Source organism: Effusibacillus dendaii (assembly GCF_015097055.1).
Lineage (GTDB): Bacteria > Bacillota > Bacilli > Tumebacillales > Effusibacillaceae > Effusibacillus > Effusibacillus dendaii.
Genome location: NZ_AP023366.1, coordinates 2,362,553 through 2,418,232, shown reverse-complemented (window position 1 = coordinate 2,418,232; position 55,680 = coordinate 2,362,553). Strand labels below are relative to the sequence as shown.

63 protein-coding genes, 3 tRNA genes and 5 pseudogenes (2 of these 71 only partly in view) are annotated in these 55,680 nt (G+C 47.2%); 23 read left to right on the top strand and 48 right to left on the bottom strand.

The annotated features are described in order from the left end of the window. From skT53_RS13125 to skT53_RS13110, 4 genes are all read right to left on the bottom strand, one after another. Positions 1 to 266, bottom strand: the 5' portion of a protein-coding gene (locus tag skT53_RS13125; protein ID WP_200757687.1) for a response regulator transcription factor. It extends 154 nt beyond the left edge of the window; 266 of the gene's 420 nt are visible here — the first part of the coding sequence; it begins with the start codon at positions 264 to 266; its stop codon lies off the left edge, out of view. A gap of 317 nt (positions 267 to 583) precedes the next feature. Next, complete coding sequence (locus tag skT53_RS13120) at positions 584 to 874, bottom strand: spore coat protein (protein WP_200757685.1); 291 nt, start codon at positions 872 to 874, stop codon at positions 584 to 586. Between the two features lie 21 nt (positions 875 to 895). After that, positions 896 to 1,105 carry a spore coat protein gene (locus tag skT53_RS13115; RefSeq protein ID WP_200757683.1) on the bottom strand — a complete coding sequence of 70 codons (210 nt, stop codon included), beginning with the start codon at positions 1,103 to 1,105 and terminating at the stop codon, positions 896 to 898. A gap of 213 nt (positions 1,106 to 1,318) precedes the next feature. Further along, positions 1,319 to 1,624, bottom strand: a complete 306-nt coding sequence (locus tag skT53_RS13110; protein ID WP_200757681.1) for a hypothetical protein — start codon at positions 1,622 to 1,624, stop codon at positions 1,319 to 1,321. Between the two features lie 193 nt (positions 1,625 to 1,817). On the opposite strand from skT53_RS13110, the gene skT53_RS13105 reads away from it, so the two are divergent. The 5 genes from skT53_RS13105 (at position 1,818) to skT53_RS13085 (ending at position 5,799) form a co-directional block, all read left to right on the top strand. Beyond that, positions 1,818 to 2,591 carry an SDR family oxidoreductase gene (locus skT53_RS13105; protein WP_200757679.1) on the top strand — a complete coding sequence of 258 codons (774 nt, stop codon included), beginning with the start codon at positions 1,818 to 1,820 and terminating at the stop codon, positions 2,589 to 2,591. Between the two features lie 140 nt (positions 2,592 to 2,731). Beyond that, positions 2,732 to 3,673 carry an MFS transporter gene (locus skT53_RS13100; RefSeq protein ID WP_200757677.1) on the top strand — a complete coding sequence of 314 codons (942 nt, stop codon included), beginning with the start codon at positions 2,732 to 2,734 and terminating at the stop codon, positions 3,671 to 3,673. A 189-nt stretch (positions 3,674 to 3,862) separates the two neighbouring features. After that, positions 3,863 to 4,315 carry a MarR family winged helix-turn-helix transcriptional regulator gene (locus tag skT53_RS13095; protein WP_226375215.1) on the top strand — a complete coding sequence of 151 codons (453 nt, stop codon included), beginning with the start codon at positions 3,863 to 3,865 and terminating at the stop codon, positions 4,313 to 4,315. Continuing rightward, positions 4,312 to 4,875 (top strand): ABC transporter ATP-binding protein, encoded by a 564-nt coding sequence (locus skT53_RS13090; protein WP_226375214.1) that lies wholly within the window; start codon positions 4,312 to 4,314, stop codon positions 4,873 to 4,875. The genes skT53_RS13095 and skT53_RS13090 overlap by 4 nt, the downstream gene beginning before the upstream one ends. Positions 4,876 to 4,980: 105 nt before the next feature. After that, complete coding sequence (locus skT53_RS13085) at positions 4,981 to 5,799, top strand: ABC transporter permease (protein ID WP_200757675.1); 819 nt, start codon at positions 4,981 to 4,983, stop codon at positions 5,797 to 5,799. 33 nt (positions 5,800 to 5,832) lie between these two features. Here skT53_RS13085 and skT53_RS13080 read toward each other — a convergent pair whose 3' ends face one another. The 6 genes from skT53_RS13080 to skT53_RS13055 all read right to left on the bottom strand — a co-directional run bounded on the left by skT53_RS13080 (position 5,833) and on the right by skT53_RS13055 (position 11,880). Further along, positions 5,833 to 6,225, bottom strand: coding sequence for a VOC family protein (locus skT53_RS13080; RefSeq protein ID WP_200757673.1), 393 nt, complete (start codon positions 6,223 to 6,225; stop codon positions 5,833 to 5,835). Between the two features lie 20 nt (positions 6,226 to 6,245). After that, positions 6,246 to 6,872, bottom strand: a complete 627-nt coding sequence (locus tag skT53_RS13075; RefSeq protein ID WP_200757671.1) for a fumarylacetoacetate hydrolase family protein — start codon at positions 6,870 to 6,872, stop codon at positions 6,246 to 6,248. Positions 6,873 to 6,874: 2 nt separating this feature from the next. Beyond that, complete coding sequence (locus skT53_RS13070) at positions 6,875 to 7,771, bottom strand: dihydrodipicolinate synthase family protein (protein ID WP_200757669.1); 897 nt, start codon at positions 7,769 to 7,771, stop codon at positions 6,875 to 6,877. Positions 7,772 to 7,781: 10 nt separating this feature from the next. Beyond that, positions 7,782 to 9,767 carry a TRAP transporter permease gene (locus skT53_RS13065; protein ID WP_200757667.1) on the bottom strand — a complete coding sequence of 662 codons (1,986 nt, stop codon included), beginning with the start codon at positions 9,765 to 9,767 and terminating at the stop codon, positions 7,782 to 7,784. 66 nt (positions 9,768 to 9,833) lie between these two features. Beyond that, positions 9,834 to 10,844, bottom strand: a complete 1,011-nt coding sequence (locus tag skT53_RS13060) for a TAXI family TRAP transporter solute-binding subunit (RefSeq protein ID WP_200757665.1) — start codon at positions 10,842 to 10,844, stop codon at positions 9,834 to 9,836. Between the two features lie 154 nt (positions 10,845 to 10,998). Next, positions 10,999 to 11,880 carry a fumarylacetoacetate hydrolase family protein gene (locus skT53_RS13055; RefSeq protein WP_200757663.1) on the bottom strand — a complete coding sequence of 294 codons (882 nt, stop codon included), beginning with the start codon at positions 11,878 to 11,880 and terminating at the stop codon, positions 10,999 to 11,001. Positions 11,881 to 12,603: 723 nt separating this feature from the next. Here skT53_RS13055 and skT53_RS13050 point away from each other — a divergent pair. Continuing rightward, complete coding sequence (locus skT53_RS13050; protein WP_226375213.1) at positions 12,604 to 13,302, top strand: sigma factor-like helix-turn-helix DNA-binding protein; 699 nt, start codon at positions 12,604 to 12,606, stop codon at positions 13,300 to 13,302. A 61-nt stretch (positions 13,303 to 13,363) separates the two neighbouring features. On the opposite strand, the gene skT53_RS13045 is transcribed toward skT53_RS13050, so the two are convergent. The 4 genes and pseudogenes from skT53_RS13045 to skT53_RS13030 all read right to left on the bottom strand — a co-directional run bounded on the left by skT53_RS13045 (position 13,364) and on the right by skT53_RS13030 (position 16,374). Further along, complete coding sequence (locus tag skT53_RS13045; protein ID WP_144940456.1) at positions 13,364 to 13,564, bottom strand: cold-shock protein; 201 nt, start codon at positions 13,562 to 13,564, stop codon at positions 13,364 to 13,366. 241 nt (positions 13,565 to 13,805) lie between these two features. Next, positions 13,806 to 14,643 (bottom strand): annotated as a pseudogene (locus tag skT53_RS13040) (ABC transporter permease); the annotation flags it as partial. A gap of 89 nt (positions 14,644 to 14,732) precedes the next feature. Then, positions 14,733 to 15,458, bottom strand: a complete 726-nt coding sequence (locus tag skT53_RS13035) for an ABC transporter ATP-binding protein (protein WP_318978519.1) — start codon at positions 15,456 to 15,458, stop codon at positions 14,733 to 14,735. A 1-nt stretch (position 15,459) separates the two neighbouring features. Further along, positions 15,460 to 16,374: an HlyD family secretion protein gene (locus skT53_RS13030; protein WP_264175968.1), complete on the bottom strand. Its 915-nt coding sequence runs from the start codon at positions 16,372 to 16,374 to the stop codon at positions 15,460 to 15,462. A 246-nt stretch (positions 16,375 to 16,620) separates the two neighbouring features. Between skT53_RS13030 and skT53_RS13025 the strand changes: the two genes are divergently transcribed. Together skT53_RS13025 and skT53_RS13020 are read left to right on the top strand one after the other, a co-directional pair. Further along, the gene (locus skT53_RS13025; RefSeq protein WP_200757655.1) at positions 16,621 to 17,640 is read left to right on the top strand and encodes an NADH:flavin oxidoreductase/NADH oxidase; all 1,020 of its coding nucleotides are present in this window, start codon (positions 16,621 to 16,623) and stop codon (positions 17,638 to 17,640) included. 23 nt (positions 17,641 to 17,663) lie between these two features. After that, positions 17,664 to 18,338 carry a type 1 glutamine amidotransferase domain-containing protein gene (locus skT53_RS13020; protein ID WP_200757653.1) on the top strand — a complete coding sequence of 225 codons (675 nt, stop codon included), beginning with the start codon at positions 17,664 to 17,666 and terminating at the stop codon, positions 18,336 to 18,338. Positions 18,339 to 18,418: 80 nt separating this feature from the next. Here skT53_RS13020 and skT53_RS13015 read toward each other — a convergent pair whose 3' ends face one another. Then, entirely contained in the window at positions 18,419 to 18,754 is a 336-nt protein-coding gene (locus skT53_RS13015) for a hypothetical protein (protein ID WP_200757651.1), read from the bottom strand. A 166-nt stretch (positions 18,755 to 18,920) separates the two neighbouring features. Between skT53_RS13015 and skT53_RS13010 the strand changes: the two genes are divergently transcribed. Beyond that, positions 18,921 to 19,100 (top strand): small acid-soluble spore protein H, encoded by a 180-nt coding sequence (locus tag skT53_RS13010; RefSeq protein WP_200760983.1) that lies wholly within the window; start codon positions 18,921 to 18,923, stop codon positions 19,098 to 19,100. Positions 19,101 to 19,117: 17 nt separating this feature from the next. Here the strand turns inward: skT53_RS13010 and skT53_RS13005 are convergent. Then, a pseudogene (locus skT53_RS13005) lies at positions 19,118 to 19,737 on the bottom strand (MFS transporter); the annotation flags it as partial. A 31-nt stretch (positions 19,738 to 19,768) separates the two neighbouring features. Between skT53_RS13005 and skT53_RS13000 the strand changes: the two are divergent. Then, the gene (locus skT53_RS13000; protein ID WP_200757649.1) at positions 19,769 to 19,960 is read left to right on the top strand and encodes a hypothetical protein; all 192 of its coding nucleotides are present in this window, start codon (positions 19,769 to 19,771) and stop codon (positions 19,958 to 19,960) included. Positions 19,961 to 20,147: 187 nt separating this feature from the next. On the opposite strand, the gene skT53_RS12995 is transcribed toward skT53_RS13000, so the two are convergent. From skT53_RS12995 to skT53_RS12975, 5 genes are all read right to left on the bottom strand, one after another. Next, entirely contained in the window at positions 20,148 to 20,522 is a 375-nt protein-coding gene (locus tag skT53_RS12995; protein ID WP_200757648.1) for an acetate and sugar kinases/Hsc70/actin family protein, read from the bottom strand. A 253-nt stretch (positions 20,523 to 20,775) separates the two neighbouring features. Beyond that, the gene (locus skT53_RS12990; protein ID WP_200757646.1) at positions 20,776 to 21,345 is read right to left on the bottom strand and encodes a CBO0543 family protein; all 570 of its coding nucleotides are present in this window, start codon (positions 21,343 to 21,345) and stop codon (positions 20,776 to 20,778) included. Positions 21,346 to 22,140: 795 nt separating this feature from the next. Then, positions 22,141 to 22,374, bottom strand: coding sequence for a hypothetical protein (locus tag skT53_RS12985; protein ID WP_200757644.1), 234 nt, complete (start codon positions 22,372 to 22,374; stop codon positions 22,141 to 22,143). A gap of 672 nt (positions 22,375 to 23,046) precedes the next feature. Next, positions 23,047 to 23,526, bottom strand: coding sequence for a 23S rRNA (pseudouridine(1915)-N(3))-methyltransferase RlmH (gene rlmH, locus skT53_RS12980; protein ID WP_200757642.1), 480 nt, complete (start codon positions 23,524 to 23,526; stop codon positions 23,047 to 23,049). Positions 23,527 to 23,618: 92 nt separating this feature from the next. Next, on the bottom strand, positions 23,619 to 23,795 hold the full coding sequence (locus skT53_RS12975; RefSeq protein ID WP_200757640.1) for a CxxH/CxxC protein: 177 nt from the start codon (positions 23,793 to 23,795) through the stop codon (positions 23,619 to 23,621). Between the two features lie 112 nt (positions 23,796 to 23,907). On the opposite strand from skT53_RS12975, the gene skT53_RS12970 reads away from it, so the two are divergent. Further along, positions 23,908 to 24,264 carry a hypothetical protein gene (locus skT53_RS12970; RefSeq protein ID WP_200757638.1) on the top strand — a complete coding sequence of 119 codons (357 nt, stop codon included), beginning with the start codon at positions 23,908 to 23,910 and terminating at the stop codon, positions 24,262 to 24,264. Between the two features lie 146 nt (positions 24,265 to 24,410). Here the strand turns inward: skT53_RS12970 and skT53_RS12965 are convergent. The 7 genes and pseudogenes from skT53_RS12965 to yycF form a co-directional block, all read right to left on the bottom strand. Next, a pseudogene (locus skT53_RS12965) lies at positions 24,411 to 24,692 on the bottom strand (transposase); the annotation flags it as partial. A gap of 307 nt (positions 24,693 to 24,999) precedes the next feature. Then, positions 25,000 to 26,160 carry a S1C family serine protease gene (locus skT53_RS12960; RefSeq protein ID WP_200757636.1) on the bottom strand — a complete coding sequence of 387 codons (1,161 nt, stop codon included), beginning with the start codon at positions 26,158 to 26,160 and terminating at the stop codon, positions 25,000 to 25,002. Positions 26,161 to 26,335: 175 nt separating this feature from the next. Next, on the bottom strand, positions 26,336 to 27,160 hold the full coding sequence (locus skT53_RS12955) for an MBL fold metallo-hydrolase (RefSeq protein WP_200757634.1): 825 nt from the start codon (positions 27,158 to 27,160) through the stop codon (positions 26,336 to 26,338). Positions 27,161 to 27,185: 25 nt separating this feature from the next. Continuing rightward, positions 27,186 to 27,989, bottom strand: a complete 804-nt coding sequence (yycI, locus tag skT53_RS12950) for a two-component system regulatory protein YycI (RefSeq protein WP_200757626.1) — start codon at positions 27,987 to 27,989, stop codon at positions 27,186 to 27,188. Positions 27,990 to 27,992: 3 nt separating this feature from the next. Beyond that, entirely contained in the window at positions 27,993 to 29,264 is a 1,272-nt protein-coding gene (yycH, locus tag skT53_RS12945) for a two-component system activity regulator YycH (protein WP_200757616.1), read from the bottom strand. Beyond that, a complete protein-coding gene (locus skT53_RS12940) occupies positions 29,261 to 31,021 on the bottom strand; it encodes an ATP-binding protein (protein WP_200757614.1) in 1,761 nt (586 codons plus the stop codon). Before skT53_RS12940 ends, yycH begins: the two co-directional genes overlap by 4 nt. 4 nt (positions 31,022 to 31,025) lie before the next feature. Further along, a complete protein-coding gene (gene yycF, locus skT53_RS12935; RefSeq protein WP_200757612.1) occupies positions 31,026 to 31,712 on the bottom strand; it encodes a response regulator YycF in 687 nt (228 codons plus the stop codon). 133 nt (positions 31,713 to 31,845) lie between these two features. Between yycF and skT53_RS12930 the strand changes: the two genes are divergently transcribed. The 3 genes from skT53_RS12930 to skT53_RS12920 are packed head-to-tail and all read left to right on the top strand — an operon-like array spanning position 31,846 to position 32,695. Beyond that, a complete protein-coding gene (locus skT53_RS12930) occupies positions 31,846 to 32,049 on the top strand; it encodes a hypothetical protein (RefSeq protein ID WP_200757610.1) in 204 nt (67 codons plus the stop codon). After that, complete coding sequence (locus tag skT53_RS12925) at positions 32,046 to 32,477, top strand: hypothetical protein (protein WP_226375211.1); 432 nt, start codon at positions 32,046 to 32,048, stop codon at positions 32,475 to 32,477. Before skT53_RS12930 ends, skT53_RS12925 begins: the two co-directional genes overlap by 4 nt. Beyond that, a complete protein-coding gene (locus skT53_RS12920; RefSeq protein ID WP_200757608.1) occupies positions 32,477 to 32,695 on the top strand; it encodes a hypothetical protein in 219 nt (72 codons plus the stop codon). The genes skT53_RS12925 and skT53_RS12920 overlap by 1 nt, the downstream gene beginning before the upstream one ends. Before the next feature lie 62 nt (positions 32,696 to 32,757). Here skT53_RS12920 and skT53_RS12915 read toward each other — a convergent pair. The 8 genes from skT53_RS12915 to skT53_RS12880 all read right to left on the bottom strand — a co-directional run bounded on the left by skT53_RS12915 (position 32,758) and on the right by skT53_RS12880 (position 39,093). Then, positions 32,758 to 32,833: transfer RNA gene (locus tag skT53_RS12915), tRNA-Phe, on the bottom strand. A 15-nt stretch (positions 32,834 to 32,848) separates the two neighbouring features. Then, a tRNA-Glu gene (locus skT53_RS12910) sits at positions 32,849 to 32,923 on the bottom strand. A gap of 5 nt (positions 32,924 to 32,928) precedes the next feature. Next, positions 32,929 to 33,004, bottom strand: a tRNA-Lys gene (locus tag skT53_RS12905). Between the two features lie 134 nt (positions 33,005 to 33,138). Next, positions 33,139 to 34,428, bottom strand: coding sequence for an adenylosuccinate synthase (locus skT53_RS12900; protein ID WP_200757606.1), 1,290 nt, complete (start codon positions 34,426 to 34,428; stop codon positions 33,139 to 33,141). Positions 34,429 to 34,917: 489 nt separating this feature from the next. Next, complete coding sequence (dnaB, locus tag skT53_RS12895) at positions 34,918 to 36,258, bottom strand: replicative DNA helicase (protein ID WP_200757604.1); 1,341 nt, start codon at positions 36,256 to 36,258, stop codon at positions 34,918 to 34,920. 24 nt (positions 36,259 to 36,282) lie between these two features. Then, positions 36,283 to 38,220 carry a Lon family ATP-dependent protease gene (gene lonC / locus skT53_RS12890; protein WP_200757602.1) on the bottom strand — a complete coding sequence of 646 codons (1,938 nt, stop codon included), beginning with the start codon at positions 38,218 to 38,220 and terminating at the stop codon, positions 36,283 to 36,285. A gap of 6 nt (positions 38,221 to 38,226) precedes the next feature. Then, a complete protein-coding gene (gene rplI / locus skT53_RS12885; protein WP_200757600.1) occupies positions 38,227 to 38,670 on the bottom strand; it encodes a 50S ribosomal protein L9 in 444 nt (147 codons plus the stop codon). 108 nt (positions 38,671 to 38,778) lie between these two features. After that, positions 38,779 to 39,093 carry a MazG-like family protein gene (locus skT53_RS12880; RefSeq protein ID WP_200757598.1) on the bottom strand — a complete coding sequence of 105 codons (315 nt, stop codon included), beginning with the start codon at positions 39,091 to 39,093 and terminating at the stop codon, positions 38,779 to 38,781. Positions 39,094 to 39,609: 516 nt separating this feature from the next. On the opposite strand from skT53_RS12880, the gene qoxA reads away from it, so the two are divergent. Genes qoxA through qoxD form a run of 4 tightly spaced genes read left to right on the top strand, consistent with a single transcriptional unit; the run spans position 39,610 to position 43,377 of the window. Next, positions 39,610 to 40,506: a cytochrome aa3 quinol oxidase subunit II gene (gene qoxA, locus skT53_RS12875; RefSeq protein ID WP_200757595.1), complete on the top strand. Its 897-nt coding sequence runs from the start codon at positions 39,610 to 39,612 to the stop codon at positions 40,504 to 40,506. A gap of 32 nt (positions 40,507 to 40,538) precedes the next feature. After that, a complete protein-coding gene (gene qoxB, locus skT53_RS12870) occupies positions 40,539 to 42,494 on the top strand; it encodes a cytochrome aa3 quinol oxidase subunit I (RefSeq protein WP_200757590.1) in 1,956 nt (651 codons plus the stop codon). Continuing rightward, a complete protein-coding gene (qoxC, locus tag skT53_RS12865; RefSeq protein ID WP_200757580.1) occupies positions 42,494 to 43,090 on the top strand; it encodes a cytochrome aa3 quinol oxidase subunit III in 597 nt (198 codons plus the stop codon). Before qoxB ends, qoxC begins: the two co-directional genes overlap by 1 nt. Before the next feature lie 2 nt (positions 43,091 to 43,092). Next, entirely contained in the window at positions 43,093 to 43,377 is a 285-nt protein-coding gene (gene qoxD, locus skT53_RS12860) for a cytochrome aa3 quinol oxidase subunit IV (RefSeq protein ID WP_200757571.1), read from the top strand. Positions 43,378 to 43,431: 54 nt separating this feature from the next. On the opposite strand, the gene skT53_RS12855 is transcribed toward qoxD, so the two are convergent. From skT53_RS12855 to skT53_RS12840, 3 genes and pseudogenes are all read right to left on the bottom strand, one after another. Continuing rightward, positions 43,432 to 43,677, bottom strand: a complete 246-nt coding sequence (locus tag skT53_RS12855; protein ID WP_200757562.1) for a hypothetical protein — start codon at positions 43,675 to 43,677, stop codon at positions 43,432 to 43,434. Between the two features lie 249 nt (positions 43,678 to 43,926). Next, positions 43,927 to 44,581 (bottom strand): annotated as a pseudogene (locus skT53_RS18570) (amidase family protein). 426 nt (positions 44,582 to 45,007) lie between these two features. Next, a complete protein-coding gene (locus tag skT53_RS12840; RefSeq protein WP_200757559.1) occupies positions 45,008 to 45,193 on the bottom strand; it encodes a hypothetical protein in 186 nt (61 codons plus the stop codon). An 80-nt stretch (positions 45,194 to 45,273) separates the two neighbouring features. Between skT53_RS12840 and skT53_RS12835 the strand changes: the two genes are divergently transcribed. After that, complete coding sequence (locus tag skT53_RS12835) at positions 45,274 to 46,650, top strand: dipeptidase (RefSeq protein ID WP_200757558.1); 1,377 nt, start codon at positions 45,274 to 45,276, stop codon at positions 46,648 to 46,650. Between the two features lie 39 nt (positions 46,651 to 46,689). Continuing rightward, on the top strand, positions 46,690 to 47,184 hold the full coding sequence (locus tag skT53_RS12830) for a DUF2062 domain-containing protein (protein ID WP_200757557.1): 495 nt from the start codon (positions 46,690 to 46,692) through the stop codon (positions 47,182 to 47,184). A 271-nt stretch (positions 47,185 to 47,455) separates the two neighbouring features. On the opposite strand, the gene skT53_RS12825 is transcribed toward skT53_RS12830, so the two are convergent. Continuing rightward, complete coding sequence (locus tag skT53_RS12825) at positions 47,456 to 47,902, bottom strand: MarR family winged helix-turn-helix transcriptional regulator (protein WP_200757556.1); 447 nt, start codon at positions 47,900 to 47,902, stop codon at positions 47,456 to 47,458. A gap of 193 nt (positions 47,903 to 48,095) precedes the next feature. Here skT53_RS12825 and skT53_RS12820 point away from each other — a divergent pair, with 193 nt between their 5' ends. Next, entirely contained in the window at positions 48,096 to 49,358 is a 1,263-nt protein-coding gene (locus tag skT53_RS12820; RefSeq protein ID WP_404828866.1) for a CynX/NimT family MFS transporter, read from the top strand. 87 nt (positions 49,359 to 49,445) lie between these two features. Here skT53_RS12820 and skT53_RS12815 read toward each other — a convergent pair whose 3' ends face one another. The 3 genes from skT53_RS12815 to ychF all read right to left on the bottom strand — a co-directional run bounded on the left by skT53_RS12815 (position 49,446) and on the right by ychF (position 51,369). Then, positions 49,446 to 49,940 (bottom strand): single-stranded DNA-binding protein, encoded by a 495-nt coding sequence (locus skT53_RS12815; protein WP_200757554.1) that lies wholly within the window; start codon positions 49,938 to 49,940, stop codon positions 49,446 to 49,448. A gap of 178 nt (positions 49,941 to 50,118) precedes the next feature. Then, positions 50,119 to 50,217 carry a hypothetical protein gene (locus skT53_RS19230; RefSeq protein WP_404828864.1) on the bottom strand — a complete coding sequence of 33 codons (99 nt, stop codon included), beginning with the start codon at positions 50,215 to 50,217 and terminating at the stop codon, positions 50,119 to 50,121. A 51-nt stretch (positions 50,218 to 50,268) separates the two neighbouring features. Then, positions 50,269 to 51,369, bottom strand: coding sequence for a redox-regulated ATPase YchF (gene ychF / locus skT53_RS12810; RefSeq protein WP_200757552.1), 1,101 nt, complete (start codon positions 51,367 to 51,369; stop codon positions 50,269 to 50,271). Positions 51,370 to 52,320: 951 nt separating this feature from the next. Here ychF and skT53_RS19020 point away from each other — a divergent pair. Both skT53_RS19020 and skT53_RS12800 read left to right on the top strand, forming a co-directional pair. After that, positions 52,321 to 52,461, top strand: a complete 141-nt coding sequence (locus skT53_RS19020; protein WP_200757550.1) for a peroxiredoxin family protein — start codon at positions 52,321 to 52,323, stop codon at positions 52,459 to 52,461. Between the two features lie 12 nt (positions 52,462 to 52,473). Next, positions 52,474 to 52,821: pseudogene (locus skT53_RS12800) on the top strand (peroxiredoxin family protein); the annotation flags it as partial. A 59-nt stretch (positions 52,822 to 52,880) separates the two neighbouring features. Here skT53_RS12800 and skT53_RS12795 read toward each other — a convergent pair. From skT53_RS12795 to skT53_RS12775, 5 genes are all read right to left on the bottom strand, one after another. Continuing rightward, a complete protein-coding gene (locus skT53_RS12795; protein WP_200757546.1) occupies positions 52,881 to 54,335 on the bottom strand; it encodes a degradosome RNA helicase CshA in 1,455 nt (484 codons plus the stop codon). Between the two features lie 119 nt (positions 54,336 to 54,454). Beyond that, complete coding sequence (locus skT53_RS12790) at positions 54,455 to 54,655, bottom strand: cold-shock protein (protein ID WP_200757544.1); 201 nt, start codon at positions 54,653 to 54,655, stop codon at positions 54,455 to 54,457. Positions 54,656 to 54,834: 179 nt separating this feature from the next. Continuing rightward, positions 54,835 to 55,071, bottom strand: a complete 237-nt coding sequence (locus skT53_RS12785; protein WP_200757542.1) for a DUF3892 domain-containing protein — start codon at positions 55,069 to 55,071, stop codon at positions 54,835 to 54,837. A gap of 58 nt (positions 55,072 to 55,129) precedes the next feature. Then, positions 55,130 to 55,345 (bottom strand): DUF951 domain-containing protein, encoded by a 216-nt coding sequence (locus tag skT53_RS12780; RefSeq protein WP_200757540.1) that lies wholly within the window; start codon positions 55,343 to 55,345, stop codon positions 55,130 to 55,132. A 32-nt stretch (positions 55,346 to 55,377) separates the two neighbouring features. Next, positions 55,378 to 55,680 carry the 3' end of a mechanosensitive ion channel family protein gene (locus tag skT53_RS12775; RefSeq protein ID WP_200757538.1) on the bottom strand. The gene runs 600 nt beyond the window's last position, so only the last 303 of its 903 coding nucleotides appear in the window; the start codon falls outside the window, past its right edge; the stop codon is at positions 55,378 to 55,380.

Here is a 55,680-nt window from a genome sequence, read left to right as displayed (position 1 = left end):
ACTTCATTGTCTTTGGCTGACACCATGATGATGGGAACCATACTTTTAGCCTGTATCGTCCGACACATCTCATATCCATCCATTCCGGGCATCATGATATCCAATATAACGAGATCAGGAGGAAGGTCGGACCAGACTTCCCATACGGATTCAGCACGTTCAAATGTATGTACCTCATATCCTTCCGCCTGCAAATACGCCTGCATAATTTCACGCACGTTCGAATCGTCGTCAACAATAAAAATTAAACGTTTGTCGTGTTCCATTCGGCTCTCCTCACTCCGCATTGCTAAATCCCTGGACCTGTGAACTTCTTATCTGGCATTCGCCAATTTCATGTAAATCCCTTGTAAAGTCCCAAACGGCACTCCCAGAACCTCTCTATCTATGATCTATTAAAGTTACCAAACAAATGTGGAATAAATGTGGATGGGTTGACTATAACGAATGGGGGTTAACCTCTCGGAGGTAAAGAAAATTTATAAATTCCAATCGACTAAATAAGAGGCCTTCTCCGGGCCTCTTCGTTCGTTTTGGTGGAAGAGCGTCTTGCATGGACGGTATAAAATGTCGTTAATCTTTCTTAAACGTTGAGCGCCGTCTCCGCATTGGTCAAATCCAATTGAATTTGTTCATTTGGATTGTAGGGATGGTACCAGCCCCTGCTCATCATGAATTGGGTGATCTCCTCATGCAACTCAATGGCTTCTTTTAACTGATTGCGCAGAACCGATCTGACTTCGGGGGTTGCGGCTTCCGTTACTGCCGCAGCGCAATTTCTTACCCCGGTTTTTGCCGCGATCAATAAATCGGTCGCAATCACTTGATCGGTCAGGGTGTTCATTCCGATCAAGTTTTCAATAATGGTATTCATCCGTTTTTCACCTCCATCCAATTATTGTATTTGAGCGGCTCTTGATAAAAGATCTTGCAGGTCGCTAATGGCTCTGGTGGATTGTTCCACATCTTTCTGCATGATGGCTTTCAGTTCTTCATCGGTAACTAACGCTTGCATCGTTTTCGATTTGGTCATGCAGACGGTTTTAAAATTGAGAATTTCGTGCATTTCCAGCGTTTCATGTAATGCCAACCCTTGCGTTGCCATGTTTTTACCACCTCCCGTTTGTATCTTCCCCGTGAGAGATAGGTTTATGCTGGACAAATGAAAAGCTGCAAAAAGAGGATACAACCGCATCAAGTAACGGTTGCATCCTCTGTCGGTCATGATTCGAATGGAATTACTGCAACAGACTGCCCACTTGTTGTTCGTCCTGCAGCACTTCCCCTTTCAACGAAAGAATCTGCTGCTCGTCCTGAATCAACTTATCGAGCACGTTAGAAAGGTCCGCTTCGTTCTTCTGTTTTCGATCTGCAGCCGCTTCTTGTCGCAGGGATTTTTGTCTTGTTCGAGCTGTTTGATTTGACTCCAAAGAGCCTTTTTCTGCTCGCGGATCGGTTTGATTTGATCAAGCAGCGGCTTATTTGCCTGGCGCGCCTGTTTGATTTTCGCCAAATCATCCTGAATCGGAGCCAGTTGTGCTTTCACCTGATCCTGCAGCGAATGCGCTGCCCGATCCAACAATAGCGATTGTTCCCACAGTTGCAAGTACGAGTTCCACTTCATGTTCAACACCTCTTTGTGATTTGTTGTCTGCCCCACAAGTTGAATGTACCAGGTGATTGTGGAATATTTATGGAATGAGTACGGAATTTTTTTCACAATTAAAAGGATTCTGTACACGAACCTAGAATTCTGTCATAGATTCCAACAAACAGCTGGAACGTAAACGATTTTGTGAAACGGATGGGGTGATCAAATGAATGTATTGGACTTGTTTCGATTAGACGGAAAAGTCGCACTGATCACAGGTGGCGGACGCGGATTAGGGCAACAGATTGCGGAAGCATATGTGGAAGCGGGCGCCAGCGTGATACTTTGTTCACGGCGGGTGGAGAACTGCGAACAGGTAAAAGCTGAATTGGAGGCAAAAGGCGGCAAGGCGCTGGCCCTTGGATTGGATGTAACGGATCCGGATTCAATTGCGAAAGCGGTAGAAAGCGCATTGAAAGAATTTGGCCGAATCGATATTCTCGTCAACAACTCGGGCGCCACCTGGGGAGCTCCTGCGTTAGAAATGCCGTTTGACGCCTGGCAGAAAGTTATACAGACAAATCTGACCGGAACGTTTCTGATGTCACAGGCGGTAGGTCGTCACATGAAAGAAGCAGGCGGCGGTAAAATCGTCAACATCGCGTCTGTGGCCGGTCTGCGCGGAAGCGATCCGGAAGCTATGGATACGGTCGGTTATAACGCCAGCAAAGGCGGAGTTATAATTCTAACCAAAGATTTAGCAGTCAAATGGGCTCGTTACAACATTTATGTAAACGCCATCGCACCCGGCATGTTCCCGACCAAAATGACGAAAGCTACATTGGAAAAGGGAATGGACCGTGTGATCGAAAGAACACCGTTAAGGAAAGTCGGCGGTGATCGCGATCTGCAGGGGGCGGCACTTTATTTCGCTTCTGCTGCATCCGATTTTACGACCGGTCAAGTATTGGCTGTGGATGGAGGGTCAACAGCCAGATAACATTTTTCTAAAACGGCTTCTCTTAAAAGCGGGCAGGTGTCTCCCGAATCCCGAACGGGGGGCAGTCGCCTTTTTTCTTTTTTGGCAGTTCCAATTGACAAGATGTATTGGGGTAAAATGACAAGGAAGGAAGCACACACATGAGAGTTCTTGCACATCATTCCAGTGCATCCGACCGGCTTTATCCCTGGCTGCTGCTGTCCGTTACCAGTTTAGGGGTGATACTGACAGCTCTTCACAACGGTACACTGAATGTAGCTCTTCCGGAGGTAGCGCAGCATTTTCATGCAACTGCCGTAACTGCCAGTTGGATTCTGCTCTCCTATATGTTGTTCAGCACGATTTTAATTCTGGTATTCGGACGTCTTGCTGACATTTATGGGCACCGCAATTTATATTTGACCGGGTTTGTCGGCTTCACCGTCGTCAGTTTCTTAATCGGATTTTCACCGAATGTTTGGGTCTTGATTGGACTACGCGCCTTGCAGGCGGCAGGTGGTGCGCTCATCATCAGCAACACGACTGCCTTGATCACAGATGCGTTTCCGGAACGTTTGTTGGGAACCGGATTGGGCATCAACGTATTGATCAGTTCGATCGGACAATTGCTCGGGCCCTCCATCGGAGGTTGGCTGGCTGCTTCCTTCGGTTGGCAGTGGGTGTTCTGGTTTAATGTGCCGGTTGGAGTGACCGGCGTCATTTGGGGGATTGTTACGCTGCGGCCTGTCCCTCAAAGATCACATACCGAAAAAGTGGACTTACGGGGAATTGCGGTGGTCTTCCTGCTGCTTGGCGGACTCATCCTTGCCTTCTCGGAAGAAGGCGTTTTGGGATGGAACAGTTGGCCTGTCATCCTGGGGTTTGTCCTGTTTTGCGTATTTACTCCCTGTTTTATTTGGGTCGAATGGCATGCGAAAGACCCCTTGATCGATTTTGGTTTGTTCCGAGACCGTGCTTATGCGATGGCAAATTTGACCGCATTTTTAAATTCTCTGGCCCGCGCCTCCGTCGTTCTGCTGATTGCATTGTTTTTTCAAAGGAGCAAATCGCGAACCTTCAACCGAACGATATTGGCCTTGTGATCAACGGCTACCATATGGCGTTTACGGTCATGTTGATCACTACGCTATTCGCATTAGCCGCTTCTTTCCTGCGCAGTCCATCTGAACGTACCGGCAGATGATGGCCGGTTTGATTTTTAAATTTGTGATAGACTGAAACTGTCATTTATGTAGTTTCGCTATATAATATATATAAGAGGAGTGATTCTGTTGCCCGATAAGAACACAGAGCCGCTTGAACAATTTTTGATCAGCTTGCAATCGGTCAACCGCTATTTGCGGTCCGGAATGCTCGACGGACAGGAATCTTTCCCCATCACTCGTGTTCAATGGCTGATCCTTCGCCATATCTGGCGCAGCCGGAAACGTACAATCGGCGAGTTGGCCTCCCACTTGAACGTCCGTTCGAGTACGATGTCCCAAATGATCGACCGTCTCGAAAAAAGCGGTCTTGTTTACCGTTCGACAGACACCGCCGATACACGCATCAAAATTATACGGTTAACCGACAAAGGAAACGAAACGATTCGTCATGTGGAATCGATGTGGCTTTCCGCTCTGGTGGAGCCATTTGAAAAACTCAGCAGGGAAGAGCGGACCCATTTGGTGCAGCTCATGCGTAAACTGTCAGACGCAATTCCGAAGCGGGGTGAAAATCAATGAGTGAAATCGCCATACGTGTAAAGAATCTATATAAAACATTCGGTGAAATTCCGGCCGTTCAGGATGTCAATTTTGAGGTGGGACGGGGTACATGTTTTGGTCTGCTGGGCCCGAACGGAGCCGGCAAATCCACCACAATAAAAATGATGACTACTTTGCTGCCCGTTCAACAAGGGGAAATCGAAATCGCTGGCTATTCCTTAACCCAAAATCCCTTTCGGATCCGTGAAATGATCGGCTACGTCCCCCAGGCGCTGTCAGTGGACGGCAATTTGACCGGTTATGAGAATCTGCTGATTTTCGCAAAATTGTACGGACTCAGCAAAAAGGAAAGGGCCGAACGGATTCCGGAAACCCTGCAAATGCTCCATTTGGACGATGTAGCGGAGCGACCTGTCAAAACGTACTCCGGTGGTATGATTCGCCGCCTTGAGATTGGGCAGGAGATTCTTCACCGCCCGCAGGTTCTGTTTCTTGATGAACCGACTGTCGGTCTCGACCCGGTCGCCCGAAAAGCAGTTTGGAATCACATTGAGCAGCTTCGGTCCGATTCCGAATGACCGTGCTTTTGACCACTCATTACATGGAAGAAGCGGAGATGCTTTGCTCCAAAATTTTCGCTCATTTTGCCGGTGATTTTGAACAGCAGCAAGGGGGATTGAGGGATGTTACACGCAGCCGTAAAACCGCTAGAAGACTCGGATAATATGAAAAATTCGTTCCTGCTTTATTGGACCCGTGTATTCACGATTGTCGAACTGGAAGCAAGGAAATTGCGGCAAGACCCGACGGAGCTGCTGATGCGGGGCGTCCAGCCGGCCCTTTGGCTGTTGATTTTTGGTCAGGCGTTTAGCCGTATCCGCGGCATTCCGACAGACGGAATCAGCTATATGGCCTTCCTGACACCGGGTATTTTGGCTCAATCAATCACGTTTATCTCGATTTTCTTTGGCATTGCGATTATATGGGAAAAAGATATGGGGCTGCTGCAGAAAGTCTTGACAACACCGATTCGAATTTCTTCTCTCGTGCTCGGCAAAATGTTTTCCGCTTCGCTCCGATCGATAAGTCAGTTGATCGTGATTATACTGCTGGCCTTGCTGCTGGGAGTACGGCTTCATTGGGGGATCGGCAACATTTTGGGGGTTTGTTTCTCAGTTATCGTGGGGGCCTCTTTCTTCTCCGGGCTCTCGATGGTTTTGGCTTCGCTCATGCGAACACGCGAACGGATGATGGGAATTGGGCAGCTGATTACGATGCCCCTGTTCTTTTCCTCCAACGCCTTGTATCCGTTGTCGATTATGCCTGCCTGGCTGAAAGTGGTGGCCATGATGAATCCGATGAGTTATCTGGTCGACAGCTTGCGGATTTTGCTGGTTGGAACCGTTTCCAGCCAACTGTTATTGGATTGGGGAGTTCTGATAGGCGCTTGCGGACTGATACTCTTTTTGAATACGCGTTTGTTCAAACGAATTACCAATTAATGAAAAAGGGGCCGTTCGGCCCCGCATACAGGATCATCTGCGTGCCGGTTCCACAAGCTGCAGCAGCTCTTTGTCCGGCCCGTTAAAAAAAGCCGTTTTTGCCCCATCAATCGCAATATTCGGCGTTTCCGTATGAAATTGAATTCCTTTCTTTCGAAAATAGGACATCGCTTCTTCCATATCATCGACCGTAAATGCCAGATGATTGACAATACCTTTTTCTCCATACGGTCCTTGCGGTACAAGGTCACGAATCAATTCAATTTCAAAGCCGGGTTGTTCCGCATGATGCAAGAACGCCATTTCCCGTGTCTTGCTTTCGCCTCTGGCCCGCAATTGGTACCCGAACAGTTCCGAATAAAAGGCAATCGAACGATCCATGTCGGTAACGATCAATGCGATATGCTCCGCCTTGCGAATTACCATACCCCAACTCCGCCTTTCCCTTACACCAGTTTGACCCGGCAGGAACCGATCACCTCATCGCCCCAAAGCAGTTCCAGCAAGTCGCCGTCCGCCACAGGTCCAACTCCCGCCGGCGTGCCGGTATAAATCAAATCTCCCACGCCAAGACCGAAATGAACCGATGCAAAATCAACAATCGTTTGCAAGTCGAACAGCATGTCACGGATATTGCCGCGCTGCACCTGTTCCCCATTTTTGCGCAATGAGAAATCAATCGTTTTGCAAACATCCTCACCAGGAAACGGCCGGAATTCGGTAATCACAGCTGAATTCGGGAATCCTTTCGCCAGCAGCCACGGATGGCCCTTTTTCTTCAACTCGCTTTGTACATCCCGCAGGGTAAAATCGATGCCCAACGCCATCCGGTCGACAAGTTCCGCCACCTTCATCCCCGGTTGGTGGGGTTTTCCAATATGAACGACAAACTCCGTTTCAAAATGCACTTCTCCCCGATCACCCGGCAACCGGATTTCCTGGCCATTTGCCTGCACCAGCGCGTGAGTCGGTTTGGAAAAGAGAAACGGACTTTTCGGCACTTCATTCCCCAATTCTTCGGCATGCAACCGATAGTTTCTTCCTACGCAATAAATATTACGAATCATATCCAATTCTATTTCCTCCCCAATCCCAGAAACTGCATCAGTTCTTCCAGTTCTTCCAATGTTCTTTGATCGACACCGGGGGCGGGCGGGCGGACATAGGCCGATTGAATCGCACCTCTCAGCTTGTAAATCTGCTTGCGAATCGCCATGCCTCCCACACCCAACTGTGCCTCAAAGCGGATCAACGGCAGATAACGATTGAAATATTCACGGGCCGCCTGCTTATCGCCCGATTGGAAAAGACGGTATACTTCCACCAAAATTTCCGGATACGCGAACCCGGTCATAATTCCAACAGCCCCGCGATCCAATTCCTCATAAAAATACATGCCGCCCAAACCGCCGAACAATCCAAACTTTCCATTCGATTCCTCAAGAATGCGGCTGATCTTAACAGTTGTCGGCGCCTCTTCCAACTTCACGTAACGGGCCGTACCGATTTCCTTCGCCACCCGGCCAAAAAACGGCGGCGGCAAAATGACACCTGTCGTCGTCGGTTCGTCCTGCACCACCAACGGAAGATCGGTTGCCTTCGCTACGTGGCGGTAATGATCGAGCACCAAATCGAGATTTTTCAGATTGGTCGGTGGTGCCAGCATAATGGCATCGGCGCCCGCTTTGGCCGCTTGCTTGGCAAAATGCACAGACTGGTGTGTCCCCGTTGCCGAACACCCTACGATAACCGGCACTCGGCCATTCACCTGCTGAATGACAGTCTCGGTGACCAATTGCCGTTCCGCTTCCGTCAATTTGTTTGCTTCTCCCATTATGCCAAGAATCGTGATGCCGTGTACAGCCGATTTTAAATAAAATTCGGTCAGACGACGCAGGCTGTCCGTATCCACCTCTCCTGACTCCGTAAACGGCGTCAACGAAATGACCGATATACCTTGTATCTCTTTCATGGGGTCCCCCTTACTGAGCCATTTGACTGTTATTCGGAAGATTATTGTTTGTTTTTTGCGACATTTTCTGCCACACCACAACAGCAATCAACAGTATTCCACCCATAATATCAGTTGTCAGACCGGGCGTGATCAGAAGAATGGCTGCCACAAACATAGCGATACGCTGAATCAGATTTGTTTTTCCGAACATCCAGTTCTGCAGCCCCACACTCAGACAGACTACACCCAATGTTGCAGTAAGAGCTGCCCAGATCATCTCTAAATAATTATGTCCTTCCAATAAAAGAATGGGATTGTACACATAAAAATACGGAATGATAAACCCGGCCAACGCCAGACGACAAGCGGTAAGCGCCACATTAAACGGTTTCGCGCGGGCAATACCGGCTGCCGTAAATGCGGCCAGCGCCACCGGTGGTGTAATTTCCGCAAGCGCCCCGTAATAAAACACGAACATATGGGCCGCAAGCGGAATCACGTTAAAGTTGTGCGACAAAATCGGGGCCGCTACTGTGGCCACAATGATATACATGGGAGTGGTGGGAACCCCCATGCCCATGACCAGACAGGTGATCATTGTCAGGAACATGGTCAGGATCAGACTGTTGCCGCCGAGACTAATAATGCTGTTGCCAACAACCAAACCTAACGAAGAAAGGGAGATCGAACCGATAACCACACCTACGATCGCACAGGCAATTCCAACGGAAATAGCACCTCGGGCCCCCATCTCCAACGCATTCAAAATTCCTTTCAAACCGATCGCCGTTCGTTTTCGAAGGAAACTGATAATCACAGCGGAGAAAATCCCCCATACCGCTGCATACAGCGGAGTCACACCGCTGACCAATAAATAGACGAGAATCACCACAGGGATGATCAGATGACCGCCATCGACAATTACCTTTTTCAAATTCGGAAGTTCGTTACGGGATAACCCTTTTAACCCGTTCTTTTTCGCTTCCAGATGGATAATCACCCAGCATGCAAAGTAATACAGAAAAGCAGGTATGATAGCTGCCATCATCACCCGGCTGTACGGGATATTCAGAAACTCTGCCATAATGAATGCGGCCGCTCCCATAATGGGAGGCATGATCTGACCGCCAGTTGAGGCAACCGCTTCTACCGCACCGGCAAAATGGGGGCGATAACCGTATTTTTTCATCAACGGAATCGTAAAAGAACCAATCGATGCGGCGTTTGCGACCGAACTTCCTGTAATCATGCCCATGAATCCAGACGCAATGACTGCCACCTTGGCAGGTCCACCAGGTGTGCCCCCTGCCAGAGAAAGCGCAAAGTCATTGATAAACTGCGTCATTTTGGTGGCATTTAAAACGGCCCCAAACAGCACAAACAGGAAGATGTAAGTGGCCGATACACCGAGTGGAATACCGAAAATCCCCTCCGGCGTAAAGTACAGATGTTCAATGATACGCTCCAAACTGAACTCCCGGTGCCCAAACGTACCCGGGATATAGTGGCCAAACAGGATATAGATCAGGAACACAAAGGCGATCGTAGTCAATCCCATTCCCAGTACGCGGCGTGCCGCTTCGAACAATACAATAATTCCAATCGCGCCGATCGCGTAGTCGGCCGTATCGAGCAGCCCGCCTCCCAGGTTGATTTGATCAATCCGAAAGAATAGATACAAGGGAGGCACCGCTCCCAGAATCATAAACAGAAAATCGAAGACTGTCGGCATTTTGCGGCCACTTGTTTTTCTTCCGGAGGGATAAAGCAGAAATACAAGAACGGTTAAGAAAAACAGGTGGATGGAGCGCTGCTTTATAGATTCCAACAAACCGAATCCAGCCGTATACAGTTGGAAAACGCTCATCGCAATCGCAATCACCGTAATGACCATAGCCATCGGTCCAGCATATTTGCGGAACCTTGATTCATGGTCCACCTCTTCCAAAAGCTTATCAATATCTACGGCATCCTGCTGCGTCTGATTATCACGTTCATTTCGTATATCTTGCATATTCGTCCTCCGTTCTTGAAAAAAAGATAGACACGAAGTCTATCTTTTTTTGTTACATTTCCTCTTTTACTTGCCGTCTACATTTAGCCCGATTTCTTTGAAGTATTTTTTCGAACCTTCATGCAAAGGCACATTCATCCCGGTGAGAGCGTTATCTTTCGTCAAGTCCTTCAGAGCTTTGTGTGTCTCAATCAGAGTAGGCAGGTTTTCGAACATCGTCTTGGTGAGATTGTAAACAAAATCGGTTGGTAAATCCGCACGCACCACCAGCAAATTGGTCACTGCCACTGTGTTCACGTCTTCATCCTGGCCTTTATAGGTTCCTTTCGGAATCGTATAGGGGACGAAGTAAGGATTGTCTTTAACAAGTTTATCTATCATATCCTTATCAATCGAAAGCAGTTTCACAGGAATGCTTGAGGCAACGTCAAGCGTCGCGGCCAGCGGGGTTCCGCCTGTCATCGAAATCAGGTCTACCTGTCCGTTTTTCAGCGCTTCCGCCGATTCGTTAAATCCGATAAAATCGGCTTTTACATCTTGCCGCTTCACATAATCCAATCCGTAAGCTTCCAGAATTTTACGGGTATTTACCTCCGAAGAAGAGCCGTGGCTTCCCGGGATAATCCGTTTCCCTTTGATGTCTTTCAGTGAATTGATTCCGGAGTCCGCTTTTACAATAATATGGACTACATTCGGATAAAGGCTTGTCAATCCCCGGATATTATCGATTTTCTTGCCGTCAAACATCTCGGTTCCCTTAACCGCATAGTCTGCGATGCCGCTCTCTACGAAAGCAATCTCTGCCTCCTTTTTGGCAAACATTTGCAAGTTGGCCACGCCGCCAGCTGAGGTTTGAGCGACCGCCTGCACATTATTCTTGGTCGTCCAAAGTTTCGCCAGCGCATTTCCTACCGGATAGTACACGCCACCGGTCGTTGCCGTCGCAATCGTAATACGGTCAGGCGTCTTGGCAGTTGGAGCAGCCCCGTCTTTGGCTGTCGGCGTACTCGAACCGCATCCTACTACCGCTGTCAATGCCAGCGCAGCAGCCGTAACTAGCGCAAATGCTTTTTTCATGTTTTGTCCCCCTTCTCTTTGTATGCGCTTTCACAATCCGACCCATTTGCCTTTTCTTTTTTTGACCCCGATTGTTTTTGTAAGCAGGGTCAATTGATTAAATTATATAAATTGACTTTTTAGATCGTCAACATCAAATATTCAGAATTATATATTAACGGCTTGCCTTTAAGTCTTTGACCGGATTGATTAACCTTTCAAACCCGTCGATCTGACACTCCACCACATCACCGTCTCTAATGACGACGGCGCCCGGCGTCCCCGTCGAAATGATGTCTCCCGGCAAAAGCGGCATCACCTGCGAATGAAACGCCACCAGAAACCAGGGACGGAAGGTCATATTCAAAACTGTATTTTTGCGGTGAACCTGTCCGTTGATCACTGTGGCCACTTCCAGTTTTAAAACGTCCGGCACCTCATCGAGGGTCACCAAGTGTGGACCGAAACTGAAAAATGTGTCAAAACTTTTGGAGCGCGTCAGGTATCTCGGATTTTTTTGCAGTATGTCTTCCGCTGTCATATCGATAATGGTTGTGAATCCCGCTACATAATCGGGTGCTTCTTCCTCCAAAACGTTCTTGCAGGTTTTCCCGATGATAATGCCCAACTCCGCCTCAGCCGTAGTCCGGTCCGATTGAGTTGGAATCAGGATGGTGTCCTGCGGACCGATGATTGTCGTATCCGGTTTCATAAAAGACGCCGGTTCGGTGGAAGGTGCTTTTTCATGCAGATCGCTGGCATGCTCCACGTAATTGAGACCAATACCCCATATTTTTCGGGGATGTCGATATAAAGGACCGTATGAAACTTTTGACAGTTCAAGCGCTTCTGCTTGCATGGATAACAACTCGGATTCTCCGCCTTTCGTAAACCAATCGACTATGTGTCCAAGCTGGCCTGCCCCAATCAGTTGAAATAAATCGGTCGACCACCTCTTCCCCAATCGATCATTGATTTGTTGAATCGGAAACACGCCAAACGTTGTAACGACTGCAGCCTCTTCTTTCCCGCCATTTTGTATCGCAGCCAAACGCACCGTTTCTTCCCCCTTTAAATTCGTGAAATAATCAATAAGTTTATGTTCGATTCAGGCCCCAATATTCCTCCCCCTCCTCCCATTCTATACACTTGCAGATGAGGATTTTCCACACCGTCCGGACATCCGTACAAGCAGCAGCCATGATCATGGGCCGAACGCAAACTGTCACAAATCAATCCCCTGACTCGTCATGGGAGTAAAGTTGACGAAAGGCGTGATTACAATGAATCGAACAACTGGTCGGGGGCGGGTATGCGGGGCTTCATGCAATCGAATCCCTTCGTAAAGAATTCGCCGACAGCAAAGATCAGGTGCGACTGATTTTACTGGATAAACAGCCGTATCATTTTAAGAAAGTGCTATTGGTCAATGCTTTTGCCCGGGATACAGAATTCAAATTCCGTTCACCGCGTTTGATTGGGACCACGTTGAACTGATACAAGGCTCACTGACGGAGGTTCAACCGGATCAAAGCCGCATCGGATATTTAGACCCGGCTGGACAAATACAGACGTTAGAATTTGATCGTCTGATTCTTGCGCTTGGCAGTATAGTACGAGAACCCGAAACGAGCTGTGCCGGTTTCGTTCTGAAAGATGCGGCAGGAATTGAGTCGCTGCGAGACGAAATTCAAAAACAGACTGGCCCATTTCAAGCAGCTTAGACAACAACCAGACATTTCCCGCCTCCATTTGTATATGGGCACTCGGAACAGAACCGGTGCCTGGATTATCTAAAATCGGCGAAAAAGAAACGAGAGCTGTATGTAGGTCCTTGGCTGCCGGAACCGATTTTATCAGATTCTCTCTCGGAAGATCCGCAGCAAACCCTGCTCGGGGACGAAACGGTCTCCTTTGCCTTTTGACCTTGCTGCAGCAATTGAATCCTGTAGAACGAGCCGTACTTCTTTTGCGAGAAGTGTTTGCCTTCGAATATGCGGAGATTGGGGAGATGATTGGCAAAGGGGAGACCAATTGCCGAAAAATTCACAGCCGTGCCAAATCGAAACTGCACCCTGACGAACAGATACCGCTCCATGAACCGGAACAATCGGAAAAATACGTTCAATCGTTTCTAAAAGCAGCCCACACTGGGCAATTTCACGAGTTTGTCAATCTGCTTGCAGAAGATGCAGTATTGTACTCAGACGGCGGCGGCAAGGTGCGTTCGGCTGTACGCCCGATCCATAGCCGCAACCATATTGCACAATTTATTACTGGACTTTACCAAAAAACGGCTGCTTTATCCGCATCCGTTCAAATCGATCGCATTCCCATAAATGGCGAATCGGGTGCCGTGATTACTGTTGACGGGCAACCTTTCACAATTGTTGCTTTTCAGATTCAGGAAAGCCGCATCCAATCCTTGTATCTCATGCGAAACCCTGGAAAAACTGCAGCGTACGGTATCCCGCTTTAACAGGGGATAGCCAATCAAAAAAACTGCCCAGCACAGGGCAGCTTTTTTGTTCATCGTTACCTTACAGTTTTACTACGTTTTCTGCTTGCGGTCCGCGGTTTCCTTGCACAACGTTGAATTGAACGCGCTGTCCTTCATCCAACGATTTGAATCCTTCGCCCGTGATAGCCGAGAAGTGAACAAATACGTCACTGCCGCCTTCCACTTCGATAAATCCGAATCCTTTTTCCGCGTTAAACCATTTTACTGTTCCTGTTTGCATCTTGTAAAACCTCCAACAAAATTTTTAATATGTTTCTTTTGACGGGTCAAAAAAATTCACATATTAGAAAGAGCATCAACCAGACTGAAGTGATAACCCTTTCTAATATGTGAATTATGAACTCCATCTATTTGGCTGATTTTCATTATATCGTTTATACAGGTGAAATGCAAGCCGTTTTCGGATATAACATAAAAAGACCGTCGGCGAGTTTCATCGTACCGTCGGTCTTAGGACAAAATCATTCAAATCGCAACGCATCTATCGGTTTTAATTGGGCTGCTTTGCGAGCCGGATACACTCCAAAAATGACCCCAACAAGCATGGAAGAGAAAAATGCGTACAGGATCCGCGTCAAACTGACCGTAGTAGTCATACCCGTTATTTTGCTAACTAGGGTTGCCGCGCCAACGCCCATCAGAATTCCAATAACCCCCCCCCAATAAGCTAAGAGTTATGGATTCGATCAAAAACTGCTGAAGAATATCCCCTCGTGTAGCTTCTATTGCTTTCCGTATACCAATTTCACGCGTACGCTCGGTAACGGAAACAAGCATGATATTCATAATTCCAATGCCTCCGACGACGAGAGAAATGGCAGCGATTTCGGATAACAGGTTCGTCATCACATTCGTTACGCCTTGTGCGGTACTAAGAATTTGCGATTGCGAACTAATCTGGAAATCGTCCTGATCTCTTGGAGACAGATGGTGCTGCACGCGAAGGGTTTGTTGAATGTCAAATTGCGCCTGATCCATGAGATCAGATGTTTTGGCTGATACATAAATGGTTCTTACTTTCGTCTGGTCAAACAGCCGATTCATCGCCGTGGTAATAGGAATCATAATTCTGTCGTCATTATTCGTAGCCCCATTACTGCCTTGGCTTTGCAATATGCCTATAACCGTAAACGGAATTTGGTTAATCTGCATGGTTTGACCGATCGGATTTGCGTCCGTACCGAATAAATTGTTGATCACTGCTGTGCCTACCACAGCAACATTTGCCTGCCCCTGAACTTCAAACCGGTTAAAAAACCTTCCCCATTGTACGCCCACATTGCGGACCTGCAGATAATCTTCCGTTGCTCCCTCAATTAGGGTCGTATAGCCTTGATTCTTCCACGCTTGTATGCTTCGCAGAGATATGCGAAGGCTTTCCAAAAAACTCATGAAATCACTTCCTCTTCCAGTTTCGCCATTCTTCTTTGCGAAACTACCTCATTTGAAATGACTTCCCCATCCCGAAAACGTACAATCCGTTTGGCATATTCCGCAATATCCGGTTCGTGCGTGACCAAAATGACCGTTTTCCCCGCATCGTTTAATTGCTGAAAGATGCTCATAATCTCTATGCTTGTTTTTGTATCCAACGCGCCTGTCGGCTCATCCGCCAGCAGAATGACCGGATTGTTTACTAAAGCCCGGGCGATCGATACACGTTGTTGCTGTCCGCCCGACAACTCATTCGGTTTATTGTTCAAATGCTCACCCAGCCCGACACCTTCCAGAGCCCGGACGGCTTTCTTCCTTCGCTCTTTGGCGGATATTCCGGCATACAGCAAAGGAAGTTCCACATTTTCCACTGCACTCGTGCGGGGCAGCAAATTGACATTTTGAAAGACAAAACCGATTTTCCGGTTGCGAATGATAGCCCGTTCATCACCATGCGCCATGGATATCGGGTACCCATCCAAATAAAACTCTCCAGAAGAAGGTTTATCCAAACCCCCGATCATATTCATCATGGTTGACTTGCCCGATCCGGAGGACCCCATAATCGCTACAAAATCGCCTTCTTCAATATTCAAATTCACTCCCCTGAGCGCGTGAATTTCCTGGTCGCCAATCTGGTACGTTTTTCTCATGTTCTCAATTCGAACCATCTTTGCCATTCTAATCTTTCAAAGCAGCAGCCGGCACATAAAGAACATTTTTATGGGTGCCGACATCTATCGTCACATTGACGGTCATGCCAGATTTCAATAAGCCCTCTTTGTTATCAACAGTAAGAAGGACTTTATAGGTTGTTACGCTCGATGTGGTGGTTCCTTCGGGATACACCAACTTTACGGTTCCGTTAAATGTTTTATCGGAATATGCGTTGGTAGTAAATGTGGCATTCATGCCCGGTTGAATTTTTCCAATATCACTCTGGCTGATTTGCGCCATAACCTCCAAATTTCCGGAATCCGAATCGTCCATCACCATAAATGGATTATTTGATGGGATTTCCCCTACATCCCCGTTCACTTGGGTAATGACTCCATCCATTGGCGCTTTCAGCGATAATTTGTCTAAAGCGATTTGCTGCTGTTGCAATTGGGTTTGCGCTTGTGCGACGGCAGCTTGCGCGGCTTGAACGGTGGCGGACTTCGGTGGCGCCTTGGTCTGATTCAATTGGGCCACCGCCGAATCGTAAGACGCTTGCGCTTGATCCAGACTGTTCTTGGCTTGATCAAGATCAGATTTTGAAACAGCTCCCGAGGCGTAGAGGTTTTTCTGAATGTTATACGTATTCTTGGCTGCATCCAGTTCTACTTTGGCTTTGTCCACATTCGCTTGTTGAACGGCGATTTCGTCCGGCGTCGAGCCTTGTGTGGCCTCATCCAGATGAGCTTGCTCGGCGGCAAGGTTTGCTTCCGCATTCTTAACCTGTGTTTTGGCAGTCGAATCATCTAATGTTGCCAGCACTTGACCGGCCTTTACATGATCACCCACCTTTACGTTTATAGCGGTTATTTCCCCGCCTGATCCTGAAAAATTCAGGGATACCTGTTTAGCGGCCTGAACGGTCCCGGAAGCAGTCACCGTTTCTGTGACATCTCCCCTCTTGACAGTCACCAACTGCATGGCGGAAGAGACAGTTGGTTTGGAATTGATTTTTTGATAGGCATATATCCCTGTTCCACTGCATATGTGATTCTCCCTACATTTTTCATATGGATTCTAGTCTAAAATTACCGGTGTATCGATTCTATTGAAATGCTCTCTGCATAAAAAAGACCCTGAACCACCATAATTTAGGGTGATTAACAATAGAAAGGAGATGTATGTATGCCCACTTTATTAGATTCATTTCAGTTGAAAGATTTACAACTGAAAAATCGTATTGTCATGTCCCCCATGTGCCAGTATTCCGTTAAGGCGAAAGACGGCAAGCCAAACGACTGGCATTTCAGCCATTATACGAGCCGCGCAATTGGCGGAGCGGGCCTGATTATCATGGAGATGACAGATGTAGAACCTGATGGCAGAATTACCGATTATGATCTGGGGATTTGGTCGGATGAGCATATACCCGCTTTTGCACGGATCATTAAGGCCTGCCAAAGTTACGGTGCAAAAGTCGCCATCCAAATTGCCCATGCGGGCCGAAAAGCGGAAGACGCGGATCAACCTGTGTCCTGTTCCCCCATTCCATTTTCGGAACAATTTAAGACTCCCCGGGAATTAACGACACAAGAAGTGCAAGACATAGTAGGCAAGTTTGAGGCCGCTTTTAAACGGGCGGTCGAGGCGGGTGTCAATGCAATTGAAATTCATGCTGCACACGGCTATTTGATACATCAGTTTCAATCCCCGTTAACCAACCGGAGAAAAGATATCTATGGCGAAGAAAAAAGCCGCTTTGGCGCAGAAGTGATTCAAGCGGCCCGCCGTGCTATGCCCGAATCGATGCCCTTGATCATGAGAATATCGGCGGTTGAGTATAACGAGGGTGGTTATGATCTGGAGTATGCCCTTACGCTCGCTAAACGTTACAAAGAAGCGGGTGTTGACATTTTCCACGTATCATCCGGTGGAGAAGGACCGATTGGTCCCAGCCATGCAGGGCCCGGTTATCAAGTTCACTTGGCGCAAGCCATCAAAGAATCCCTCAACATTCCGGTGATCGCCGTCGGGAGACTGGAAGATCCTCATTTAGCGGATCAAGTAGTCCGTGAAGGTAAAGCAGATCTTGTTGCTGTGGGCAGAGGAATGCTCCGCAATCCGTTTTGGGCCAATGATGCATCTTTAGCACTCGGCGGAAAGCCCCTGACTCCAGAACCATTACAGGCAGCCTATAGCATATAACCATAACCAAGGAGGTATTTATTATGTCCGACACAAAACGCATTCTGATGGTAGTAACCAATCACACCACAATCACCGACGATCACAAAACCGGACTTTGGCTGGAAGAGTTTGCCGTACCTTATAATGTTTTTAAAGAAAAAGGATACCGTGTAAAAGTGACCAGCATTCTGGGCGGCGAGGTGTCACTGGACCCAAACAGCATTCCGGCGGAAAAGAATGCGGAATGGGCAGCTGCAGAAGAAGAACTAAAAAACACCGCGAAATTGAGCAAGGAGGATGCAACAGGATTTGATGCAGTTTTCCTGCCGGGAGGACATGGCACCATGTTTGATTTCCCCGATAGTGAAACCTTGCAGTATGTGTTACAGCAGCATGCGGAAGATGGCAAAGTGATCGGCGCTGTTTGCCATGGACCAGCCGGTCTGGTAAATGTAACGTACAAGGACGGTACGCCGCTGGTTAAAGGCAAAACCATCACTTCCTTCACAGATAGTGAAGAACGGGAAGTGAAGTTGGATATGCATATGCCGTTTTTGCTTGAATCGAAACTTCGTGAAAAAGGTGGCAAATTCGTCTCCGGTGAGAATTGGGCAGACTTCTCGGTGCGTGACGGGAATTTGGTGACGGGGCAAAATCCGGCATCGAGCAAAAGCACCGCCCAAAAAGTTGTGGAAGCGTTGGAGAATCAAGCGTAACTTATTCAAAATAGTACAGGGGCTGTCCAAAGTCATGCGAATGACTGAGAGACAGCCCCTTGTGACTCAAGAAGAAGCGGTTAGCGGGTAATGCGACTTCTCATTTCCTGCAGACGGTTCCACTGTTTTTGCAAAAGGTTGATCCGTTCGCCGAACGGAATGGTGTCCCAATGTTCATATAAATGGCGATTAGCCAATTCATACCGTTCCAGCGTGTTCAGAAACAATTCGTTTTCATTATCTGTTTTTTCTTCGTGGTACGCCCGCTGTGCGATTTGTTCCAGCCGATTTTGCTGTTTTTCTAAGATCATGTCAATCTCGCGATCATTTAAGTAATTCCACACGTTCAGTAGCGCCTCGTTAGCCAGTTCATAACTTTCCAATGTTCGTTCCAATACTTTTTCATTGTTGTCCATCCATATTCCCCCCTTTGAAATGGGCAATTTGTGATCAGGCCATGCTGTTAGAATGTATTGCGCTTTTTCAAGTTATACCTGTATGTCACACCCATTTCCGCTGCCGAATACGAATCTTGTGATATGGGTATCATTTACTGTAGTTGATTTCAAGGAGGGCATCGTAATGAACACACAAAGAGCTAAAGAGATCGCGGCTTCACCTGTTATGGCCAATGTTACTTATAATGGGGTTCCCATCTATATCCAACAAGTGGATGAAAAAAATGAAACGGCGCGGATTTATCCCCTCGGCCAAACAGAAAATGAACAAGAAGTGCCTGTAGACAGCTTACTTGAACATTGAACTTGGCCGCCGTATGAGGAGCGTACAGCACAGGATGGCGCCAACGTCCCTGCTGACTTTCCTTGATTTGCATAGCTAATGAAAATCCGGCAGTGGTTACGATCCCGACACTTGATACGACCACGAACAGGGGTGGCAAGATGGCAAACAGTCCTGCCCCGACGAGCAATTTGGTCTCGTCAATTCGCCCTGCAAGTCTACCGGTCACTTGGCTGGCGATAATAATGCCGAGCCCGTGAATGGCGAACAGCAAGCTGAACATCTGCGGAGAAACACCGTAGATGTCCTGAAGAACAAACGGTGAACCGGATATATACGCAAACATAGCGGCAACCACAAGCCCTTGTGAGAACGCATATCCCATAAAGACACGATCCGTAACAAGATTGCGAACCGTGGCCAGTGTGTTTTTGATGCCGCCCTTAGAACGGCTTTGAATCGGCAGTGTCTCGGGCAAGCCAAAAAGGACAGCAAGCAACATGACTACGCCGATCATACTCAGTACAATGAATACCCCCTGCCAAGAGGTTAGCCGCAATAGCTGCCCGCCTGCAATCGGGGCAAGAATCGGAGCCACACCATTGACCAGCATCAAAAGTGAAAAAAATCTCGTCAATTCTGTACCTGAATAGAGGTCCGGCCGCCACCTCGCCCTTGTGTTTCAGTGGGTGATCGAGCAGAAGAAAGGTTCCACCCGCATTGCGGAATTGGCTGTATTCCTGTACATCAAAGCAAATGGGCAGACCGAGTTCCGCGTCGAGTTTCTCGATCCAAGGCTGCAACACAATCGCCCCGCCTCCAATAAACCAGAATTCGTTGGCATAGCGGACATGCTTCGACGCGTTACGGGCGTATTTTAGCGCCTTCTCTGCCAGAATGCGCATATGTCGATTCACGAGGTGGGTCATGTCAAACACACTCCAGGTTTGAAAAATGCGATATCCAAATCAATGCCGCCCGTTATTTTCGCAGCAAATTCGGAACGAAATTTTGCAAACTCGCTGATAGGCACCCCCGTCCCCAGCCGGACTTCGGCCTTAATACGTTTCACCCCGTGCCTGATGGCTTCCTCATGTTTTCTTGCGACAGCATATGCCGCCCCTGTAAGGGGTGTAACCATCGTCTCGGGTCGTTGCGCCTTTTTTGCGCTGCTTTGTCCCCAACAATCTCATGAACGACACCTTCGTCGCCAATGGCCAGATTCCCAACGTAGACATGGCGGTACTGATCGCTCTCGATCGCCGGTGATGTAATATGTACGTCCAGAAAATCAAGGGGGTCTCCCTGTTCAGTCAGAAGGATGCGTTCTCCAACAGGTTGTGCCACTACATTGGGGAAAATAAACGTGTGGTCCGGATCGTCAAAGATACCTTTGATATGACTGCTGCCGTTATCAATGGACAGAGCGACTTTAGAATTCAAAAATACGCGTTAAATCTTGATAGTGAAATTTTAAAGTTTGAAGTTTAGCTGGCGAACTTTAATTTTAAACTTTACAGTTTGACATGTGAACTTAGGGATTTGGATCGGATTTTTCGTGACTTCCATCTCACCCGCTGAGAAATTTGTCGTTACTTGTAGCACGATGATCTACAGTTTTATGTAAAAACAAAGCGACTATCCGTGACGGAGTCGCTTTTTAGGTGCTGCCTGTCCGCAGCAGCTATAAGTTTGTTTATTTCGTACTTTTCTGGAGGTGCACGAAAGCAGTAGTGATCCATTTGGACAATAACATGATAACCAGATACCCAAGGAAAAGGTTAAAATAATTCATCCCCTTGTGCATTTGAAATAAATCAAGAGCTACCATTACGGGTTTAAGTACAAATGCAAAAAAGAGGCAAAGACCTGTCAAATATAGATAATAGTTTTTATTATGGTTTAATGTCCATTGATACACCAACATAAAAACAACCGGCACTAAAGATGCATCTAAAGCGAAACTTATAGGTAAAAACGGGATTGCTCTATACGGGTAATTCCACAGCCCGTACCATACCCCAAAAGTATCGATATAATTAAACCAAACATGAACATTGAACCCAAAAAAACCTATATGAAATGCTTTCTTCCGGTCAATTAAAAAATACAAAACAATTAAAGGTAAAACGAGTATAATCACATTCACCCAAAATTGCCATGTTCCCACATGTGAAAAGTGTTTCCAATAGTCCATCCACGCATTTGTAAGATCGTTTTGAATATGGTTTAATCTGTCCAAATATTGTTGTTGTTCGGTTGTCAATTTCATTCTCCTTTGTTTTTTATATTGCCCAATTGTTTTTAAATGCTGGAATCCCTTATGGTTTACTTCATATTATTGCCAATCATATTGTTTTTACACGCTTTACTCCACACAGAACAACCTCAGTCCAGTCGATACGGAACCAAGGTTCTTAGAAAGTATTCCTTTTCACTGCCCCGTCTACCCATAACATCCGATCGACAGACACAAATGGCTGAAATCTATTGCTCCGTGGAGTATAAAAGCCCGCTCCTTTCCCCTCCAGCTCGTGTAAAAAACATTTCCTTTATTGTCCGCGTGCATCCCATCGGTGGCTGTACCTTTGCTGCCGATCACTTGAACGGCCCTGTCGCGTCAATTTCGTATCCCAGCACAGATTGGAGTACTTCCACGTTTCCTGGCTGATTCCATTCCCAACTCGGAAAACCTTCCAACAGCGGATTTCCGTTTTTTATTACAATACGGTTGGCTTCAAATTCCTGCTTCATCCTTGCGTCAGGAAAATTCCAGTTTAAATGGTTCCATGGAACACGATATGATAACGGCCGATTTTACCGGGTTTCTGTTGGGTAAAGGGCTGTTGATAAGGGGGCTTTGGGTAGGGGGACAGGTAAGGGATGCTGTAAGTAGGGATATGGTCTCCTGTTATTATTCAGGCAACACCCCATCTTTCTCTCTGGGGAGAACCGAAATGGAATACCCGCATATCTTGTATTCTATATCGAAGGATATGGAGGTGAAATTCGTGAAGCCTTCCTTAAAAATGTCTCGCAAACGATCTGCAGCACACATTCGTCAATTCGTCGTGTTCCGATTCCCCAGGATTGCTCCGGGCGAATCCGTCGTCACGGAGTCTTTCCGACTCAGAAACATCGTAAATACCGGTGAAGTGATTGTTTCCCAGCGCCCCGCATCCAGCAGTACCGCAACTCCTGTCGTCAGGTACCAGATTGTGGATGCTGCAACTGGCCGTCCGATCACTAACAGTGTGACGGTGACAGGAACCCGTACGGCTGTGCTCCCTTTCATTGTTCCTGCAGGCACCGACAGACTTCAAATCAGAAACGTAGGAGCAGGTTCGGTAACAGTACAGGGCGTTATCTTGGTTTTTTAACGAAACTGTGACTTCCCATACAAATAACTGATTATTCCGTTAATCATCACGTGTGCCCGTTGACGCACACATTTTTTTCCTGATTTATGATTTTCCCCACTCAAATTTGGCCGTAAATCTCTCCCCATAAATACCTAATTCATTACTCCTGAAAAAGTCGATATTTGAGGGAATGTGTTCTCTCGCGACTTTCCCGGAGTGTTTGTTTTCCTAAATTATTCCTTATTTCGCTTCCTTTTTGAGTATGATTGCCGCTCTGTTGAGGTTATGTGCCAAAATTCCAAACCCAACCCAGCTTTTTGAGCCAGCAAGGCCCGATACCTGCTGCGGCCCAAGGAGTGCTGACGCGGACTACCCCACGGTCGGTGAGTTCCGTTTCATTCTTTTTGCTGCCGAAACCGCGAAAGGATTTTTGAGGGACAACGTGGAATTCTCTAATTCAAAAGGAATTCTTGCCCCTCGGAACGGAATGTTATATGGACAGTAACAAGTTCCATGTTGAGGCATTGAATTCCTTTTTGTTTTGCTTCAAAAACCTAGACTTATTCAGGGGGAACTAATTATAATTTCAATCCTTTGTTTTACCATCACTTGTGATACGGTCCACCCCTCAAAATCCGAAACGCCCGGTACACCTGCTCCAACAAAATCACCCGCATCATCTGATGCGGGAATGTAAACTTTGAGAATGACAGCTTCAGATTCGCGCGGCTCAACACGGACGCATGCAGCCCGAGCGACCCGCCGATCACAAACACAAATGAACTGTTCCCCTGCCCTGCCAAGCGGTCCATCTGCGCCGCCCACTCCTCCGATGAAAACGTCTGCCCGTCGATCGCCAACGCGATCACATAATCCCGCTCTTTCAACTGCGCCAAAATCCGCCCCGCTTCCTTCTCCCTCACCGCTTCTTCCTGTGCGGCCGAAGCGCTGTCCGGTGTCGGTTCGTCCGCCACTTCGATGATGCGGACTTTTGCGTAGGCAGACAGCCGTTTTTCATATTCGGCCACGGCCTGCAGCCAATACTTTTCTTTCATTTTGCCAACTGCCACGATCGTAAGGTTCATCCTGTCACTCCATCGCGGAATTTGAGTAATGACGAACGGTTCATCCGAAATGCGGAGCTCTGAGTACTCCACGCCAGCAGGTTCCCACTTACCTACTCGACTTCTTTCGTCACAATATACTTGGTTGGCGCCCCGCAGAACTGGCACTTGGAATGCAAGTCATCCGCTACGGACAGTTCTTCGATCAATCGCAGTTCGGGCGGTTCCTCATACGTAAAAATAAATTCATCAATTGCCATATCAATATGTTCCTCGCAAGCAGTGAACATCCGTACACCTCCGTGTTGACGTATTATATCATTCCAACCGTCTGCTTTTCAAAAATGGGTTGAGCAAATCCCGAACCCGATGATACAATACGTATCAAAGGAGGTGAATCGATTGCCTGTAAACGATATGCTTACGAAACTGACCGAAACAATTCACGACTTACTGAACGCCATCCATAATTTGGAGAAAAAGATCAGCAGCTTACAACTTCAACACGAAACTTTCAATTCAGATACCCGGGCTGTCAGACATGACATCGTCGACATCAAGCTGTCGGTGGCCCATATCGAAAGAGAGCAATTGGTGACAAACGCCCGCCTGGACCGTTTGGAGCGCCGATTCCACTCACAACCAGCAGAACTTTCGCTGCGGCTCACACCAATCCAACCAGAAGATGTATATCCCGCAAAACGCGAACGCTCCCTTGATGAAACCCAGAAATCATATCCTACCATAGAAGACCGGTAGCCATTCAACGTCAGAAGGATACTCTATAAAAAGGAGGCTGTCCCAAAAGGTCGGTAAAAACGGATTTCTTGGGAGCAGCCTTTTTCTTTTCTCTTAATTCGTTGGATAAAAATGGGGTTAAGTGGATGTTATGAAGGTTTTTGACTCTATTCTTTACACTTTTTGAGTTTCTTTTGGGTATGTCCTTCCCATTTTTTCAGATTATGGGCAATGCAAATAAGACCCCAATCCGTGGTGTTTTTGGATAGGCCTCTTAGGGAAAAACGGTCAAACCCGCGATTGTATTTGATTTGGCCAAAGACAGGTTCCACGTCTATCTTTCTTTGCTTGTATTTTTCATATTGGAACGTGAGTCGTTTTTGGTTGGCACAAATCCACTCATCTAGCTCCTCGTCATAGGTCATGTTTTCCACACGACCGACCTGTTCCTTGATGTTGATTGGGAATGAGGATTTCAAGATCCATTGGAAGAATTAATGGATCCATGTTATACTAAACATACATAAGAAAACCGTTCCTTTCTTTGGTTAGTTGGTTGTGGTGACTAAATTATACCAAAGAGAACGGTTTTCTTTTTATTTTTTCCAAAAAAGAGGGTGTCCCTAAGCCAGGCTTTTGGGACACCCTCCTGTTAGGAACCACACTTCAACTACGCCCGTACTTTGAATATACCGGCTTTGTTAAACCTGCGATCCGACTATGCGGTTTACCGTACCTGCAAATCAGTTTTGTAAATCAGTTTTGTAATTCTCCCAGTTGAACCTTGACCGTTTGCGGTTTGTTGTCGCGATACAGCGTCATTTGAACCGTATCGCCCGGTTTTTTGCTGAACAGATACTTACGCAGATCGAGGAACGTATTGATTTGCGTGTCATCGATTTTTGCAAGAATGTCACCCGATTTAATGCCTGCCTTGGCAGCCGAACTGCCCGATGCCACATCGCCTACCACTACCCCGTAATTAATCGGCAAGCCCGCTTTATAGGAGGCGGGTATGGAAGCTACCTCGCCTTGGATGCTGACCCCAAGCGCGGGACGTGTCACCTTATGGTTCGTAATCAATTGGTCAATAATCGGTTTCGCTTCGTCGATCGGGATGGCAAATCCCAAACCTTCCACTCCTTGCGTAGCGATTTTGGCCGAGTTGATGCCAACCAACTGGCCTGCAATATTGATTAATGCACCGCCAGAGTTGCCAGGGTTAATGGCAGCGTCTGTTTGCAGCACCGTTTGTTCATAAATCACTTGCCCTTTGCTGTCTTGCAAAGGAATCGTACGGTTTTTGGCAGATATGACGCCAACCGTCACCGTCTGATCAAATTCGCCTAACGGGTTGCCGATCGCAATAGCCGGCTCGCCGGTTTGCAGCGCATTCGAATCGCCAAGTTGAACCGGTTGTATATCTTTCACTTTATCAGCAGGAACCTGCAGGACGGCCAGATCGGTAAATGCATCGACCCCCAGGACTTTCGCCGGAACGTTTTCGTTGTTGATCACGACCTGCACATCGGACGCCCCGTTCACTACGTGATTGTTCGTCACGATATGGCCCTGATTATCGAGCAGAACACCTGACCCTTTACCCGCTTCCTGTTCCGGGCTGCCGAAAAAGCCTCTCACTTTTTGCAGGTTCACAACTGTCAAAACAGCCGGCTTCACCTTGTTAACCGCTTTTACAATATCTGTATTTACCGACACCGGCGTAACAGATACGGGATTGCCACTGTTTGACCAGGTTTGGGTTACCTGCGGCAATTTGATTATATTCGATTTAATTAATTCAGGCACCAAAACCACCGTTGTTCCCGACCCTACCAATGCGGCAATCACAACCGACGCGAGCCAAGAGCCGCTGAATCGGGACTTCGGTTTTTTATCGAAATCGTCAAAGGACATGTGAATCCTCCTTCCAATACCTAGATCTTTAGTATATACAGCCACACAATCCCATTATACCGAAACGGGTTCGGTTCTTAAACCATTCTAACCCGGTTGCTTTAAATCTTCATTAAATTAAAAAGGCTCTTTTACTTAAAGAGCCAAATTTAACCACTTGTGTGAACTCGTTCGATTACCGGGGTTTTACTTCGTACAACGGCGTCGGTTTATCCGGGTGAGTCCGGTGTAAGCGCACAGCTTTGCTGTTTTTGTCGAGAATTTCCTGAACGGTAACTTCCGCCAAATCCGGAAAATTGTTTTCCTGCGACAGGTGAGCCAGCCACACATCTTTCGTCTGCTCCGACATAATATCGATCAGCGCCTCACCGGCTGCTTCATTTGACAGATGGCCTTTATCGCTGAGAATCCTTTTTTTGAGATACCAGGGATATGGGCCAACCCGCAACATATTGACATCATGATTGCTTTCTAAAATATAGGCGTCCGAATCGGCAATCATTTCTTTCACGCGCGAACTCATATACCCCAGATCTGTAGCCAGCGTGAGTTTGCTGGAACCATGATACATTATGTAACCGACCGGTTCACGGGCATCGTGCGAAAGGGGAAACGGCACGACCAGCAAATCCTCGAATTCAAGCGGTTCACCCACCTGCACGATCTTCCGGAATGCCACATCATAATCTTTCATCAGCCCATGCAAATCATGCCACGATCCTTCTGTAGCGTATATGGGGATCTCCGGGCACGAATCCGATTTTTTCCGCCTCTCGCTCATTACTTTGCGGGCCACCACACCGACCCCTTTGATATGATCCGAATGCTCATGCGTCACCAGGACGGCATCCAGCTTGTCCAAAGAAACGGCAACTTCATTCATCGCCGCTTCAATCTGCTTGCAAGTCACGCCCGCATCGATCAGGATTCGGGTTTTGTCCGTTTCCACATAAACCGCATTCCCCGAACTCCCGCTTGCAAGCACACTAAACCGCAACATTCCATGACCTCCTGCCAACTATCCGTCAATGCTCCATTTCCACTTCACCAGTCAAGGCATTCACATAGAAAATTTCCTGATCGCTTTCGATCCGCCAGACCGGAGCCAAAAACCATTCTTCGGTATGAAACGGCTTGCTGTAATAACCCAACCGAATATCTCGTATAACTCTATTATCGGACCTCCTGCCAAATTTGTCTATCGACTCGGACAAGGATCGCAAGGCGTGAACAGACGATAGTACCTGTTTCTTCGTCCCGCCTTCCCCAATGACAGCCAGCAGCGTTTGCCGATATTGCGTCACCTGGTTGTCCTGCACATACACATCAAGCGGCGCGGAAAAAATCGGATAGCCCTCATACCACGGGAGATATCGCAAAAATCCGCTTCCTTTCCCGTACGGGGTCTTGCGGTCAAACCGGTAGTCAGCGTCTGACCTGATTTTGGCGGCCATAAGACTTCCTACCTTGTCTCCTGCCGCCGCTTCTTCGAAATCCAGCGAAACCGGGTTGTTCAAGGAAACCCTGATTTCTGCCTCATCCTTGTACAGAACAGTTCCGCCTGCCTGAGTTGGCTCTTTCCCTGCTTCCGTGTCGACTGACTGACGCTTCACATGCAGCAAGCCCAATTCCGGCGTATCCTTCGGCACCTCGGTCTGCAGTTTCCAATTTTGGGAAGCAAACAGTTGCTTTACTTCCGCCAACTGCTCCGAATACGACTGCACATACCCAGCCTGTTCCGACCGAATTCGCCAATACTGATACCCCATCACGATGTCGAGCAGGAGAAAGGTCAAGATCAGATACGATTTAGCCCGGCTCCAGTCCATCTGTCATTCCTCCCGCCCTGGCCAGGTTGCTCCCGTTATTGCATCAAATACGGCGAGTGAGTGGTCTACATGTGAGATCTTCCAAACCGGCCTTAGACGGAGTTCGCCATTTGCCAGGATAGCACCGTAAACCAGCTCCATTTTGCCGACCTGTTTCCAATCTTTCACGGGCGGCGGCTTCACTTCCGCCATCTCCGATTGCAACTGCGCCCCCAAATAGACCGTATTCCGCTTCATCTCCACCACTTCATTGCCGGACAAAGCAACATCCACCGTTGTCAGTTCGCTCTCAATCGGCAATCCGTTGCGATACGAACGAAATCGGTATATGCGATTGCCTTCCGGAAACTCTTCCGATTGCACGAGAAAGGCGTTTTGCAGGCCGCCATGATCATTCACGAACGAGACCGCTCTCTGCAGTTTCACATCTGGTAGAGAATCAGGCGACTCCGCTTCCATCGGCAGTGAAAATGTGTATCGGATCTCTTGCCCGTCTGCACCGATTTGCACGGTTCGATTGCCGTCCGTCACCAATACGGAACCATCCCGCTCCTGAATTCGGCGAGGCAGCGTAGGATCGACGAAAAAGGATCTCGCCAGCCAGTCACTCGGTAGGTTCATCACTTCATATGTCACCAGAGGAACCTGCAGATTTTCTTTCGGAACAAAAATCGGCCCGCTGCTCCCGGCCTCTTTTTCATATTTAGGCAATGCCTCCCACTGTGCCATTTGCTCAAAAAGCGGGGATTGCCCCCCGATTGTCGCCTGCCAGGCAGTGGTTCCCCCATCAGTCAGCCACAGGTGGAATCCATCCGTATCCTGAAACATGACGATCGAGCGGACTTGCACGTGGGTGGAAGTTCGGTCCGGCATTTTGACGATTTTGGAAAGCTGTTCGCCGGTGAGCGCCAATCCAAAATGAAAGTGAATGTGCGGCAGCATGTCCACTTTTTGCTGGAACGCCGCTGCCTCCTGAACCGGTTCCCATTCACCCGCGGTTGTCTTACGCAGCGCCTCCCAAGCCTTTTCATAAGGAACGCTGAAAGGTGTCAGCAACGTAAGCGATTGGTCTGGCAGCCGCACTTCGACCTGATCCGGACGCAGCAATTCCTCAACGCTCTTGGTAAAGCCAAATGCCGGGTTTGGCACGAAACCTCCCGCGTCGACCCATTCGGCTGGCGGAGCCGTGTTCCATAGTCCAAATGTCAATACTAACGACAGCGCGACCAGCAAAACCAAAGCAGCATCTTTGATCCGTTCCCCCATTTGATTCATCCGACCGCCTCCTGTTTCGCAAGAGGCAGCGTGAAGAACACGGTCGTCCCTTTCTGCAGAGCGCTTTCCAACCAAATTTTGCCGCCATGCGCCTGGATAATCTGTTTGGCAATCGACAATCCCAGTCCACTTCCGCCCAAACTTCGCGAACGTGCTTTATCCACGCGGTAGAATCGTTCGAAAATGCGGGGGAGATGAGCGGCTGGTATCCCCATCCCCGTGTCCTTGACCATGATTTCCAACTGATCGTCTTTCACCTTGGCAGCCAGATGAATACTGCCCCTTGCTGACGTATGCATGATTGCATTGGATACCAGATTGTCCAAGACTTGGTCCAGCTTGTCCGGATCGGCCCAGACCTGCGGCAGATTGGGGCCTGCTTCCACATACAACGAAATTTCTCTTTCCCTGCACTGAATCGCAAACCGGTCCGCCACATCGTCCAATAGACGCACCAGATCGGTCGACTGATACGACCATTGCGCTTTTCCCGCATCCATTCGGGATAAATGGAGCAGTTCACTGACCATGCGGACAATTCGGTCCGTTTCGTTCCCAATTACCTGCAGAAACCTTTTGCGCAGCGACGGGTCCTCATCTGCCCCACTGTTGAGCGCTTCCACATAACTTTTAATGGTCGTCAGCGGCGTTCGAATTTCGTGCGATACATTCGCAATAAAATCGCGACGGCTCTGTTCCTCCCGTTCCGTTTCCGTCACATCCCGAATCACAATCGCAAATCCCGCCTGCCCCTGATCCCCCCGCAGCGCCGATCCGTACGCCTGCAAAATCCGTCCATTTGGCCCGGCAAACTGCAGTTCCCGACCAGACAGCAATCGGCTGTCTCCATCCGTTTCGCTCTTCAAAATACTGGACAGCGGCTGGCCAACCGGATCTTCCTCACAGCCCAACAGATATTTGGCTGTTGGATTGACCAACAATACGATCCGTTGCGAATCGACAGCGATCACTCCATCACTCAAATGAGTTAAAATAGCCTCCAGTTTCTGGCGCTCTTGCTCATTTTCAAAAAGCGCGCTGCGCAACCGTTCGACGAGAAAATTAAACGCTTCTCCCAACTGACCGATCTCATCATCGCTTCTTATGACTACCGTTTGGTGGTAATCCCCTTTGGCCATCGCATTCGCTTTCCTGGTAATCTCAACAATCGGATTGGTGATGGTTTGTGCCAAAGCGACACCCAACACCGCAGTGAGAACAAGTGCGATTACCAATCCGGTATAAAACATCATGTTTATCTCTTTCACCGTTTTATAAATTTGCGTCATGGGAGCAACCATGTAGACCGCCCCAATCACTTCCGAACCGTTTTTAACGGGAACCGACAAAAACGTATAACGCTGCCCCGACCCGGCATCCTCACGAATCACCTCGTCTTTTGTACCGGACAATGCATGGGTCACCTCCGGCCGCAACCGTTTCTGTCCTATGTAGGAACGATTGGCTGTGGTAGCCACTATTGTCCCGTTTTTGTTAATAACGTAAATTTCCGATTCTGAAGCAAACGCACCGATTAGATTGTTTATATCCTGCGCAAGATCATTTGTAATTTCCTTACCCATGTATTGTTGCAATTGGGCGGAAAGAAACCGTGCCTGTGTGTTGATTGTTGTCGAAAAATTTCCAAGGAAATACGAGTTGACCGACCTCACAAAGTACACGCCGATTAACTGCATGGCGAACAAAATGAGCAGAAGGTAAATCAGCACCAGTTTGCTGCGGATGCTGCGAAACATGGGCCTACCCCCTCAGCAGATATCCGACCCCGCGCTTTGTCAGAATATACTGCGGTTCTCCGGGATCTGACTCAATTTTTTCACGAAGGCGTCTTACAGCGACATCAACCGTCCGGATATCGCCGATATAATTATAGCCCCACACTTGTTCCAGCAAATGTTCCCGCGTCAAAACTTTACCCCGGTGACGCGCCAGATAAACCAGCAGTTCAAATTCCCGATGCGTCAGTTCTACCGGCTGTTCCTGCCTGTTCACCGTATAGGTTGCTGTATCAATCAACAATTCCCCGATTTCGTATTTCGGTTTTGTGATTGGAAAGGGGCCGGTCGGCAACCGACGCAAATTTGCTTTAATTCTGGCTAACAATTCACGGTTGGAAAAAGGCTTTGTCACATAGTCGTCTGCCCCGATTTCAAGACCCAGGACTTTATCAATCTCTTCATCGCGAGCCGTTAGCATGATAATGGGAACAGCATAAGCTGAACGGATTTCCTGACAAACCTGAAATCCATCCTTTTTGGGAAGCATCAGATCAAGCAAAATCAAATCCGGCTGTTCCTGGAACACCTTTTCCACCGCCTCTTCTCCATCATGGGCGATAGTCACCAGATACCCTTCTTTTTCAAGTGAATATTTCAGAATGTCAGCAATCGGATGCTCGTCTTCGACCACTAAAATTTTCGAACTCATACGACCGCCTCCCTCTCTCCCCTCTGTCTCTTTATTTACTTCCATTGCGCTGTTAAAATTCCTCCCCTACACGGTCTGAGAATAGCCTGCATCCGCTTGGCGAACAATAGAAACACTGCGAGGAGGGATGAAATTGGACCAACCTACAGACAAACTTCCAAAACGATTACAACCCGAACAGGCTCAATTGACTTCAGAGGCCGAACTGAACCTTCAAGCGGAGGCAAACGCGGCTGCAGATTCGATAACAGGCGTCGAAACACAAATGAACGGTCTGGAATACTTCGCTACGCTACGCGGGCAGAATGCGGAATACAGAAAGGAATCAGGCGAATGAACGAGAATCAAAATCAAAGTGTGCAACCGTATCCGACCAGACAACCACTCACGCGATTTGATCCGGATAAGGAACAGTTAATTTTGGCCTCGTTTTCTGAATGGGAAAGAGCCGAGCAGACAAAGAAACAATTAAACAAAATGGGCATCGAAACCATTCAGATTGATCGCGTATCGCCATACCCTGGGGAACCTACAGAACAACTGGAGAATCCGATTACCGGCAATATTCCCAGTCTGGCTGAATTGTCATTAGGTACCCAACCTTCCGGGCGTACCCCCCGAATTTTATTGGCAGCCGATCCGGCCGCAAGCGGCATGGCAGGCGAGCATGTAACAGGGGAAAGCGTTCTGCTCACTGTCGTTTGCGCGAAAAATAAGGTGGAACAAGCAGTACAAACAATCCGATCAAATGGAGGGAATACCTGATGGATCGCAATCAATTTGAACACCTCGGCAATCAGCTTCGCGACCTGGGTCACCGCCGCCGTGAACTGGCGGAGGAAATCTTCAACGAAGTGCGGGAAGGAGACGCCATTAGTTCCCGCAGTTTGTATCAGAAACTCAGTTCCGTTTCGGAACAGGCGATTACATTAATGAACAAGCAAAAAGAGATGCTGGATCAAGAGTTGAATCAACTCACGTAACGTAACAATCACATCACATCAAAAAGGGGGCTTCCCAAAAATGGGCTAGCCCCCTTCCTGAATGGTGGCTCGGGACGGAATCGAACCGCCGACACGAGGATTTTCAGTCCTCTGCTCTACCAACTGAGCTACCGAGCCAACTATATAGTTGTTTGGTGACCCCAAGGGGATTCGAACCCCTGTTACCGCCGTGAAAGGGCGGTGTCTTAACCGCTTGACCATGGGGCCAAAAATGGTGAGCCATGCTGGACTCGAACCAGCGACACCCTGATTAAAAGTCAGGTGCTCTACCGACTGAGCTAATGGCTCTTTTGTCGTCCTCATCTGTGCGATTGACATGTGATCGCGACGACAAGATGTATATTATCACGAAGGCTGTTCGCAGTGCAACCCTTTTTTGCTGGAATTCTTGGATAAAATCCACCGTGAAAAAACAGCGCCTTTTAAGCGCTGTATACATCCATCATTGGAACCGTCTGTTCCCGATTCGGGCCAATCGAGAAGATGGCTAACGGGACACCTGTCGTTTCCACTATTTTTTCGATGTAAGCTTGTGTATTCCGAGGCAGGTCCTGATACGAACGGACACCCGAAATATCTTCATCCCACCCCGGCAAAGTTTCATATACCGGTTCACACTCGGCCAGTACTTTCAGGCTGGTGGGGAATTCCGCAAGCACTTCACCTTTATACCGATAGGCAGTACATACTTTCAGTTCTTTCAACCCGGTCAAAATATCCAGTCGCGTAATCGCCATTCCGTCCAGTCCCGATACACGGCGTGCGTGACGAACCACAAGCGCGTCAAACCATCCGACACGCCGCGGGCGTCCGGTCGTGGTTCCATATTCGTGCCCGTGCTCCCGAATGTACTCCCCTGTTTCATCCAACAGTTCGGTCGGAAACGGTCCGTCTCCCACCCGGGAACTGTATGCTTTTACCACGCCGATTACTTTGTTGATTTTCGTTGGCCCCACGCCAGAACCGATACAAACTCCGCCGGCAACCGGATTTGATGACGTTACATAAGGATAGGTGCCTTGGTCGATATCAAGCATTGACGCTTGCGCCCCTTCAAACAGCACATCTTTGCCGGCATCGATCGATTCGTTTAACACCACCGACGTGTCGGCTACATAGGGTCGCAGCACATCTGCATAGCCCAGATATTCTTTATAGACCTCTTCATAATCAAACCCGGCTGCGTCGTACAGCTTTTCAAAAACACGGTTTTTCTCCTGCAGGTTCCGCTTCAGTTTCACTGAAAACTCTTCTGCATCCAACAGGTCTACCATACGAATTCCCATTCGAGCCGCTTTGTCCATATAAGCAGGCCCGATTCCCTTACGCGTAGTGCCGATTTTATTTGCGCCCTTGCTTTCCTCTTCCAATTCATCCAATCGAATATGGTACGGCATCACGATGTGAGCCCGATCCGAAATTCGCAAATTGTCAGTTGATACACCGTTATTTTTAAGATATGTTAACTCTTCTACCAATGCTTTCGGGTTTACAACCATACCGTTTCCGATCACACAAATTTTATCTGGGTAAAAGATCCCGGATGGAATCAGGTGCAGTTTAAACTGTTTTCCTCCGATTGAGATGGTGTGACCCGCGTTGTTTCCTCCTTGGTAACGGGCCACCACTCCCGCCTTTTCCGCCAAGTAGTCGGTGATTTTGCCTTTTCCTTCATCGCCCCATTGCGTACCTACCACCACTAAGGTTGCCATGCGGCAACACCTCCATATCTTTTACAATCACCTAACGGAGTAAATTCATACAGAAATACCCTTTGTGAGTGTAGCAAGAAACGCAACGATCGTCAAGCAAAAACACGAACAATTATACATTAAATTATAAATTTGTTCGTATCACTGATTGTCCGGAAAAGATCAGCTTGTTTCGCTTCAAAAGAAATGTTCACAAATTGTTCAAAAAGTGATACAATCAATTTACATTTCGTATACAAACTAACTTGTCAACTCAATTAAAGGAGGTATGTTTTATGCGAAATATCACAGCTTTTCTTAAAGGGTTTGCCCTCTCATTCGGAATGGTATTCGTATTTCCATTCCTGTCGATCCAGCAAGTCGTCAACTACTTTACAGATATTATGTAACACCTCGCCGAATAGGCGATTTTTTTTTTTGCGTACAAGTAAAATTTTGCGCGCGTTGCTTACAAGAAAAAATCGGCCTGCACGTGGCAAAGCCGATCGGTTAACTGACCGCCTCTCTTTCCAAAGAGACGAACTTGTTGAAGTTTTTAAGGAATACCAACTCCACTTTGCCGGTTGGGCCGTTCCGTTGTTTGGCAATAATGATTTCAATGATATTTTTCTTTTCCGATTCAGGATTGTAATAATCATCCCGATACAAAAACGCGACAATGTCAGCGTCCTGCTCAATACTCCCCGATTCCCGCAGGTCGGACAACATCGGGCGTTTATCCTGCCGCTGTTCTACCGAACGGCTTAACTGAGACAACGCCACCACAGGCACATCCAGTTCCCTTGCGATCATTTTCAGCGTTCGGGAAATTTCGGAAATTTCCTGCTGCCGGTTATCACTTCGCCCTCGACCTTGAATCAACTGCAAATAGTCGATCAATATCATGCCAAGCCCATGCTCTTGTTTCAGCCGCCTGCACTTGGAACGTATGTCAGACACCGTAACACCCGGCGAATCATCAATAAAAATCGGCGCTTCCGCCAACGTGCTGACCGCCATCGTTAATTTCGGCCAATCATCGTCTTCCATAAATCCGGTCCGCAATTTGCCTGCATCTAGCATGGCTTCCGCGCACAAAATCCGCTGCACCAATTGTTCCTTCGACATTTCCAATGAGAAAATCGCGACTGGAACACCGGCGCGGGCCGCTACATTCTGCGCGATATTCAAGGAAAACGCGGTTTTGCCCACCGAAGGACGGGCTGCCACAATAATCAAATCGGATCGTTGAAATCCAGACGTCATTCGGTCCAAATCCGGGTAGCCTGTCGGTACTCCTGTAACGCCACCCTTGTTGGCAAACAGAAATTCGATCCGTTCGAACGTAGACAGCAGCACATCTTTAATTGGCGTAAATCCCCGGCCGACCCGTTCATTCGACAGATCCATAATGCGCCGTTCCGCATCGTCAATCAATGCCACCACATCATCCGTACCCTCATAGCCAGATGTGGCAATCTGTGTGGCCGTCCGGATCAGACGGCGCAAAACCGCTTTTTCCTTGACAATGTTTGCATAGTAATCGGCGTTAGACGCTGTCGGAACCACATTGGCCAAGGTGGCCAAATAAGAAACGCCGCCGACCTCTTCAATCTGCGCCAAATTTTGCAAATGAGCCGTTAACGTAACAATATCGACCGGCTCTCCCCGCTCCGCAACTTCCACCATCCCGGCGAAAATCTTCTGGTGGCTGGCACGGTAAAAGTCTTCCGGTTTCAATAATTCGGTTACGGTAGTCAATACGTCAGGCTGCAACAGAACAGCCCCTAAAACGGCCTGTTCCGCTTCCGTATTTTGAGGAGGTATCCGCTCAATCAGTTGTTCGTCCAATGCAGCATCCTCCTTTTGCAGATACTAGCAAACTTTCAAAGGCTCTTGCTGAAATGCGATCGCCAAAACCTCTTCAATCGTACTGACCGTTGTGACTTGAATGCCTATCGTATCATTCGGCACGTCCGACGCATTTTCCTCCGGCACCAACACATGTGTCATTCCCGCCTGTCTGGCGCCAAAAATCTTTTCCACGATCCCGCCCACCGGCTTCACACGTCCTTGAATGGAAATTTCACCTGTGACTGCCAGTGTTTGAGGAATGGGTTTACCCGTTACTGCCGAGAAAGCAGCCAGAAAAATCGCTACACCGGCAGACGGACCGTCAATTCGACCGCCGCCTACCGCATTAATATGCACATCAAAATCGGACAGGTCCTGACCGGTCACACGCCGAAATACGGCTGCCGCGTTAAACACAGAGTCTTTCGCCATAGAACCGGCTGTATCATTGAAACGAAGCCGCCCTTTCCCTCTCTCTGGAGCAGGGAACGCCACCGCTTCAATTTCAATCACAGATCCCAGGAACCCGGCTACTCCCAATCCATTGACGCGCCCCACTTCCCATCGCGCCTGCTTTTTCTCACGGATATACGGATGCAGCCGACTCATCTGCAGCACATCTTCGACATCTTGGAGACAGATCAAATCGGTTTCTTCTCCCGTTTTACTTTCCCTATATTTCATCAAACCGTATGCATCAACCAGCACATTGACCGCTTTCCGTCCTTCTATCGTGTAGCGGGCAATCAACTCGGGCACGCCTGCTTCCACCGATACGCCAAGCCGTTCCCCCGCTCCCCGAATAATTTCCTCGACCTGGTTCGGCACCAACGGTTCAAAGAACACTTCCGTACAGCGAGAACGAAGCGCCGGATTGATTTCGGAAGGATCACGGGTCGTAGCCCCAATCAAAATAAAGTCTGCCGGCGCCCCTTCTTCAAACAGCTTCTTGATATATTTCGGCACGTTTTTGTCGTCCGGATCATAATAGGGCGAATCAAACTGCACCCGTTTGTCCTCCAGCACTTTTAACAGCTTGTTTTGCAAAATCGGATCCAGTTCCCCAATTTCATCAATAAACAGAACACCGCCATGCGCTTCTGTGACAAGCCCCAACTTGGGTTCAGGAATCGCCGTATCGGCCAAATCGCGACGCGCCCCTTGGTAAATCGGATCATGCACCGATCCAAGCAGCGGGTTGGTAATGTCGCGCGGATCCCATCGCAACGTAGTGCCATCTACCTCCACAAACGGAGCATCGGAAGCAAACGGCGTGTTCGCCAAGCGAGCCGCTTCCTGCAGCACGATCCTTGCAGCCGTCGTCTTCCCGACGCCTGGCGGTCCGTAAATGATCACATGCTGAGGGAACGGAGAAGCCAATTTGGAAATCAACGAACGAATTCCTTTTTCCTGACCCACGATTTCGGAGAGCGCCTTTGGTCGGATCAATTCCAGCGTGGAACGGGACAAGTGAATATGCTCCAGCTTTTCCAATTTGGCATACTTCTTTAGCGTCTGCGCATTTTCCGGGCCGGATTTTTCTTTAATCAGCTGCGTTCTGATTTCTTGCAGGTATTCCTCGTGGCGCTCCTGCATTTTGTCACTTACTTTCGCTTCAATTTCTTGCTCGACAGATCGCCTCGCAAGCATATCTGCCAACGCATCCTCAATCTCCTGCAAAACAACCGGGATTTGGTCTTTCCGCGGAATATCAGACAGATTTGGATTTTCAAACACGATCCGCTGCAACCCCAATACGCGTTCACCAAGATCAGATGAGCGCATCAAATGCAACGCTTCCAGCTTCCCCGCGCGAAGCACCAATTTATCCGCACCGTAAAGATTGCTCAGTATTCCAAAAAGCGCCGTTACCTGCCGCCGATACGCTTCCTCATTTTCAAGCTTTTGGTGAAGTGTACTGTTTGGAATCAGATGTAATTTTTCAAGCAGCTTTTTCATATTTTTTTACTCCGCCTGTACATGGACCCGCAGTTCAGCAGATACTTCCGGATGGAGTTTGACCGGAACAATCGTCGTACCCAAAGATTTAATCGGTTCATCCAAGACGATTTTGCGTTTGTCCACTTTTAGTTTCATCGTATCTAAAGCTTCCGCAATCTGTTTGGCCGTGACCGACCCAAACACGCGTCCACCTTCGCCTGCCTTTGTTTTTAGACTGACTGTCGTGTTTTCCAAAACGGCCTTCAGCCGTTTCGCTTCTTCCAACTCTTCCTGCGCTCTTTTTTCCATTGCTTTGATTTGCGCATCCAGTTTCTTCAAGTTCCCGGCTGTAGCTTCCTCAGCCAACCCTTGACGAATCAAGACGTTTCTTGCGTAAGCGTCAGCCACTTCTTTGATTTCCCCTTTGGTTCCTTGTCCTTTTACATCTTTAAGAAAAATCACCTTCATAACAAGACCCCCTAACAACCTACAAAACTTCTACATTATTTATACCATGAAAGCCATCGTTTCGTATTCAAGCAAAATCTACGCAGATTGGAAATCTATTTAAATCGATTACTTCTTGTTTTGAAAATGCTCTTCAAGTATGCTTAGATCTTCTCTCCAGTCAAAAAACGCATCATCCATTTCAAGATTTTGTCGGATCTGCTCCCGTATTTGCGAGTCAAATTGCGAATACCGCATTCCCAGCCGCCGGGCCATCAGATAACTTAGCACGACCAGGTTCGCTAATCCGCCCTTTAACAACGTTTCGCTGCCTTGCTGAAAGCCGCGAAACAAGACGGCCACCGTCTCCACGACTTCCGTTTTCAACCATTCGATCATCTTAATATTTTTCGCAATATCCAGTTCCTTCTGGGTATCACGCACAGTCATCCCCTCCACCTGCTACCCGTTTACCTTCCACATGGGTTTCCGTTTCTCCTGCTACCGATTTTTGAATCACATTTCGCAAAAGCAGAGTATCACATTTATATGCCCTAAGAGATTAAAAAGAGGCCCTGTGGCCTCCTCGTTTAACTGTCCAATTCGTTTCTCACCAGAATCCGAAATGATAGCCGGTATAAGTTGTCTGCTGTTGACGGACAATCTGTCTGACTTTAGGGGGATACATCAGAATACACGTTCCCCCGATTTCTGCTCCCCCAGCCAAAAAAATAACAAAATGACTTACATGTTTTTCCTTCTAAATCTTTTCACAAAATCTTTGAGGTATTGTCACAAACCATGGAGTATTGGCGCTAAATCTTTGAAGGAACCTATGTTACTATCGGTAAAGAAAATAGTCATTACTTGTTGCACATTATTTTATTTTTTGTCCAGTCTGTGAAAAACGACACAAACTATCCTCGTACTATCCCTGTCCAGATGAAAGGAGAAGAAAAAATGAGATCAAAAAAAGGCATTTTGGTTTCACTATTAGTCGGTATACCAGCCTTATTGGTAAGCGGTTGCGGAAACCGATTAACGGTCTTGGATCCTAAAGGGCCTCAAGCTCAAACGCAAGCCGATGACATAATGTTATCTATTTGGATAATGTCGTTTATTGTCATTGCTGTCTTCGCACTTTTGGTATTTATGTTACTAAAATACCGTGCCTCTAAACAAAGTAAAGATTATGAACCACCTCACATTGAAGGGAATCCGATTGTGGAAGCGATTTGTGTGGGGATTCCAGTTTTAATTGTCATTTTTCTTTCAATTGTTTCTGTTCAAAGCAACAATAAAGTCGAGGCAACACCGCAAGGATACGAAGGTAAAGCACCATTAGTCATTTATGCTTCATCATCTAACTGGAAATGGCATTTCAGTTATCCTGAACAAGGTATCGAAACAGTTAATTATTTGTATATTCCAACAGACCGACCGCTTGAATTTAAACTTTATTCATACGGCCCGATCACCAGTTTCTGGATTCCACAACTTGGTGGACAAAAATACGCTATGAGCGACATGGTCAACACATTACACTTGGCGGCTGACGTTCCAGGTGAATACATGGGTCGAAATGCAAACTTCAGCGGGAAAGGATTCGCTGAAAATACGTTTGACGTCGAAGCAATGCCTCAATCCAAATTTGACGATTGGGTAAAAGAAGTGAAAGCCACCGCTCAACCTCTTACCAAAGAAAAATTCGATCAGTTATTAGAACCTGGTCACCTTGGAAAAGCAACATTCACTGGAACTCATTTGGATTTCAGCCCGCCCCCAACTGCTGAAAATGGCGGACATAATCATGGATCAAGCAATTCTAATGAACATTCAGAACACCATAATCAGTAACGAATCCAGTTCCCGAAAGGAGTCGAAAAAGTATGGATTTCTTCCATCGATTTGCCGTACCGCATCCAAACCCTGCGATTTACGCATCCATGGTTGCCATCGGTCTTACTGTTATCGCAATAGTTGCCGGCTTAACCTATTTTAAAAAATGGGGCTATCTATGGCGTGAATGGTTAACAACAGTAGACCATAAACGGATCGGTATTATGTATCTGATATCTGCCTTGCTCATGCTATTCCGTGGTGGCGCAGATGCTTTAATGATGCGTGCCCAGCTTGCTGTCCCTGAAAACACGCTGCTGGATGCTCAGCACTATAATGAAATTTTCACAACCCACGGCGTGGTTATGATCCTCTTTATGGCTATGCCATTCATTATGGCTTTAATGAACTTCGTTGTTCCATTGCAAATCGGAGCTCGTGACGTAGCGTTCCCACGTTTGAATGCACTAAGTTTTTGGTTGTTCTTCATGGGTGCGATGCTATTCAATATCTCTTTCGTAGTTGGCGGTTCTCCTGATGCAGGTTGGACCTCTTATTTCCCGCTTGCAGGTAATGAATTCAGCCAATCTGTAGGAACAAATTATTATATGATTTCTATTCAGATTGCCGGTATTGGTACATTAATGACTGGTATCAACTTTATGACTACCATCCTTAAAATGAGAGCACCTGGCATGACATTGATGAAAATGCCAATGTTTACATGGTCTGCTTTAATCGCTAACGTCATCATTGTTTTCGCTTTCCCTGTATTAACAGTGGCGCTTGCAATGGGGACAATGGATCGCCTGTTTGGAACACACTTCTTTACAACAAATAATGGCGGTATGGATATGCTTTGGGCAAACTTGTTCTGGGTTTGGGGACATCCTGAAGTGTATATCTTGATTCTGCCGGCATTCGGTATTTATAGTGAGGTTATTTCAACCTTTGCACGCCGTAACCTGTATGGCTATAAGTCTATGGTTGCCTCAATGGTTATCATCTCCCTACTTTCATTTTTAGTATGGGCGCACCATTTCTTTACTATGGGTCAGGGAGCAGTAGCTAACAGTATCTTCTCGATTACAACGATGGCAATTGCCGTTCCGACTGGGGTTAAGATCTTTAACTGGCTGTTCACGCTTTGGAAAGGGAAAATTGAAATTACCACTCCAATGCTTTATGCATTGCTTTTCATCCCGCTTTTCACAATCGGCGGGGTTACCGGGGTCATGCTTGGAATGTCAGCTGCTGACTACCAATACCATAATACTATGTTCTTGGTAGCTCACTTCCACATGGTTATTATTCCTGGTGTTGTATTTGCGATGCTGGCCGGTCTCACTTACTATTGGCCAAAAATGTTCGGTTTCATGCTCAATGAGAAAATCGGAAAATTGGCGGCATGGATTATCGCAGTCAGCACTCTTTTGGCATTCATGCCCATGTTCTTCTCCGGTTTAGATGGTCAGGCTCGACGGATGTATACCTACTCTGAAGCAACTGGATTTGGACCTTGGAACATGGTTGCGCTTGTCGGAGCACTTGGGCTTGCAGCAGGTTTTGTTTTGATCGTATACAACATCTACTACAGCACTCGTTATGCTTCAAGAGATATCAGTTCCGATCCGTGGGATGCGCGTACTCTCGAGTGGGCTACTCATACTCCGGTACCCGCATATAACTTTGCTGTTGTGCCGCAAGTTAATTCAATTGAAGCATTGTGGGATGCCAAGAAAAAAGGTCATGTATTATTCAAAGGCAAGTATGAAAAGATCCATATGCCAAATAGCAGTGGCGTCCCGTTTATCATGGGTGTTATCTTCTTCATCTGGGGCTTTGCGTTTGTATTCGCTATATGGCCTCTGGTAATCCTTTCGACAATCGGTATTTTTGCTTGTATGGCTCACCGTTCATTCGAGAAAGATCACGGCCATTACATTTCCGTTGAACAAATTGAAGAAATTGAAGGGACAGAAACAAAATTGCGAGGTGCTAACTAATGAAAATTGATCACTCGCTGCCACTTGAATACAGTACGGAAGAAAATCGCCTAAAAGTGTTAGGTTTTTGGATTTTCCTGGGTGCCGAAATCATGCTTTTTGCAACGCTTTTCGCGTCCTATTTCACATTAGTTGATCGTACGGGCAACGGCCCTTCTGGAGCAGAGATTTTCGAAATCACTCCCGTACTGATTGAAACTGTCGTGCTTTTAACAAGTAGTTTTACCATCGGTCTTGCAGTTCACGCGATGCGTCTCGGCAATAAGAAAGCGATGTTGTCATTTTTTGCTGTCACACTGCTTCTTGGTGCTGGATTCTTAGCGGTTGAAATTTCTGAATTCGTTCATTATGTTCACATTGGAGCAGGGATCCAAACCAGTGCATTTACATCGATCCTGTTAACAACATTAGGAACACATGGGGCGCACGTTACCTTAGGTTTTTTCTGGGGATTATCCATCATGCTGCAGGTTGCTAAGCGCGGATTGACTCCTGAAACAGCCAATAAATCGTTCATCTTCTCTCTTTACTGGCATTTCCTGGACGTAGTATGGATCTTCATCTTCAGCTTCATCTACCTGAAAGGAATGATGTAAACATGAAAGAGTTATTTCCACTCAAACAAGTAATGGGTTTTGTATTCTCACTGATCCTGACTGCAGTTGCTCTTTTGGTTTACTTTCTGGACATGTCATTTCCAGTAGGCATGACGGTTCTTCTTGTAACGGCATTCGTACAAGCAGGCCTTCAGCTGGTTGTGTTTATGCACGCTGGTGAAACTGAGGATAAAGGGGCAATCTATACAAACGTATACTATGGATTGTTAATAGCTTTAGTTACCGTTTTCGGTACATTACTAAGCATGATCTGGGGTTACATTTAATACGTGGATGCACAGCATAACAACTATTAAATCGTTCCAACAAAAACAGGCGGCTTACCCTCGGGTTATCGCCTGTTTTTGTTTAATGCTCAATACTTCTTTCTGTTTACTACCCAGTATCAATTTTAATTTAGGGCGTTTTGAATCTTTACGAAAAATTGCAAATATCGCCAGATTAAACACTGCCAGAAAGAAGGATAACATGGTGTGTTGATATTCGTGCACCTGAGCGGCAAGAAAAGCGCTTACGATACAATAAAATGCAATAACTAAGTACATAGTTGTCAGAAACTTGCCCATTATTGTCGCCCCATTTCTTCTGTTACTTACCATCATTTTAACAGAACTTTTCAAAAACGTCACAAAAAATCCATAAATAGTTCACAAAAATTTTGTTTTCAGGGGTAAATATGGGTTGACGAATTTTTATCCAAATGAAAATCGAGTAGGAGGGGGGCTGGGCATTTGTAGTAAGTAAAGTCTCTAATCGGTACCACCTCCTATCCGGAAAATTGTAACAAAAAAACACCCCTTAGCTTATAAGGAGTGTCACATCATAAGCTTAGCACGGATTGGAATCAATCGGCTCGACTTCAACGCATAACGAATTCTCTCATTACAGAAAAGGAAAGACCACCGGCTGGCGTTTTCAAGTTGACCGGCCAATCTGAGAAGCGTCGCCTCGTCGGCGAAGCGTCCAGCGAACTGCATTCCAATTGGCAAGCCGTCGCTGCTCCATCCCAAAGGTAGGGAGATGGCGGGCTGGCCGGTGGTGTTGAAAAGGTTGGTAAACGGAGCATAGGTGAATATTTGTTCGGTCCATTGTTTTGCATTAATTTCTGTAGCATTTTGATTTAATTCGCCGAGAGGGAGAGGCGGTTGGGCTGTTGTAGGTGATAAAAATATCATATTTTGTGAAAAACTGGCCGACCGACCTTGTAACCATTGCCATGATGTCGATTGCTTCCAGTAACTCGGGTGCAGTCATTGCTTGACCGTACTGATAACAGGCAAAGCTTGCTGCTTCAAGATTTTCCTCCGAAGGAACACGATTTAAGGCTTTGGATACTCCGTTCATCATATTGGCTAGGTTTGCGGACCAAACTCGAAGTGTAGCAAAAGAATGCGCTTCAACATCAATCTGTGGGGAAGCTTCAACAACTTCATGTCCAAGCTCTTCACAAAGTTTTATCGTATCATGCAAAACATTAATGCAGTCATTCGTAATCTCTCTGTCTGCCTGTTCATCCAGAATGTTAACGACAGAGTTTAGTTCTGGGTTTACTACTTCGATCCCCGCTAATGCAGCATCTACCAGTTCCCTTGGGGTAGCTTCCTTTCGCCTGACCAAATCAGCCAATCCGACCCCGTCTTAATTTGCATACTCAGACAAGTTCACGTATGATAACCTCCTTTTATAAATCACTTCGGTTTTACGTTTGCATTAGCTTTTGATAGTATGTGTCATTGGGATGTACTAGAACTGGAAGCCAAATGTCATAGCTTATCCTATTTCAATTAAATGAAGACCTGATAGTAGATTTACTTTTATTAAAAGAGATCATCGGTGATAGCAGTATAAAAAATCGACCGCTTTCACGGTCGATCCATAAATAACCGATCCACGCCGTCAGGGTCCGCCGAATCGATCTCTCCGCAAATCCCCCGCTTCGTCGTGTGACGTCACGTCCCCTTTCAATTGGGGGTTGGGCGTTTCATTCAAATCATCCGCAAATTGGTCCAAACGTCCGGGTTTTGAAGGTGGCCGATCCGGATTTCTCGTATTCGGAGCATTGTTTGTTCCACGGTCTGACATGTTATCACCTCCTGAACGTAGTGTGCCCCGTTTCTGTTGTGGTACAATCAAGGAAGACATGGGGTCAGGGGTGATTATAAATGGAACAACATGTGCAACAATGGTTGAAAGATAAGCGTACTGCACATCTTGATGAACTGAAAGAATTTCTTTCCATTCCAAGTATTAGCGCTCTGTCCGAACATAAACCACATATTAAAGAAGCAGCCGATTGGCTCGCAAAAAACTTGCAGTCTGCCGGATTTGATCATGTTCAGGTAATGCCCACGAACGGCAACCCTGTCGTTTACGCCGACTGGCTGCATGCGCCGAACAAGCCCACCGTGCTGATTTACGGTCACTATGACGTGCAGCCGGTTGATCCGATTGGGTTATGGGACACGCCGCCGTTTGAGCCTGACATACGGGATAACAAAATTTTCGCCCGCGGCGCAAGTGATGATAAAGGTCAAACATTTATGCATATCAAAGCGTTGGAAGCAATCCTTCACACAACGGGAACGCTTCCTTTGAACATAAAATTCTGCATCGAAGGCGAAGAAGAGGTTGGCAGCCCCAATCTGGACCGTTTTGTGGAAGTGAATCAAAATCTGCTGGCAGCCGATGTTCTGGTCATCTCGGACACGCCAATGCTGGATAAAGGTCGACCCGCTATTTGTACAGGTTTACGAGGCTTGTGCGGCTTGCAGATTGATGTAAAAGGCCCCAAGAGTGACCAGCATTCCGGCCTGTTCGGCGGCGCCGTGCAAAATCCAATCCATGCGTTAGTGCGACTGCTCGATTCCATGCGTGATGAAGAGGGGCATATTTTGATAGACGGTTTTTATGACCAGGTGATTCCTATTACAGAGGAAGAACGAGCTGCCTATCAATTTTTGCAGATGGACGAAGAGAAGGTTCGGCAGGAGCTTGAGGTGCCGGCTCTTTTCGGCGAAAAAGGATTTTCCATGCTGGAGCGAACCTGGGTTCGACCGACATTGGAAGTAAACGGGATTTACGGCGGTTTTCAAGGCGAGGGCATTAAAACGGTGCTTCCTTCAGAAGCGCATGCCAAAATTACTTGCCGATTGGTTCCTGATCAGGAACCGGACCAAATTGTGGAATTGCTTCGGAAACATATACAAAAACATACGCCTCCCGGTGTAACTGTGCAAGTGACTCCCTTCGACAAAGGCTATCCTTTTATGACGCCAATCGATCATCCGGCGATTCAAGCAGCCAGTCGAGCCTACGAAAAAGCATACGGGGTTGCTGCCGCTTTTACGCGGATGGGAGGATCGATTCCGATTGTAGCCACATTCAATCGGTTGCTTCATCTGCCTGTCGTTTTGATGGGGTTCGGTTTACCGAATGAAAACTTCCATGCTCCCAATGAACATTTTCACTTGGAGAATTTTGATCTGGGATTACTGACGCTATGCCATTATTGGTTTGAATTGGCCAATACACCGGTTTGATCCGCCAAAATCTGGACCTCTGCAAAAAGGAGACTGTTCATGCCCAATCCCCAACATTCCCGATATGTTAAGCTTAAACGTTCGATGCGGACCCAATATCTGAAACTGCTTCGATCACCAGGCGGCGCCAGGTATGTAGCAATGGGATTTGCCGTTGGTTTCGGTCTTGAAATGATGCTTCCGGTGACTGCATACCTTGGCTATATTCTTTTTTATCCGGCTGTCCGGCTGTCCGGCGGTTCTCTCCCCGCCGCCATTATCGGCAATATTATCGGCAAAGTCTCACTGCTTCCTGCCGTTCTGCTGCCATTTGGCCACATGCTGGGGAGTTGGCTGTTGCCGCATCGGTTACACGGCATCCCGCCCTATATATACGGATATTTAAAAACACTGATGGGAATGACCCTGTTTGCGGTTATTTTAGGGATCCTTTCCTATTTCCCGGTCCGCTATTTGTACGAAGTAAACCGCAAGCATCGCCTAAAGAAAAGTGAAGAAAAGCGTGCGGCCAAAGCGTCTGTGGAAGAACTTTAAGAACACTCCCCAAGACCCTGAACGCCCCTTTGTGGAACGGATTCCATAAAAGCGTTCAGGGTTTACCAACCAAATTCGGATACCGTTTTTATTACGAAACCCAGCGATACCAGTATCATCGTTCGGCGAACCCATAAAAACGCAGACATGGTCGCCATGATATCGGCAGATCCACCAATCAACATCAAGAGCAACATATGAATCATGTGATGTTGTCATGCCAGGAATGATATTATTATCGAAAAAACGGAGGTTGCCGCTTGACCACTCTTCATTTCACATCCCCCTTTTCGCTCTCCAATATCGTGGTAAACAGTTTGAATCCTTCAAATATTTGTTTCTGCCCATCCTCCGAAGCTTTTGAAAGCAATCTTTTATAAAACTCTACTGATTGGTCTCGTACCCTCTGCAATGTGTTTGTCCCTTTTTCTGTCAAGCTGAGTATCACTTCCCGCCGATTGTTACGATTGGGTTCTCGATGAACAAATTCAGCTTTAACAAGCTGATCCACCAGACGACTTACAGAACTGCGGTCCAGTTTTAACGAGTTCGCAAGTTCAACGACAGTCAATGTTTTGTGTTCTAATTCCTGTAATGCGAATACTTGTGAAGGGGACAAGTGAAACCCGCAAGGAGTGACCGTTTGATCCAGCGATCCAAACAAACGGATACATTTTTGAACAAATAAACGAAATTCTAATAGTTCATGTCGGTTCATTTTCATCACCTTATATGTATCATGCAATAATTGTATAATACATTAATTATCAATTCTCGAATAGCTCCTGATACAATCATGCACGAAAAAATTTCAGTACGACAAATATGCCGGGTTTATTATGTATAATCATTTTAAGTACGTACATAAAGGGAACGATGTCCACTTTGCAACAGCAAAACGAGAAAGAAGGATGATGATGAAAGATCGTATGATGAAAACACACGGTCACTCCCGGATTGAGATGGTGCTGCTTATCGTTGGAATTGTTTTGGTAGCGTCCAATCTACGTGCCTCGCTTACGACAGTGGGTCCTTTGATTGGGGCAATCGTTTCCGATACAGGCTTATCTAACGCATTAGCGGGACTGCTCACTACTCTTCCACTGATCGCTTTCGCTGTCCTTTCGCTTCTTGCACCGAAGATAGCCCGCCTGTTTGGGATGGAATACACGTTGCTGGCAAGTCTGATCGTGCTCACAGCTGGCATTATACTGCGCTCTTTACCTTCGGTAGTTGCGCTGTTCATCGGGACGGGTGTGCTGGGTCTTGCCATTGCGGTCGGCAACGTTCTGCTGCCAAGCCTAGTCAAGCGTGAATTCCCTAATTGTGTTGGGCTCATGACAGGTGTATACTCCATGTCGATGAATATTTGGGGGGCCATTGCGTCAGGCGTGAGTGTGCCGATCGCACAAGGATTCAGTCTCGGCTGGCGCAGAACGCTTATGTGTTGGGCAATTTTTTCTGCAGTCGCTGTCATTGTTTGGTTTCCACAGTTACGTTTCCGCCACCAGCCTTCCCCCTATTCCGGCGCGAAAGGTCGCGAATTGTGGGGTTCGAGGCTTGCTTGGCAAGTGACCCTGTTTATGGGACTGCAGTCGCTGGGATTTTATGCGGCTGTAGCTTGGATTCCCGAGATGCTCCATGACAGAGGAATAAGCATCAGTACAGCAGGATGGATGCTCTCATTAATGCAGTTTGTCAGCCTGCCAGTCACATTCATTATCCCTGTGCTGGCGGGACGTCTCTCAAATCAACGCGGTCTCGTTACCATTATTGCGCTTCTCTATCTCGTCGGTTACGCAGGACTTCTTATGGGCGGTACTCGATGGATCTCACTATGGATCATATTGATCGGGATCGGGCAGGGAGCCAGCATCAGTCTGGCGCTTACCTTCATTTCCTTGCGGGCATCAAACGCCGATCAAGCAGCAGAACTATCAGGTATGGCACAGTCGATTGGCTATTTGCTTGCTGCAGTGGGTCCCGTTCTGTTCGGTTTTCTGCATGACCTTACACATGCTTGGACCATATCGATTTTACTGCTTATGTTAGCCAGCGTATTTCAACTGATTGTAGGACTGGGTGCTGGCCGCAACGCACAAATTGCCCCCCTGCAAAGTTTTCAACAGGATGTTTCAAAGGCCCAAAATAAAAAACCCCTTGAAATAAACTGAATCTTAACGAGATCCAGTTTGAATTTCAAAGGATTTTCCAGCATTATATTGTCGGATTCGCTTTGCTTGTAGTGTAAGCTGCGTTGGTCAGAACGGCAAATCGTCGTCCGAGATATCGATCGGTCGGCCGTCATCGATAAACGGATCGTCATTCCCCGGATTGTTGCTGCGTCCCCGTCCACCGGAAGAGCCTCCAAATCCGCTGTTGCCTGTGCCTCCGCCAGCAGCGCCGAAGCCGGAGCCTTCAAAACTGCCGGAATTATCGCCGCGGTCAAGAAACCGTACATTGTCCGCCACTACTTCCGCCACGCGAACCCGTTGTCCTTCTTTATTCTCGTAACTGCGGATTTGCAGGCGGCCTTCCACCGCTGCCAAGCGGCCTTTTCTCAGATACTGGGCACACAGCTCGCCCAGTTTCTGCCACACCACAATATTAATAAAATCGGTTTCGCGCTCCCCCATTTGGTTTACTCGCGGACGGTCAATCGCCAACGTAAATGATGCCACCGCTGTGCCCGACGATGTATATCGCAGTTCAGGGTCAGCCGTCAAACGACCGATCAGGATAATCCGATTCAGCATGAGTGTTCCTCCAATAAACTCTTTTCTATCAGTCTATCATTTTACGATTTCCGTCACAAGAGAACGCTTTTCTCTTGTTTATTTCACTTCTGTTACCTGCCCGTTCGTCATGGCCGCCAACTGCTCCGGCGTCAACTTAAACACCGCTTTCAGCTGGCCAGCAGCTGCCCAAATCTCCTCATATTATAAAGAAGTCCTTATCAATCAGCATACGCATCGGACTGGCATGTCCCACGGGAGGAACTCCACCGATTGCAAAACCGGCATGTTCTTTCACAAAATCGGCACTCGCCTGACCGATTGGTTCCCCGATCTGTTCCGCAATTCGCTATACGTTAAACCGGAAATGCATGACGTCTCCATCTGCGACCACATACTCCTTGCCTTCCAGCCGCAGCAACCCCTTTTCGCGGGCCGCGTTCATTGAACCTGCTCCCACCAAATCTTCATATCTGACCACTTCGGCGCGGATAAACCCTTTTTCAAAATCCGAATGAATGACACCCGCTGCCCCCGGCGCTTTGGTTCCTTTTCGGATCGTCCACGCCCGCACTTCTTTTTCACCTGCTGTAAAATAGGTGATCAGCCCAAGCAGTTTGTACGCCCCTTTGATCAAACGGTCAAGCCCTGATTCCTGCAGACCCAGTTCCTGTAAAAACAGGTCGCGGTCCTCCCCTTCCAGTTCGGCAATTTCCGATTCCACTTTCGCCGAGATCACCACCACTTCCGCATTTTCACCTGCTGCAAAGTCCCGCACTTTCTGCACATACGGATTGTCGTCGGCGTTTGCCACTTCCTCTTCCGATACGTTCGCCACATATAATACTGGTTTAATGGTCAGCAAATGCAAATCACGTATCAATAGCCGTTCTTCCTCATCCATCTCGACAGAGCGGGCCGGTTTCCCGTTTTCAAAAGCGGACTTCAGCCGTTCCAACACATCCACTTCTTGCTGCGCCTTCTTGTCGCCGCCTTTCAACCCCTTGCGGGCTCTCTCCATCCGTCGCTCCACCGACTCCAGATCGGCAAAAATCAGTTCCAAATTGATCGTCTCTATGTCGGACAAAGGGTCGACTTTCCCTGCTACGTGCGTAATGTTTGAATCCTCAAAACAGCGCACTACATGAGCGATGGCGTTCACTTCCCGGATGTGGGACAAAAATTTGTTGCCGAGCCCCTCGCCGCGGCTGGCCCCTTTTACAAGTCCCGCAATATCGACAAACTCAAACGCGGTCGGCAAAATCCGTTGCGGGTTGACGATGTCAGCCAGTTTCTGCAAACGCTCGTCCGGCACTTCCACGACCCCGACATTCGGATCGATCGTACAGAACGGATAGTTTGCCGCTTCCGCACCCGCTTTTGTAATCGCATTAAACAACGTCGATTTGCCCACGTTCGGCAAACCGACGATTCCACATGTCAGAGCCATATTTCCATACCTCCGTAACTAGTCACACTTTCTCCATTATAACAAAAAGAAAATGTGGAGCAACGAACAATCACTTATTTCGTCTTACCCGGGATTTACGTCTCAGGCAAAACAAATGTCTTTACTCTTTTGGAATAACCTGTCGATCATGTATAGTATAGGGAAAACCATGTATTCGCAACTTTCTAATTTCTTACAAACTTATTGGCTTTGTTAAATGTTTGGGACTGCTAAAATTTGGGTTTTTATTAAGAGAGGTAATTGTTCTGGAATACATTATATACATGGATGAATCAGCTAAGGAAGGCCGTTATTACGGAAACTTTTATGGGAGAGCACTCGTTTGTTCAACTGATTTTAAATATGTTGTTGATCAGATTACGTTAAAGAAAAACGAGTTAAATTTGTTTAACGAAGTAAAGTGGCAATGCGTAACAACCAACTATCTTGACAAATACATTGCGCTGATAGATCTATTCTTTATCTTATCCAGTCGGATATTGTAAAAATGCGCGTTATGTTTACACACAACTATCGACGAGTAATTAATTTAACGAAAGACCAGCGTGATAGCACGTTTTTACGATTGTATTATCAATTTTTTAAGTACGCATTTGGTTTGCCGTATGGAAAACGAACCATTGCAAAGGAAAAGTTATATAAGCATATCAATAAACGTATTCGAGAAATATACCCAAATTTTAATATTGGAATCTCTGCAGGTACAAAGAACATTCATGATCGTTGGTTACACCCATATAGACATTGGTTATTTGTACCAAGCCAACATAAAATAGCACCGGAGTACACAAAAAAGAAAATGAATTAGACCCGATTGCCCCTCCGCAATGGCCCAAGTGGAACTTGAGCGTTCGGGGCAGACAGGGTCCTCTGTCAGTTTAAATATATTCAATATTGCCAAAATGTCAAACTTTAAAAAGAGGTGACAGAATGCCAAAAGCAGATAAAGGGCTGCGTCCCGGCTCAATAGCGCCCCTTTTCACATTGCCCGGAGTGGACGGAGAAACATATCGGTTAGAACGGTTTCGCGGTCGACCGGTTCTGCTTTATTTCCTGCGGGGGACCTGGTGACCGAATTGCCGCAAACAACTCGCGCAGTTGCGTGACCATGCCGCAAAGTATCAAGAACTCGGTGTTTCCATTCTCGTCATTGCCGGACAAAAAATCGAATCGGCGCGCCAATGGCTATCCCAACATCCGTTGCCGTTCCCGTTCCTGGTTGAAGCTGACCGATCGGTAATCATATCGTTTGATGTGTATAACCCCATTCATATTGATGCGTTTCGGATTGCCCATCCCAGTATGTTTTTGATCTCAGCGGACGGTAAAATTGTATATGCCTACGTTGGCAAAAACCAGAGAGATCGCCCTACTGACGAGGAAACCTACCTGCAGGTACATCAATTGTTGGCCGATACATTTATCGAATAGCGGGCAGCCTTTGGCACGGGAAGCAAAAGAGGCCCGCCCGGGCCTCTACCTTTCCCTCTTTATCTTGCATAAACGGTGTTCTTCTTGCCGCTTTTCTGTTTGCTGCCTGTTCGGGCTGTTGCCCCATATGGCTTCTTATGAGTACCGCTTCCTCTGCGCTGCTGTCTGCCCCCGCCGGTTTCTTTCGCTCGTTTTCTGAGTACCGGCCTTTCGGCTGTCAATTTGACAGGTGCTTCGTTTGTTTCTTTTGTTAAAATCTTCAGAGCCGCAGATACGATTTGTATAGAATCATGCTGTTCCAACATTTCTTCCGCCAAACTTTTATATCCGCCAAGATCCTCGGACGAGATCGTATTCTGCAGTTGTTCCATAGCGAGCCGCTGTTTTCCTATACGTGCCTCTGCAATGGTAGGCAACGGCCGCTTTTCAATTTTTCGTTTGGTGACTTTTTCGATTAAATGCAGATGATCGATTTCACGCGGCGTAACAAATGTGCTTGCGATACCGCTTTTGCCTGCCCGGCCTGTTCGTCCGATCCGGTGCACATAACTGTCCACATCTTGCGGAATATCAAAATTATAAACATGTGTAACGCCTGATACATCCAAACCTCGTGCCGCCACGTCAGTCGCCACCAAGATTTCGACAGCTCCGTCACGGAACTTTCTCATTACCGTATCACGCTGGCGTTGACTGAGATCGCCGTGCAGGCCGTCCGCTTGATAACCGCGCGTAATCAGCGCATTCATCAGTTCGTCCACTCGTCTTTTGGTACGCCCAAACACAATGGCCAGTTCCGGATTTTGTATGTCCAACAGGCGTGTCAAAGCATCCAATTTTTTGCTTTCCGGTACCTCATAATAAACTTGTTCAATGCTGGGTACCGTCACTTCCTGGGCTTTCACAGACACCGTCTTGATATCTTTCATGAATTTTTTAGCCAGTTCTTTAACCGCGCCTTTCATAGTGGCGGAAAACAGCAGCGTCTGTCGATCAACGGGACATTGCTCAAGAATCTTTTCGATATCCTCGATAAATCCCATGTCCAACATTTCATCCGCCTCATCCAAAACGACCATCGAAACGTCCCTCAAACGGACAGTTCGCCGATTTAGATGATCAATTAATCGCCCCGGGGTTGCAATGATCACATGCGGCCGATTTTTTAAAGCTTTGATTTGTCTTTCAATATCTTGTCCGCCGTAAACGGGGAGCGTCCGAACACCTTTATAACTTCCCACTTTGCGAATTTCTTCCGCTACTTGAATGCATAACTCACGAGTAGGAGTTATGATAAGACCTTGTACTGTATCATGCTCGGTATCTACTTTCTCCACCATCGGAATGGAAAAAGCGACCGTTTTTCCTGACCCTGTTTGGGCTTGACCAATCATATCCCGGCCTGCAAATGCAATCGGAATCGCTTCTGCTTGAATTGCAGTTGCAGATTCAAATCCTGCTTCCGACAATGCTCTCAAAACCGGTTCACTAATATGTAGATCTTCAAACCTCAAGTATGTCACCTCATCTTCTCTTGTTTTCAGAATGCCTTATCTACAACGGTTATCTTTGACCACAAAGAAAAAAAATAACCCATTTGGTTGACTCCCAAATGGGTGAGTTTTCCAATGTTTTATAGTTTGGTTACGTTAGCCGCTTGCGGACCACGATTTCCTTCCACAATTTCAAAGCTGACACGTTGACCCTCTTCTAAGCTTTTGAATCCATCCTCGTTAATCGCACTAAAGTGAACAAATACATCGTTGCCTTCTTCTGTAGCGATGAATCCATACCCTTTTTCTGCACTAAACCATTTCACTGTTCCTTGTTGCATTGCAAAAATCCTCCCACACAACCACAATCGGGTTTAAAAATTTTCATTTGCTCAAATCCCGATTTTGATGCAGATAAACCTGACCCTTTCAAAAGCAAAAATTTGATGCAAATGCGTCTTACTGACTGACTCCATTATACCAACTTTGAAGTAACTGTCAAATGATTTGTCAAGAGGATTTATTCAAACTCTGGTAAAATTGTCAGATTGCCACCTATTTCCGGCTTTCCGTCACCGGCAGATCGCTCAATATACCAATTGCCTTCTTCATCAATACTCGTAAGAGAGTCAAACCCCCCTTTCGCTGCAAACCGTTTCGCTTCTTCAATTCCCAATATACGGCCGGTATGCGTTTTTATTTTTGAGATGTTTCCCGCATCATCTTTTTGGATGGCAACAATTTTTTCACCGATCATGGAATCCTCCTGATTTACCGGGATTTGCCTTATATATCATGCACAACCAGACCGGTATTTATAAAATATCCATCTTCCCTGGATCTGCTTGCCGAATTACCTTTCGCATCTGCCGCTCAAATTGACTTCGCGGAATCATCACGCTGCGGTCACATTTTACGCATTTCATGCGGATATCTGCCCCCATGCGGATAATTTGCCATTCGTTTGCTCCGCAAGGATGAGATTTTTTCATCATCACCACATCACCCAATGAAAACTGTTTCCGTTCCATCTGCCGCCTCCTGAAACTGAGGATCCTTGGTTTTACTGCATGCTTTGTCCCTGTTCCCTGTTTATCTTTTTTTCCTGCCGGTCACGACTGGGCAAGGTAACCAATCGCGGATAAGCAATTTCAATTCCTTTACGGTCAAGCCCCGTTTTGATTCGTGCCCGTAACTGTCTGCCGACCGACCAATGTTTTGTCGGTCTGCATTCTGCAGAAATGCGAAAAATCACTTCATTTGGACTTAGGTTCTGTACGCCCAAAATCTCAGGTGTTTTCACAATGTCTGCGATTTCCTGTTCCGCCTCTTTCAAAATTTCTGTTAATGCCCCGGTCACTTCCGA

Excerpts from the sequence above, each read along its gene's own strand:
- skT53_RS12900 (WP_200757606.1), bottom strand. The coding sequence starts at position 34,428 with ATGGCAACCTTAGTGGTGGTAGGTACGCAATGGGGCGATGAAGGAAAA.
- skT53_RS12975 (WP_200757640.1), bottom strand. The coding sequence starts at position 23,795 with ATGTTCACTGCTTGCGAGGAACATATTGATATGGCAATTGATGAATTT.
- skT53_RS12825 (WP_200757556.1), bottom strand. The coding sequence starts at position 47,902 with ATGAACCGACATGAACTATTAGAATTTCGTTTATTTGTTCAAAAATGT.
- skT53_RS13120 (WP_200757685.1), bottom strand. The coding sequence starts at position 874 with ATGAATACCATTATTGAAAACTTGATCGGAATGAACACCCTGACCGAT.
- qoxB (WP_200757590.1), top strand. The coding sequence starts at position 40,539 with ATGGATTTCTTCCATCGATTTGCCGTACCGCATCCAAACCCTGCGATT.
- skT53_RS13080 (WP_200757673.1), bottom strand. The coding sequence starts at position 6,225 with ATGGTAATTCGCAAGGCGGAGCATATCGCATTGATCGTTACCGACATG.
- skT53_RS12785 (WP_200757542.1), bottom strand. The coding sequence starts at position 55,071 with ATGATCGGTGAAAAAATTGTTGCCATCCAAAAAGATGATGCGGGAAAC.
- skT53_RS13090 (WP_226375214.1), top strand. The coding sequence starts at position 4,312 with ATGAGTGAAATCGCCATACGTGTAAAGAATCTATATAAAACATTCGGT.
- skT53_RS13060 (WP_200757665.1), bottom strand. The coding sequence starts at position 10,844 with ATGAAAAAAGCATTTGCGCTAGTTACGGCTGCTGCGCTGGCATTGACA.
- skT53_RS13070 (WP_200757669.1), bottom strand. The coding sequence starts at position 7,771 with ATGAAAGAGATACAAGGTATATCGGTCATTTCGTTGACGCCGTTTACG.
- skT53_RS12955 (WP_200757634.1), bottom strand. The coding sequence starts at position 27,160 with ATGTTGCGGTTTAGTGTGCTTGCAAGCGGGAGTTCGGGGAATGCGGTT.
- skT53_RS13010 (WP_200760983.1), top strand. The coding sequence starts at position 18,921 with ATGAACACACAAAGAGCTAAAGAGATCGCGGCTTCACCTGTTATGGCC.
- skT53_RS13065 (WP_200757667.1), bottom strand. The coding sequence starts at position 9,767 with ATGCAAGATATACGAAATGAACGTGATAATCAGACGCAGCAGGATGCC.
- skT53_RS13110 (WP_200757681.1), bottom strand. The coding sequence starts at position 1,624 with ATGAAGTGGAACTCGTACTTGCAACTGTGGGAACAATCGCTATTGTTG.
- ychF (WP_200757552.1), bottom strand. The coding sequence starts at position 51,369 with ATGGCTCTGACATGTGGAATCGTCGGTTTGCCGAACGTGGGCAAATCG.
- skT53_RS12820 (WP_404828866.1), top strand. The coding sequence starts at position 48,096 with ATGATGATGAAAGATCGTATGATGAAAACACACGGTCACTCCCGGATT.
- skT53_RS13025 (WP_200757655.1), top strand. The coding sequence starts at position 16,621 with ATGCCCACTTTATTAGATTCATTTCAGTTGAAAGATTTACAACTGAAA.
- skT53_RS12790 (WP_200757544.1), bottom strand. The coding sequence starts at position 54,655 with ATGCAACAAGGAACAGTGAAATGGTTTAGTGCAGAAAAAGGGTATGGA.
- skT53_RS13085 (WP_200757675.1), top strand. The coding sequence starts at position 4,981 with ATGTTACACGCAGCCGTAAAACCGCTAGAAGACTCGGATAATATGAAA.
- skT53_RS12780 (WP_200757540.1), bottom strand. The coding sequence starts at position 55,345 with ATGGAACGGAAACAGTTTTCATTGGGTGATGTGGTGATGATGAAAAAA.
- skT53_RS19020 (WP_200757550.1), top strand. The coding sequence starts at position 52,321 with ATGCCAAAAGCAGATAAAGGGCTGCGTCCCGGCTCAATAGCGCCCCTT.
- skT53_RS12960 (WP_200757636.1), bottom strand. The coding sequence starts at position 26,160 with ATGTCCTTTGACGATTTCGATAAAAAACCGAAGTCCCGATTCAGCGGC.
- skT53_RS13115 (WP_200757683.1), bottom strand. The coding sequence starts at position 1,105 with ATGGCAACGCAAGGGTTGGCATTACATGAAACGCTGGAAATGCACGAA.
- skT53_RS13020 (WP_200757653.1), top strand. The coding sequence starts at position 17,664 with ATGTCCGACACAAAACGCATTCTGATGGTAGTAACCAATCACACCACA.
- yycI (WP_200757626.1), bottom strand. The coding sequence starts at position 27,989 with ATGGACTGGAGCCGGGCTAAATCGTATCTGATCTTGACCTTTCTCCTG.
- yycF (WP_200757612.1), bottom strand. The coding sequence starts at position 31,712 with ATGAGTTCGAAAATTTTAGTGGTCGAAGACGAGCATCCGATTGCTGAC.
- qoxA (WP_200757595.1), top strand. The coding sequence starts at position 39,610 with ATGAGATCAAAAAAAGGCATTTTGGTTTCACTATTAGTCGGTATACCA.
- skT53_RS12940 (WP_200757614.1), bottom strand. The coding sequence starts at position 31,021 with ATGTTTCGCAGCATCCGCAGCAAACTGGTGCTGATTTACCTTCTGCTC.
- skT53_RS13035 (WP_318978519.1), bottom strand. The coding sequence starts at position 15,458 with ATGGCAAAGATGGTTCGAATTGAGAACATGAGAAAAACGTACCAGATT.
- skT53_RS12840 (WP_200757559.1), bottom strand. The coding sequence starts at position 45,193 with ATGTCAGACCGTGGAACAAACAATGCTCCGAATACGAGAAATCCGGAT.
- skT53_RS12830 (WP_200757557.1), top strand. The coding sequence starts at position 46,690 with ATGCCCAATCCCCAACATTCCCGATATGTTAAGCTTAAACGTTCGATG.
- skT53_RS12925 (WP_226375211.1), top strand. The coding sequence starts at position 32,046 with ATGAACGAGAATCAAAATCAAAGTGTGCAACCGTATCCGACCAGACAA.
- skT53_RS12920 (WP_200757608.1), top strand. The coding sequence starts at position 32,477 with ATGGATCGCAATCAATTTGAACACCTCGGCAATCAGCTTCGCGACCTG.
- qoxC (WP_200757580.1), top strand. The coding sequence starts at position 42,494 with ATGAAAATTGATCACTCGCTGCCACTTGAATACAGTACGGAAGAAAAT.
- skT53_RS13015 (WP_200757651.1), bottom strand. The coding sequence starts at position 18,754 with ATGGACAACAATGAAAAAGTATTGGAACGAACATTGGAAAGTTATGAA.
- skT53_RS12855 (WP_200757562.1), bottom strand. The coding sequence starts at position 43,677 with ATGGGCAAGTTTCTGACAACTATGTACTTAGTTATTGCATTTTATTGT.
- lonC (WP_200757602.1), bottom strand. The coding sequence starts at position 38,220 with ATGAAAAAGCTGCTTGAAAAATTACATCTGATTCCAAACAGTACACTT.
- skT53_RS12985 (WP_200757644.1), bottom strand. The coding sequence starts at position 22,374 with ATGAAAGGGAGCACAGCCGTACGGGTTCCTGTCACCGTCACACTGTTA.
- skT53_RS13100 (WP_200757677.1), top strand. The coding sequence starts at position 2,732 with ATGAGAGTTCTTGCACATCATTCCAGTGCATCCGACCGGCTTTATCCC.
- skT53_RS13105 (WP_200757679.1), top strand. The coding sequence starts at position 1,818 with ATGAATGTATTGGACTTGTTTCGATTAGACGGAAAAGTCGCACTGATC.
- rlmH (WP_200757642.1), bottom strand. The coding sequence starts at position 23,526 with ATGAACCTTACGATCGTGGCAGTTGGCAAAATGAAAGAAAAGTATTGG.
- yycH (WP_200757616.1), bottom strand. The coding sequence starts at position 29,264 with ATGAATCAAATGGGGGAACGGATCAAAGATGCTGCTTTGGTTTTGCTG.
- skT53_RS13045 (WP_144940456.1), bottom strand. The coding sequence starts at position 13,564 with ATGCAAACAGGAACAGTAAAATGGTTTAACGCGGAAAAAGGATTCGGA.
- skT53_RS12835 (WP_200757558.1), top strand. The coding sequence starts at position 45,274 with ATGGAACAACATGTGCAACAATGGTTGAAAGATAAGCGTACTGCACAT.
- rplI (WP_200757600.1), bottom strand. The coding sequence starts at position 38,670 with ATGAAGGTGATTTTTCTTAAAGATGTAAAAGGACAAGGAACCAAAGGG.
- qoxD (WP_200757571.1), top strand. The coding sequence starts at position 43,093 with ATGAAAGAGTTATTTCCACTCAAACAAGTAATGGGTTTTGTATTCTCA.
- skT53_RS12815 (WP_200757554.1), bottom strand. The coding sequence starts at position 49,940 with ATGCTGAATCGGATTATCCTGATCGGTCGTTTGACGGCTGACCCTGAA.